Genomic DNA, 55,969 nt, shown 5'->3' with positions numbered 1-55,969 from the left:
AGCACCCCGCACGGAGCCCAGACCAGCTGGGCCCAGTCGGTGGTGTCGGTGGCCTGCCAGTCGTCGTTGTAGGGGCCGCTGAAGGGGTGGGTCTTGGACGCGGTGTTCGAGGAGCCCTGGAAGTAGTACGAGGCCTTCTGCGTGGCGCTCGCGCCGGACTGGAGCGAGGCGAAGCCGCGGTAGTCGGCGCTGGCGATGGCGTACGTGAACCCTTGCGGGACGTGGACGATCAGGTTGAGCTGGCAGTTCTTGCGGAACGCCGTCGGGTCGGAGTTGCCGCCGGCCTGAGCGAGGTAGTCGCTGTAGGTCACCGTGAAGGCCGTGTTGTCCGGGGAGACGGCGACCGCGGCCGTGCCCTGGGGGCAGCCGGAGCCGTTCACCGTGGCGACATCGATGACGATCTTGTCCGGGGGCGGGTCGGTGACCACGGGGGACGAGGGGTGCGCGGGTAGTGCCGTGGTCACGAGCGCGGCGATCGCGCCGCTCAGGAGCAGGCCACCAGGCATGGTTCTCCCATCCGGTTCAGTGGGGGGTGAGACGCCGAGGCCTTTGAAGGATCTGTGTGAAACCTGTGAAGGCCGGAGGCGTTCGCATCGTAGGAAGCCGCAGGCGAGCCGGTCAGGGCGAACTCAGGCCATTCACAACCGCGGATTTCACAGCCCCCCGGCCGACCCTCAGGGGTTCTCCCACGCCGCCGGCTCGGCCGCCAGCTCCCGCACCGCGTCCGGCAGGGCGCCCGCCGCGAGGTCGGCGACCGTGACGCCCTCCAGGATGCGGCGGACGTTGGCGCGCAGGGCGATCCAGAGGGGCAGGAGGGGCTGCGCGGTGCCCGTGTAGGCCAGTCCGGTGGGCCGCTCGCCCCGGACCGACACGATCGGACCGTCCACCGCCCGGATCACGTCCGCCACGGTGATGTCCGACGCCTCCCGCGCCAGCCGGTAGCCACCGCCTCCGCCACGCCTGCTGTCGACGATCCCGGCGCGCCGCAGATCCCCCAGGATCCCCTCCAGGAACTTGTGCGGAATATCCTGTACGGCGGCGATTTCCTCCGCCTTCACCGGGCCGCCACCCTGCCGTACGGCGAGCTCCAGTGCCGCCCGTACCGCGTAATCCGCCCGTGCCGAGATCCTCATGCGTCCATTGTGGGGCGTGGCTCCATGGAGAATGGCCGGAACCGCGCCCCGTAAGATCGCCCGGGAGGGTCCCTTGGCGCTCAGCAGACGTACCTTCAGTGCCCTCGCCGGCTCCGCCGCGCTCGGGCTCGCCCTGGGCGGCAGCGGCGGCCCCGGGGCGCCCTCGGCGTACGCGGCGCGCAGCGTGCCGACCGGCCCGCCGCCCGCGCCGCCGAGCGCGGACGGGGAGCGTCACACGGTCGGGCACGACCACTACTCGCTCGTCGTCGACGGCCGGCGGCTGGTGCTGTGGTCGGGCGAGATGCACCCCTTCCGGCTGCCCAGCCCGTCGCTGTGGCGGGACGTGCTGCAGAAGATGCGGGCGCACGGCTACAACGCGGTCAGTGTCTATGTGGCGTGGAACTACCATTCGCCTGCTCCGGGGACCTACGACTTCACGGGCGTCCGCGACCTGGACCTGTTCCTGCGCATGGCCACCGAGACCGGGCTGTACGTGATCCTGCGCCCGGGGCCGTACATCAACGCCGAGATCGACGGCGGCGGCTTCCCCGGCTGGCTGACGGCGACGAAGGGCACGGCACGGACCGACGACCCGACCTATCTCGGGCACGTCGACGAGTGGCTGACCGCCGTGAACCGGATCGCCCGCCGGCACCTGTTCACCCGGGGCACCGGCACGGTCCTGCTCTACCAGATCGAGAACGAGTACGACTCCCACGTCGACGAGGCGGCCGGCCGCACCTACATGTCCCACCTGTACCGGAAGGTGCGGGCGGACGGCATCGACGTACCCCTCTTCCACAACGACAAGGGGCGCAACGGGTACTGGATCCCCGGCTCCTTCGACACCGGTGGCGAGAAGGGGGAGTGGCTGTACGGCTTCGACGGGTATCCGTCGCCGTCCCAGGTGCCGCCGGACTGGGGGCACTTCGGAGTCGGTGGGCTCAAGGGCGGGGCCACCGCCAGCCCGCGTACGCCCGGGTTCGTGCCCGAGTTCGGGGGCGGGTGGTTCGATCCGTGGGGCGGGGCCTGGTTCGACGGCAAGGGGTACGCCGAGTCGCGGCGCACCCGGGACGCGGCGTACGAGCGGCGCTTCTACCTCACCAACCTGGCCAACGGCATCACGCTGCACAACGTCTACATGACCTTCGGCGGCACCTCGTGGGGCTGGCTGCCCGCGCCGGTGGTGTACACGTCGTACGACTACGGGGCCGCCCTCGACGAGGGCCGGAACGTCACCGACAAGATCGTGCCGATGCACCAGCTCGGGCATCTGCTGCAGCGCGTACCGGACTTCGCCAAGCTGGACCGGGCGGCGGACGTGAAGGCGGCCGGGCTGAAGGTGTACCACCTCACGAACCCGGACACCGGCGCCCATGTGTACGTGGCCCGCAACGACGGAGCCGAAGAGGTCACCTCCGCCCTGCCGACCGACGCGGGCGAGGTGAAGGTCACCGTGCCCGCCAGGGACGCCCGGCTGCTGACGACGGGGCTCTCCCTCGGGCACCGGACGCTGAAGTACTCCACCGCCCAGCCCATGATGTGCCTGACCGCCGGGCGGCAGGACATCGCCGTCTTCACGGGCCGGCACGGCGAGATGGCCCACCTGGTCCTGGAGTGCCCGAGTGAGCCGTACGTGACCCGGCTGGACGCGGAGGCGGGCTGGTCGTACGACCGGGGCGAACTGCATGTGACGGTGCCCCTCGGCCTCGGCGGGCTGACCCGGGTGCTGGTGGAGCGCGGGGAGAGCGACACGCCGCTGCTGCTGCTCTTCGCCGACGAGGCGACCTCGGTGCGCCTGTTCCCGTACGACACCCCGTCCGGCACCCTGCTGGTCTACGGCCCGGCGCTGCTGCGCCACGCCGAGCTGCGCGGCTCCGAGGTCCGCCTCACCGGCGACACCGTCCAGGAGACCGGCCTGGAGGTGTGGGGCCCGCGCGGGATCGAGAGCGTGGTGTGGAACGGGCGGCCGGTGACCACGCGGCTGGCGCTGTCCGGGAGCCTGGTCGCCCAGGGGCTGCTGCCGGGGGTGCCCGGGGTGCGGCTGCCGGAGCTGGGCGGCTGGCGGACGCGGACGGAGAACCCCGAGGCGGGGCCCATGTTCGACGACTCCCGGTGGAAGGCCGCCGACAGGACCTCGTCGTTCAGCACCACGCCGGTACCGGAGGGGCAGCCGGTCCTCTTCGCCGACGACTACGGCTTCCACTACGGCGACGTCTGGTACCGGGGTACGTTCACGGACTCCACCGGCGTCGAGGAGGTCTCGCTCGCCTACAGCACCGGCACGCAGGGCCTGCTGATGGCGTGGCTGGACGGCGAGCCGCTGGGCACGCACCGCATGCCGGTGCCGGACAAGCAGACCGTCCGGCAGGGCAGTTGGGCGGACACGGCGGTCTTCCCGGTACGGGAGCCGCGGCGCGGGCCGGGCCGGCATGTGCTGTCCGTCCTCGTGCGGCGGATGCAGCACGACCAGGACGGCAAGGCGCTGGACACCCACAAGGTGGCGCGCGGGCTGACGGCGGTCACCTTCAAGGGCGGTTCGCCGAAGGTGAGCTGGCGGTTGCAGGGCGAGGCGGCGCCCGATCCGGTGCGCGGGCCGCAGAACAACGGCGGGCTGTACGGGGAGCGGGAGGGCTGGCACCTGCCCGGCTTCGCCGACCGGGACTGGAAGCCGGTGGACTTCCCGCTGGCCGAGCGGCGGCAGGGCGTGACCTGGTACCGGACCACGTTCAAGCTGGCGGTCCCCGACGGCATCGACGCCTCGGTGGGTCTGACCCTGGAGGACGACCCGTACCGGGCCTACCGGATCCAGCTGTTCCTCAACGGCTGGAACATGGGCCAGTACATCAACAACGTGGGCCCGCAGCACACCTTCGTCCTGCCGAACGGCATCCTGCGCACCCGGGGCACCAACACCCTGGCCCTGGCCGTCCTGTCCGAGTTCACCTCGGAGTCGGGCCCGGGGAAGGTGCGGCTGGCGCTGCTGGGCGGCGCGGCCGGAGGAGTACCGGTGACACCGGTGGCCTCCCCCGGCCGCTGAGGCCCGCGCGGCCTACGCGAGCCGGATCACGTTCCAGGACAGCGGCTCCAGTACGGCGGTGAGCCTGCCGTCCTCCAGGGCGGTGCCCTCGGCCGGGTGCGGGGCGACCCGCTCGGGAGCGTCGAGCGTGTTGCGGGCGTCGGGGTCGGCGTCCGCGAGCACGCTGTGCTCGACGACCGAGGTCAGGTCGAGGCCGTTCAGGGCGACTTCGAGGGGCAGGGCCCGGGTGCGGTCGCGGTTGACGGCGAAGACGGTGACCGTGCCGTCGTCGGCGCGGACGGCGGTGGCGTGCAGCAGGTCGGTCTCGCCGTACTTCTGCGTCGCGTAGGTCGGTGAGTCCACCCGGACGTCCAGGACCCGCCCGCGGCCGTACTTCGAGGCCTGCGCGAACGGGAAGAACGTGGTCTGCCGCCAGGCCGGGCCGCCCGGCTCGGTCATGATCGGGGCGATGACGTTGACCAGCTGGGCGAGGTTGGCGACGGTGACGCGGTCGGCGTGCCGGAGCAGGGCGATGAGGAGCGAGCCGAAGACGACCGCGTCCAGCACGCTGTAGTTGTCCTCCAGCAGGCGGGGAGCCTGAGGCCAGTCCCGCTGGTCGATGGTGCGGGCGTACTCCTCCCAGCGGGAGAGGTACCAGACGTTCCACTCGTCGAAGGAGAGGTTGATCCTCTTCTTGGACTTCAGGCGGGCGCCGACGTGGTCGCAGGTGGCGACCACGTTCTCGATGAAGGACTCCATGTCGACGGCGGAGGCGAGGAAGGAGTCCACGTCGCCGTCGTGCGGCTCGTAGTAGGCGTGCAGGGAGACGTAGTCGACCAGGTCGTACGTCTCCTTCAGGACCGTCGCCTCCCACTCGGCGAAGGTGGGCATGGACTGGCTGGAGGAGCCGCAGGCGACCAGTTCGACGTGCGGGTCGATCTGGCGCATGGCGCGGGCGGTCTCGGCGGCGATGCGGCCGTACTCCTCGGCCGTCTTGTGGCCGGTCTGCCAGGGGCCGTCCATCTCGTTGCCCAGGCACCAGAGCCTGATGCCGAAGGGGTCCTTGTCGCCGTGGGCGATCCGCCGCTCGGAGAGCGCGGTCCCGGCGGGGTGGTTGGCGTACTCCTGCAGTTCGAGGGCTTCGGCCACGCCCCGGGTGCCGAGGTTGACGGCCATCATGGGCTCGGCCTGCGGGCCGATCTTCCTGAGGAACGCGATGTACTCGGAGAGCCCGAAGTGGTTGGTCTCGGTCGAGTGCCAGGCCAGGTCCAGCCGGCGGGGGCGGTCCTCGACCGGGCCCACCGAGTCCTCCCACTTGTAGCCGGAGACGAAGTTGCCCCCCGGGTAGCGGACGGCGGTGACGCCGAGTTCGCGGACCAGGTCGAGGACGTCGGTCCGCAGGCCCGCCTCGTCGGCCGAGGGGTGGTCCGGCTCGAAGACGCCCGTGTAGACGCAGCGGCCGAGGTGTTCGACGAAGGATCCGAAGAGACGGGGGTTGACCTCGCCGACGGTGAAGGCGGGGTCGAGGGTGAAGCGGGCGGTGCGCTTGCTCATGGGGTCCTTTCGGAAAACGGTGCTACTTGAGGGTGGGCCAGCCGGCACGCGTCCAGCTCAGCCTGTTCAGGCCCAGCTTGGGCGTGCCGTCGTCGTCGGCGTCGTAGTAGTGGTACGCCAGCCAGTCCGTGCCGCGGGCGCGGAACACCGACTCGCCGCCGGGGCCGACGTAGCGGCCGTGGGAGGCGAGGAGCAGGTCGCCGCCGCCGTCCAGCAGGGGTGTGCCGGTGCTGTCCACGTAAGGACCCGTGATCGACGTCGAACGGCCCACCCGGATCTTGTACGTGGAGTTCACCCCGGCGCAGCAGGCGTCGTAGGAGGCGAAGAGGTAGTAGTGGCGGCCGTGCTTGAGGACGTACGCGCCCTCGACGGCGTACGGGGCGTCCGGGCGGGTCGCCAGGTGGTGGACCGTGGCTCCCGGGACGGCCTTGCCGGTCCGGCGGTCCAGTTCGACCATGCGGATGCCGGTCCAGTACGAGCCGAACGCCATCCACAGCCTGCCGTCGGCGCGGATCACGGCCGGGTCGATGGCGTTCCAGGCGTCGGTGGTCTCGGAGGTGAGGACCTTGCCCCGGTCGGTCCAGGTGCCGGGCATCCCGGTCCGGGAGGTGGCGACGCCGATCGCGGAGTGGTTGGTGCCCCAGGAGGAGACGGCGTAGTAGAGCCAGTAGCGGCCGTCGCGGTAGGAGAGGTCGGGGGCCCAGGGGTCGCCGGTGGAGTTGTACTCGTACCACCAGCCGGGCGGGGTGGGGAAGGCGTTGCCGGCGTCGTCCCAGTGGACGCGGTCCTTCGAGGTGCGGGCCCCGATGACTCCGCCCGTCGAGTAGGCCACGTAGCTTCCGGACCTGAGCCGGATGACCGTGGGGTCGTGGATGATCTGCAGGCCGGTGATGGGCTGGGGGTCGGGGTAGGTGACGTCGGCCTGGGCCGTGCTCGGAAGGAGGGCCACGACGGCCGCGGTGAGCAGGGTCGCGAGTCTGCGGCGCACGGGGGCTCCTTACTGCCCCGCTAGACCGGTGTGGGCCACACCCCGCACGATCTGGCTCTGGAAGAAGACGAACACGATGATCAGCGGCAGGCCCGCGATCAGGCCGCCGGCCATGAGCTGGGGCCAGACGATGCCGAAGGCGTTCTGCACGGTGGCGATGCCGTTGGGCATGGTCATCAGGTCGGGGTTGTTGGTCACCATGTACGGCCACAGGAAGTTGTTCCAGGACGCGATGAAGGTGAAGATGCCGACCGCCGACAGGGACGGTTTGGACAGGGGCAGGACGATGGTGAAGAAGATCCGCCAGCGGCCCGCGCCGTCGATGAAGGCGGCCTCCTCCAGCTCGCGCGGCAGGGACTGGAAGAACTTGTAGAGGATGTAGACCATTGCGGCGGGGGCGCACTGCGGCAGGATCATGCCCCAGTAGGTGTCGACCATGCCGAGCGACTGCACGGTGGTGAACAGCGGGACGCCGAGGATCGCAGGGGAGAACATCAGGCCCGCCATGGTCAGGGCCATCAGCGCCCGCTTGCCGCGGAACTCGGTGCGTGCGAAGCCGTAGCCGGCGAGGGCGCTGACGAGGAGCACGACGAAGGTCACGCAGACGGAGACGACCACCGAGTTCACGAACCAGTTGGGGATGTTGCCCGCCTGGAAGACCTTCCGCCAGGCGTCGAACGTGATGTGGTCGGGGATCCAGTGGGGCGAGGCGACCGACTCGGTCGGTGACTTCAGGGACGTGGACAGAGCCCAGGCAAGCGGCGCGAGCCAGACGAGCGAGAGGCCCGCCGCCACGGCTGTGAGGGCGATCTGGCCCGGGGTCCATCGTGTGGAGCGCCTGGTCATCGGGCGGCCTCCTCACGGTTGCGCAGCAGCCACATCCGGCCCAGGGCGACCACGGCGATGATCAGGAACAGGACGAAGGAGATCGCGGAGGCGTAGCCCACGCGGTAGCTGGTGAAGCCCTGTTCGAGGGTGTACTGGACGAAGGTGCGGGTTGCTTCCTCCGGTCCCGAGTTGAAGTCGTACATGACCACGACCTGGTCGAAGACCTGGAGGGAGGCAAGGATCTGCAGGGCGAAGACGAGCCCGGTGATGTTGCGCAGGTTGGGCACGGTGATGTGGAGCATGCGCTGCAGGGCGTTCGCACCGTCCAGTTCGGCCGCCTCGTAGAGGTGTTGCGGGATGTTCTGCAGCGCGGCGAGGTAGAGCAGGAAGCTGAAGCCGACCGTCCACCACAGGGTGGCGATGACGACGGCGAGCATGGCCGTGGACTTCTGGGTGAGCCAGGGGGTGTCCAGGCCGAGGACGTGGTTGACCATGCCGTTGGTGGGCTGGAACAGCCACTTCCACAGGTTGGCGACGACGGCCGACGGCAGCAGGAACGGAGCGAAGAAAGTCAGCCGCCACAGCCACTTGAAGTGCACGGTGTGGTGGGCGATCAGCGCCATCAGCAGGGCCACCACGACGATCATCGGGACGACCCACAGGGTGAACTTGACGCTGTGCCAGAGCGAGGACCAGACGAGGTCGTCCCCCAGTGCCTCGCGGTAGTTGGCGAGGCCGACGAAGTTGGCGTGGTCGCCGGAGATGTTGGCGTCGGTGAAGCTGAGGTAGAGGCCGCGGACGACAGGCAGGATCACGAACAGCCCGTAGAGCAGGAAGAACGGGGCGACGAACCAGCCGCCGTGCTGGAAGCGGCGGCTCCAGCGGGCCCGGGCCGTGTCGGCGGCGGTGGCAGCGCGGGGTCGTGGCAGGGCGGGGGCGACCGTGGTGGTCGTACTGCTCATGCGCCGGTTCCCTTCAGCTCCTGGGCGGCGGTGCGGCCGTCCATCGGGTTCTTCATGGCGAGCAGTTGCTCCAGCGCGGACCTCATACGGCGGGCGGCGGCGTCCGGCCTCGTGGAGCCGAGGTTGGAGGAGGCGACGATGGGGCCGACGCGCTGGGCGAGGATGCCGGTGGAGCCCGCGAACCAGATGTGGGGTTCGGTGGCCGGGTGCTCCATGGCGGGCTGGGAGTACTCGTTCTGCGGGCTGAGTTCGAGGTAGGCGGGGTCCTTGAAGGTGGGCAGGTAGGCGGGGACGTGGCCGCCGGCCGCCCAGGTGGTGGCGTGGGTGACCATGTAGGCGGCGAGCTGGTAGGCGCCTTCGTCGGCGGCGCCGCGGCGACCCGCCTGATGGGGCAGGATGAAGGAGTGGGACTCGGCGTGGGTGGCCGGCCTGCCGAACACCGGGGGCAGCGGCTGGGCGCCGAAGTCGACCTTCTCACCGTTGAAGTACGGCACCGACCAGTTGCCCTCCCAGGTGAAGGGCGATCCGGCGAGGAAGGCCTCGCCGTCGGTCGCGCCGACGGTGACGTAGCCGTCGGTGACGTGCTTGCGGAAGAACTCCAGGACCTCGGTGGCCTTGCCGGTGTCGAAGGTGACCTCGGTCTGGGCGTCGTTGAAATAGGTGCCGCCGAGCTGCTGGTAGAAGGCGACGAAGAACCACCAGCAGAAGTTCTGGTCGTTGGCGTGCAGGCCGAGGGTCTGCTGCCCGTTCTTCAGCTGCCTCTTCGCCGACTTGAGGATGTCGAACCACTCGTCGGTGGAGGTGGCGGCGGGGAGCCTGCCGTCGGCGTCGAGCAGACCCGCCTTCTCGCACACGTCCTTGCGGTAGAAGCAGAGCTGGACGTGGATGTCGAGGGGCAGCGCGTAGAGCTCGCCGTCGACGATGCCGCGCTGCCACAGCACCGGGTTGAAGTCGGACTCCCGGACCCCGTACCTGGCGAGGAGGTCGACGTCCCAGGGGTCGAGGAGGCGGCCGGGTGCGAAGCCCGGGACGCGGCCCTGGTGCATGACGGCGAGGTCGGGGGCGCGGTTGCCGGCCGCGGCCATGGCGAGCTTGGTGTAGTAGGGGCCGCCCCAGGTCAGGGTGGAGTCCTTGACGGCGATGTCCGGGTGCGACGCGCGGAAGGCGTCCACCATCGCGACCTGGTTGGAGCCGTCGCCGCCCTGGAAGAGGTTCCAGTACCGCACCCGGGTGCGGGCGCCGGAGGCGAGGGCGTCGGCGCCCGTGCCGAGGGCCGCGAAGCCGAAGCTGCCCGCGACCGCCAGTCCGCCCGCGGCGGCGAGAAGTTGCCTGCGGTTCAGGCCAGGTTGTCCCATACCCCGCCCTAACTGTTCGATATACCGAATGATGCACGTAACTTCGAACGGGACCGTAAAATCGAAGCGCTTCCGCGTCAATGGGTAGGACAGGACTTCACAGGGGACTTTCGATCGTTCACGGCTGAACCACGGTCGCCCGAGCGCATGACGCGGACACATCCCGACGCGTAATCTCGGACAAGCCGTCGTCCGGCGGTGAGAAGGGGGAGCGATGGACATCGCGGGCGCGCTCCGGCGCATTCGGCCCGGTTCGGCGATGCGCGGCCTCGCCGCCGACCTCGCCCGCGCGGTCCGCGCGAGACCCCAGGCCCCCTCCGGCGTACGGGAGTTGTGCCGGGCCCTGTGCGAGGAGATGAGCGCCCGGCGCGACGGGCGGCCCGTCGAGCTGCGCTTCGAACGCTTCCCCGACGAGATCGAGGTCACCGGCCTGTGGGTGGAGTTCCAGGACTTCGACCTGGTCATCGTGGAGGAGCGGGCCGAGGCGGTACAGCAACTGGTCATCCTCGGCCACGAGTTGTGGCACCTGCACGCCGGTCACCGCCACCACCACCAGGTGGGCGCCGCGGCGGCCCGCGCCCTGGCCGACGCACCCGGCTGGCGTGACCTCGCCCTGACGGTCGCCGCGCGCAACGGCTCCCGGGAGGCCGACGAGGCCGAGGCCGACGACTTCGGGCACCGGCTGGCCACCGTCTTCCGGCCCTACGTCTCCGGTGACGGCCCCGACGCCCCGCTCGACCCGGTCCAGCGGACCCTGGGCTACCGAGGCCGCGGAGGAACGGCCCGGTGACCTTACTGGCGCTCGACCCCTCCGCACTCCTCGGCGAGTTCTACATCTCCTTCTGGATCCCCACCGCGGTGCTCACCGCCGCCCTGGTGATCAAGCTGCCCACCATCATCCGGCTGTGGCGGGACCCCCTGCTGCGCGCGGTCGGCGGACTGCTGCTGCTCGCCTGCGCGGTGTTCGTGTTCTGCACACCGTCGACGATCGCCCGGGTCAACCGGCTGACCGGCGTACCGAACGTCTCGGCGCCCTGGTGCTACTCGCTGATCACCGCGTTCTGCGGCTCCTGCCTGCTGCTGATCATCGCCTGGCGCAACGGGCTGTCCGACCGCTCGGCGACGACGCGCCGCGCGATGGGCTGGGTCGTCGCCGCCTACTCGGGGGTGATCGTCGCGCTGTGGGTGCTCTTCGCGCTCGCCGACGCGCCCGTGGAGCGGCTGCGGGACCTCGACACGTACTACGCCAACACCCCGTTCATGCGCGAGGAGATCCTGCTCTACCTCGTCGCGCACGCCGTGGCCTGCGTGATCACGTCCAGGCTGATCTGGAACTGGGCGCGCAGCGACGGCCTCGACGCCTGGCTGCGCTGGGGACTGAAGTCGCTCGGCGCCGGCTATGTGCTGAACCTGGTCTTCGACAGCTCCAAGCTCGTCGCCGTCGCCACCCGCTGGACCGGGCGGGACCTGGACTGGCTGAGCACCGACCTGGCACCGCCCGTGGCCGCCCTGTCCGCCATCCTGATCGCGATCGGCTTCATCCTGCCGCACGCCGGCCAGTACCTGCACGACCGCTGGCGGGTCCGGCTCGCCCACCGCGAACTGCGCCCGCTGTACCAGCTGATGCGGAGCGTCAGCGGCGAGAGCGTGCCGTTCGTGCTGCGCGCCACGCCCGAGCTGCGGCTGACCCGGCGCGAGACGTTCATCCGGGACGTGCTGCTGCCGCTGGCCCGGCGCACCGACCAGGAACTGAGCAGGCGGTCGTACGAGGCCGCGCTCGCCCTCGGCCACCCGCCGGAGCGGGCCGGGGCGCTGGCCGCCGCGGTGGTCGTGCTGGACGCCGTCGAGGCCCGCGGCCGTACGCCCGAGCCGCCGGAGACGGCCGACTCCCCCGACACGACGAACCTGCTCCAGGAGATCGGGGCCGTCTCCCGAGCCCTCCGCCACCCCGACGACATCGAGGCGGTGCGCGCGCGTGCGACCGCCCCAGCAGAGAGCGTGCCCGTACATGAGTGACCGCGAGTCCACCGCCGTCGTCCTCGGCGGCTCCCTGGCCGGCCTGCTCGCCGCCCGCGCGCTGGCCGGCTTCGCCGACCGGGTGGTCGTCGTGGAGCGGGACGCGCTGCCGGACGGGCCCGCTCCGCGCAAGGGGCTGCCGCAGGCCCGGCACGTGCACCAGTTGTGGTCGGGCGGGGCGCGGGCGCTGGAGCGGCTGGTGCCCGGCCTGATCGGCCGGATGCGGGCGACCGGGGCGGGGCGGCTCGCTGTGACCACGGACATGGTGGCGCTGTCGCCGTACGGCTGGTACCGGCGCTGGGCCGAGTCCACGTTCATGCTGCCGTCCAGCCGGGACCTGCTGGACGCCGTGGTCCGGGCCGAGGTGCTCGCCGACGAGCGGATCGAGCTGATGGAGCGGACCGAGGCGCTCGGGCTCGCCGGGACGGCCGCGGCGGTGAGCGGGGTGCGGATCCGGGCGCACGACGAACCCGACGGGGCCGGGCGGACCCTGGCGGCCGATCTGGTCGTCGACGCCACCGGACGCGGCTCCCGCACCCCTGGATGGCTGACCGGCCTCGGGCTGCCCGCACCCGAGCCGCGCGAGGTCAACTCCGGTATCGCGTACGCCAGTCGGCTCTACCGCGCGCCGGACGCCGCGCGGGACGGCTTCCCGGTGGTCAATGTGCAGGCGGACCCGCGCGGTGGCCGTCCCGGGCGCGGCGGGGTGCTGATGCCCGTCGAGGACGGCAAGTGGATCGTCACCCTGTTCGGCAGCCGGGGCGCGGAACCGTCCGCCGAGGCCGGGGACTTCGTCCGGTACGCCCGCGAGGAGCTGCGGCATCCGGTGATCGGCGAACTGATCGCGGGCGCGGAGCCGCTGGGCGACGTCGCCTTCACCCGGGCCACGGCGAACCGGCGGTACTTCTACGAGCGGATGCCCGCCTGGCCGGAGAACCTCGTGGTCCTCGGCGACGCGGTGTGCGCGCTGAACCCGGTGTACGGGCACGGGATGTCGGTCGCGGCCCAAGGGGCGCTGGCCATGCGTGAGGTGATCGGCCGTCAGGGCTGGGGTTCCCCGGGGCTGTCCCGGCACGTCCAGAAGGGGGTCGGCCGGCCCGTCCGCGCCGCCTGGGACCTCGCCATCGGCGCGGACGTCTTCTACCCCGGCGCCACGGAGACCGGGCCCACCCTGCGGGAACGCCTGACGGCGGCGTACGTGGGGCGCCTGCTGCACACCGCGACCGGCAACGGCCGCATCGCCCGCCGGGTGACGGACGTGACGGCGCTGGAACGGGGAGCGGAGGCGTTGATGGCGCCGAGCGTTCTCCTGGCAGCGGCGGTGGGCCCGCTGAAGCCGTCACTGGCGGGACCACCGCTGACCGCGGAGGAGCGGAAGGCGGCGGGCCTGGAACCCGCCTGAGCAACCCCGTTCAGCCCGCGAACGCCGGTTGCGGCAGCCCCTTCCCCACCCCGGGCACCACCAGCACCGACCCGGACACCGGATGCGGCGCCCCCAGCCCCGTACGGGCCGTCGTGATGTACAGGTCGGTCAGGTCGGCACCCCCGAAGGCACAGGCGGTCGTACGCGGCGCCGGCACCGCGATCACGCGGTCCAGTTCACCGCCGGGGGTGTACCTCCGTACCGCCCCGCCGTCCCACAGCGCCACCCACACACACCCGTCGGCATCCACCGTCAACCCGTCGGGGAAACCCGCGCCCTCCTCGACCTGCGCCAACGGCCGCCGATTCAACACCCGTTCCCCGTCGAAGTCGAAGACGTCCACCCGCCGCGTGGGCGAGTCGATGTAGTACATCAGGCGGCCGTCCGGACTCCACCCCGTACCGTTGCTCACCGCCACGTCCGGCAGCACGGTGGTCACCGCGCCGTCCCCGGTCACCCGGGCGAGCGTGCCGCCCCCGGCCGCCTCGTCGTAGCGCATGGTCCCGGCCCAGAGGGAGCCGTCGGGCGCGATCGCCGCGTCGTTGGCGCGGCGGCCGGGCACCGGCTCGTGGTGGAGCCAGCGGAAGGCTCCGTCGGGGTCCAGCAGGCCGACGCCGTCGCGGAGGTTGAGGACCAGACCGCCGTCCGCTCGGGGCTTGGCGGCGCCGACGTGCTGCGGTGCCGTACGGACCGTGCGCACACCCGACGACGGGTCGTAGGTGTGCACCCGGGACTGGAGGATGTCTATCCAGACCAGGCGGCCGGTGGCCGCGTCCCAGGTCGGCCCCTCGCCGAGCTCGGCCTCGGCCCGTACCGCGACCTCGTACGCCGTCATGCCACGCCCCGGTGACCGAGCCGCTCCGACAGCTCCGCCGCGCCCTTGGCCGCGAGCTGCTCCAGCTCCTCCCGGCGCTCCTCGCTCCAGCGGATCATGGGCACGGAGATGGACAGGGCGGCGACCACCTGCCCGGTGCGGTCGCGCACCGGCGCGGCCACGCAGGACACGTCCGGGTTGGACTCGCGGTTCTCCACCGCGATCCCCCGCTGCCTGATCCCGGCGAGGACCTCGCGCAGGGCGACCGGATCGGTGATGCTGTTGGGGGTCATCCCGGCCAGCTCGGTGCCGTCCGGGATCCGCGCGGTCAGCTCCGGCTCGGGCAGCGAGGCCAGCAGCATCTTGCCGACCGAGGTGCAGTGGGCGGGCAGGCGGCGGCCGGCCGCCGACACCATGCGCACCGCGTGCGTGGAGTCGACCTTGGCGATGTAGATGACGTCCGTGTCCTCGAGAATCGCCACGTGGACGGTCTCGTCGCAGGTCTCGGCGACCGACCGGGCGACCTGCTGGCCCTCGGCCGCGAGGTCGAGCTGCTCGGCGTAGCGGCTGCCGAGCTGGTACGGGCGCACGCCGAGCCGGTAGCGTCCGGGCTGGCCGGTCACGGGGACGATGTACTGCCGGGCGGCGAGGGTGGTGACCAGTTCGTGCACGGTGGTGCGCGGCAGCTGCAGTTTGCGCACTATGTCGGGGGCGGAGAGCGTCCCGTCCCCGTCGAGGAAGAGCTCCAGAATGTCGAGAGCCCGGGTCACGGCAGGTACGAGGCGTCCCATGTCCGGCCCCCTCCCTTGGGTCTAAGCGCCTGCGTTCGAGATTTCAACAGACGATCGGCATGACGAACACAGGCTAGTCATGGAGAGTTGCCTGGGCAATGGGCCTGACCGGTACGCGGCACCATGGGTCCCATGCATCTCGACTTCCAGCTGGTGCTGCTGCGCCGCATGGCCGACCACAATCCGGACCTGGTGGAGGACGCCCGCCGGGAGCTGGGCGTGTCGGTCGCGGAGATGCGGGAGGCCAACAAGCGGTGGCAGGCGATGGCCCGCTCGCCGCGGTCCCGCCCGGCGGCCTCGCGTTATCGCTCGGTCCTCGGCCCCCCGCAGTACGAGGGCAGGCGAACCATCGGCGACCTGGAGTGCCGGGTCTGGCAGTGGCCGCTCCCCCTCTGGCCGGACCTCCGCTTCGAGGTGCTGGTCTCGCCCGAGGGCACCGCCTGGAACGAGTGGCTGGTCCGCGCCCCCGGAGCCGAGGCCCCCGCCCTGCGGACCGTCGAGGACCTCGCCCCCTGGTCCTGCACGGTCGACGAGGCGGCCCGCGCCTTCGCCCCCGCCCGCCCCCTGGAGGGGACCGCCCCCACCCGGTGGGGCCTGGCCTTCACGGCGCCCGACGCGCGGGGCGTGCCACGGAAGGTGGTCGCCGAGTTCACCTGGGGGCTGCTGCAGCGGACGGCGGTCAGCGAGTAGCGGCCCGCCGGATCGCCGCCACCACCGCGTCCACCGACCCCGGGTGCAGAAAGAGGAACAGGTTCGGCTCGACCAGTTCCAGCTCCATCACACAGGGCTCCCCGTCCTGCCCGTCGACCAGGTCGACGCGCGCGTACAGCAGCTCCGCCGCCTCCGGTACGGCGGCCAACGCGCGCTCGGCGACGGAGAGTTCGGCCGGGGTCGGCGTCCACTGCTCCAGGTCGGGGTGGGCCACCTTGTCCGCGTCGTACGCCGTGCCCGGCGCCAGCACCGCCCGCTTGCGGCTGGCGTGCAGCAGCCGGCCGCCGAAGAACTGCAGCGCCCGCTCACCGCTGACGTCGATGTTCGTCAGATACGGCTGCACCATCGCGGTCAGCCCCTCCGCGTGCATCCGCGCGAGCTGCCGTACGGCCGTCTCCCGCTCGGCGGGCGTGTACCGGGCGGCGAACCGGGCGCCCGCGCCGAAGGTGGGCTTGACGACGAAGTCGTGGCCGGCCGGGAGGCCGGCCACGGTCACGGCGTCGCCGGGCGCGAGGTACCGGGTCGGGACCACGGGCACGTCCGCCGCCGCGAGGTCGCCCAGGTAGCGCTTGTCGGTGTTCCAGCGCACGACGCCGACCGGGTTGGCCAGCCGCGTCACCTTCGCGCACCGCTCGGCCCAGGCCACGAACTCCGCCGGGCGCCAGCTGTAGTCCCAGGTCGAACGGATGACGACCAGGTCGAAGCCCGCCCAGTCGGTGGCCGGGTCGTCCCAGGGCACGGCGACGGCGTCCGACCCGGCCGCGCGCAGCGCCCGTACCAGCACCGGGAGGTCGCTGTCCTTGCTCGGCTCCGCTCCGGGGTCGTAGGTGGCGAGGGCGATGCGGGGCACGGTGGGCTCCTCCGGGACGTCGGGCGGTCGGCTCGCAGGCTAACAACCGCCCCGCAACCGCAGACAGGGCGTTGACCTTCCCCTTCGGTGAGGCCCCAGCATCGGTGGCGGGAACCGGAGGACTTCGAGGTGCACATGGAGATGCTGACGATCGGCGCCTTCGCCAGGGCGTCCCGGCTGTCGCCCAAGGCGCTGCGGCTGTACGACGAGCTCGACCTGCTGCGGCCCGCACGGGTCGACCCCGGCAGCGGCTACCGCTACTACGCGGTCGCGCAGCTGGAGCGGGCCCGGCTCGTCGCCTGGCTGCGGCGGCTGGGGATGCCGCTGGCCGGGATCCGCACGGTGTGCGCCCTGCCGCCGGGCGAGGCCGCGCGCGAGATCCGGGCCTACTGGGCGCGGGTCGAGACGGAGACGGCCGTACGGCGGGACCTCGCCGCGTTCCTGGTCGACCACCTGTCAACGGAGTCGAGGAAGGACACCACGATGCTCGAACTGCGCTACTGGGCCCACACGGACACCGGTCACGTCCGCCCCGCCAACCAGGACACCGTCTACGCGGGCCGCCGGCTGCTGGCCGTGGCCGACGGCTTCGGCCCGGCGGGCGGGCCCGCGAGCGGCGCCGCCGTGGAGGCGCTGAAGTTCCTGGAGGGCGAGGACCTGGCGGCGGGCCGGGTGCTGAACCTGCTGGAGGACGCCGTGCAGGGCGCGCACCAGGCGATCCATGATCTCGCGGCGGGCGGTGACGAGGTCGGCACCACCCTCACCGCCATGCTGTGGACGGGCTCCCGGCTGGCCCTGGTGCACATCGGCGACTCCCGCGCCTATCTGCTGCGGAACGGGGACCTCTTCCGCATCACCCACGACCACAGCGTGGTCCAGTCGCTGATCGACGAGGGCCGGCTGACCCCGGAGGAGGCCGCCAGCCACCCGCAGCGCGCCCTCCTCGCCAAGGCCCTCACCGGCGCCACGCTGCCGGCGCCCGACCTGCGGCTGCACGACGCCCTGCCCGGGGACCGGTACCTGCTGTGCTCCGACGGACTGTCCGGTGTCGTACCGGACGACGAGATCCGCCGGCTGCTGACCGCCGGCCCGGCCCCGGACCGCGCCGTGCACGCGCTGATCGACGCGGCGAACGCCGCCGGGGGCCCGGACAACGTGAGCTGTGTGGTCGCCGACGTGGTGGAGGCGGCGGCCTGACCCACGGCGGGCACGGGCCCGGACCGCGGCTCGGGTCCGGGCTGAGCGCGGTCGTGTCGGGGCGACGCCTGGGGTAGGAAGGGTCTTGTTCGTACCGACAGTCCCTGCCGGTCCCCGAGACAACCAAGGAGTGCGCCGCGTGTCCTCCCTCTTTCCGGCCCTGACGGGCGGCCCGGGCGAGCGAGTCGCCCTGCGGTTCGGCGACCGGTCGTTGACGTACGGGCAACTGGGCGCCGCCGCGGGCGCCGTGGCCGAGCGGATCCGGGACGCGGGCCGGGTCGCGGTGTGGGCGACGCCGGAACTGGAGACGGCGGTCGGGGTGGTGGGCGCGCTGCTCGCCGGGGTGGCCGCGGTGCCGCTGAACCCGAAGTCGGGCGGGAAGGAACTCGCGCACATCCTCTCGGACAGCGCGCCCGCCCTCGTGCTGGCCGCGCCCGGCGCCGAACTCCCCTCCCCCGTCGCGGAATCGACCCGGGTCGACATCGACGCGCACGGCACCGGGGCCGTCCCTGAGGACCGTACCTCCGAGGGCGACCCGGCGCTGATCGTCTACACCTCCGGCACCACCGGCCCGCCCAAGGGCGCGGTCATCCCCCGCCGGGCCCTCGCCACGACCCTGGACGCGCTGGCCGACGCCTGGCAGTGGACCGCGGACGACGTGCTGGTGCACGGGCTGCCGCTGTTCCATGTGCACGGACTGGTGCTGGGCGTCCTGGGCCCGCTCCGGCGCGGCGGCTCGGTACGGCACCTGGGGCGCTTCGGCACCGAGGGCGTGACCCGGGAGCTCAACGAGGGCGCGACCATGCTGTTCGGGGTGCCCACGATGTACCACCGCGTCGCCGAGGCCCTGCCGGGCGACCCGGAGCTCGCCAAGGCGCTCGGCCGGGCCCGGCTGCTGGTCTCCGGTTCGGCCGCGCTGCCCGTGCACGACCACGAGCGGATCCTGGCCGCGACCGGGCGGCGGGTGATCGAGCGGTACGGCATGACCGAGACGCTGATGAACACCAGCGTCCGCGCCGACGGAGAGGCGCGCGCGGGGACGGTCGGCGTGCCGCTGCCGGGCGTGGAGCTGCGGCTGGTGGAGGAGGACGGGACGGAGGTGAGCGGGTTCGACGGGGAGACCGTCGGCGAGATCCAGGTGCGCGGCCCGAACCTGTTCACCGAGTACCTCAACCGGCCCGACGCCACCGCCGCCGCCTTCACCGCCGACGGCTGGTTCCGCACCGGTGACATGGCGGTGCGCGAGAGCGACGGCTACGTGCGCATCGTCGGCCGCAAGGCCACCGACCTGATCAAGAGCGGCGGTTACAAGATCGGGGCGGGGGAGATCGAGAACGCCCTCCTCGAACACCCGGCGGTACGCGAGGCGGCCGTCACCGGGGAACCGGACGCGGACCTCGGCGAGCGGATCGTGGCGTGGATCGTCCCGACGGACCCCCGGCAGCCGCCGTCCCTCGAGGAGTTGTCCGACCACGTGGCCCGCCGCCTGGCCCCGCACAAGCGCCCCCGCGTCGTCCGCCACCTGGACGCCCTCCCCCGCAACGACATGGGGAAGATCATGAAGCGGGCGCTGGGCGATGTCTGAGCGCCTCTCGGCCCGCGAGATCCTCGCCCTGCTCGCGGACGACTCCACCTTCACCGAACTCCCTTACCCGGCGCGGCAGTCCAAGCCGGACGGCCCCCTCTCCTGGCAGGGGTACGACGCCTCGCGCGCCCGCGCCGCCGCCCGCACCGGCGAGCGGGAGTCCGTGGTGTGCGGCACCGCGAGCGTCGAGGGCACCCGGGCCGTACTGATCGCGTTCGAGTTCGGCTTCCTCGGCGGCTCGCTGGGCGAGCGCACCGGCGACCGGCTGGAGGCGGCCTACGTACACGCCCGCGAGCACCGGCTCCCGGTGGTCCCGCTGGTCGCCACGGGCGGCAGCCGGATGCAGGAGGGCATGCTCGCCCTCACCCAACTCCAGCGCGTGGCCCGCCAGTCCGCGCTCACCCGTGAGGCGGGCCTGCCGCAGATCGCCGTACTGCGGGACCCGACCACGGGCGGCGGCTGGGCCACCCTCGGCGCCGGCGCCGACGTGATCCTCGCCCTCCCCGACGCCCAGGTCGGCTTCGCCGGCTCCCGAGTCCGCCCACCCGACACCGACCCCACCGCATACACGGCCCAGGCCCAGGTGACAGCGGGCGCGGCCGACGCGGTGGTGCCTCCGGCGGAGCTGCGGGGGGTACTGGGTCTGTGGCTGCGGCTGCTGACGGACGGGACGGGGACGACGGGGCGGCCGACCGGGGCGACCGGGCGTCTCCCCGAGCCCGCCCCCGTGCCGGCCGCTCTCGGGGCCGTGGAGCTGCCCCGGACCGGCTGGGGCGCTGTTCAGCGGGCCCGGGACGGTGGGCGGCCCCGGGCGCGGGCCTATTTGGACGCCTACTTCAGCCGTCGGGTCGGCCTTTCCGGCGACCGTTGCGGTGGGACCGACGCCGAGGGCATGCGGTGCGGCTTCGGTGAGCGGGACGGTCGTACCGTCGCGTATGCCGCTCAGACGGGAACCGCCACCCGGCCCGCCGGGTACCGGACCGCCGCCCGGCTGGTCCGGCTGGCGGACCGGCTGGGCATACCGGTGCTGACGCTGGTGGACACGCCGGGCGCTGCCAACGACGCCGAGGCCGAGCGGCAGGGCGCGGGCGCGGCGATCGCGGACCTGTTCGGCGCGGTGGCCGCCGCCCGCACCCCGGTCACCACCCTGGTCATCGGCGAGGGCGGTTCGGGCGGCGCGCTCGCGCTGGCCGCGCCCGGCAACACCTGGGCCACCCCGGACAGTTACTTCTCGGTCATCGCCCCGGAACTGGCGGCCGCGATCCTCAAACGCCCCCCGGAGGAGATCGAGGCGACGGCCGAGCAACTGCGCATCCGCCCGCAGGACCTGCTGGAGCTGGGCGTGATCCGGGGCATCGCGCGTCACCTCTGAGTCGCCCGTGCCGCAAGGGCGTTGGGCGGGAGCGGCGGGTTGGCGCCCCGGCTCGTTTCCGCCGACAATGGGGCGTCGAGGAACGAGAGTCACGGGGGGCGGGCACGCCATGGGCAGGTTGGTGGAGTTCACGACGCAGGACGGCGCGGTCGTCGTCGTGGAGACGGCGGACGGCGTGGGCGGGTCCCGTCTGGTCTCCCGCGGCGAGGACCCGGCGGAGCGGATCACCGGCACCTTCGAGTCCGCCCTGGACGGTGTGCGTTCGGCGGCCCAGTCCGCGCTGCGGGTCTTCCGCGACGGCGCGCTGCGGCCGGACTCGGTGGAGCTGGAGTTCGGTGTGAAGCTGGGCGCGGAGGCCGGCGCCGTCATCGCCAAGGGGACGGCGGAGGGGCAGCTGGTGGTCCGGCTCAGCTGGTCGTCGGAGCAGCAGGCACCGGATCCGGCTCCGGCCGGCGCGGAGATTACCGCGCGATCCTGACTTCGCCGGGGAGGCGGCGGACGAATACCCCCGTTCGGCCGCACCCCGCCCGGCCCCCTCCAGAAGGCGCCCGCCCCCGTGTCCCCCGCAGGATGCACAGGAGGGAAGCCCAGCGCACTCGGGAGGATCTGCCGTGACCGTCGATCTGGAGCAGTTGCGCCGCTGCCACTTCGCCGTCGACCTGGGGGCGGCCCGCACCCGGGTCTACGTCAAGGGCGTGGGACTGGCCGTCGACGAGCCGTCGGTCGCCGCGGTGAACACCCGTACCGGCGCCCTGATCGCGGTGGGCGAGTTCGCGGAGAAGATGACGGGACGCACGCCGCACTACATCCGGGTCGTACGGCCCGTCTCCGGAGGCACGGTCGTCGACATCGAGATGGCCCAGCGCATGCTGCGCCACCTGCTCGGCGACAAGACGCGCCGCTCCCTGCGCCGGAAGCCCCGGCTGCGGGCGGCGGCCTGCACGCCGCACGACGCCGACCCGCTGGCCCAGCGCGCGACCATCGAGACCCTGGTCGGGCTCGGTGCGCGGCGCGTGGAGCTCGTCGACACCCTCATCGCCGCCGCCGTGGGGTGCGGGCTGCCCGTGGACCAGCCCGAGGCCACCATGATCATGATGTGCGGGGCCGCCGCCACCCAGGTCGCCGTCCTCTCCCTCGGGTCGATCGTCACCGCCGCCCGGATCCCCGTGGGCGGTGAGGCCGTCGACCACGCGATCGTGCAGCACCTGCGCCACCGGCACGCGCTGATGCTGCCCAGCCAGTCCGTCCGGCCGCTCCAGCTCGCCCTGTCCGGCAACGGCCTGAGCGCGCACGGCCCGTCGTCCACCGAGATCCACGGGCTGGACGTGGTCACGGGCCTGGCCCGGAGCGTGCTGGTGGACACCGCCGCCGTACGCGATGTCATCCAGACCCCGCTGACCGCCGTCCTGGACGGCATCGGCAGGGTGCTGCGGGACTGCCCGCCCGACCTGGTGGCCGACCTCGCCGACCGCGGGATCATGATGGTGGGCGGCTCCGCGCTGCTCCCCGGCCTGGACCAGATGCTGATCCGGGCGACGGGCATGCCGGTGCGCATCGCCGAACGCCCCGACGTGTGCGCCGTCCAGGGCATCGGCGCCATGCTGGAGGGCCGGATCGAGCCGCTGGCCCTGGGTCCGCTGGCCGCCTGAGAGCCTCAGCCGGAGGACGTCACCGGGCCAGGTAGCAGCGGACCGTGGTCCCGTCCTCCCCCGTGTGCAGCCGCACCAGGTCGGAGACCAGGTTGACCAGCAGCAGGCCACGGCCGCCGCGCTGGTCCCGGCTCGCGGGCCGGCGGCCGGCCAGCGGGTCGGTCAGCCGCCCCTTGTCGCGCACCTCGCAGACCACGTACCCGTCCTCGGCCCACACCCGCAGCCGGCCCGAACCGCCGCCGTGCACCACGCTGTTGGTGGTGAGCTCGGCCGTGATCAGTGCCAGGTCCTCCAGGCGGATGCCGGTGAGGCCGAGCCGGGCGCCCTCGGCGGTGGCGGTGTGCCGGGCCTGGGAGAGGGTCTCGGCGTGGAAGTCCAGGGCCAGCCCGTCGGGGACGGCGGCCAGCGGCTCGTTGTAGCGGGCGACGACGGCGAAGGGGGCGTACGCGTCGCTGGCCCGCTGCTCGGCGGCGCCGGCCGGGATGACGGTCGGGTGGGTGGCGTACGCGTCGGCGAGGACCTGCTCGTCCAGGCGCACGGTGTCGTACGGACACAGGATGGTGACCTCGCGGCCCTGGAACGCCGCGTTGATCAGCGCCTCGTGCTGGACGCAGGCCGGGTACTCGGTCGCGCTGCGGCCCGCCCAGATCGGCTCGCCGATGATCTGCACCCGTCGGCCGGGCGGCTGGGCGTCGGCGAAGGCCCGCAGCACCCCGGGGATGATCCTGCCGGGGTTGCGCCCGGCCTCCCGCATGTCCAGCCACCGCACGGACTCGCCGTCGGTGCCCAACTCGCCCTGGATCAGCCGCAGGTTCTCGCCCGGCACCGCCACCGCGACCGGATCGCCGGCGGCGAGCGCGTCCCGGATGAAGGACACGGTGCCCGCGACGTATTCGGGCTCGTCCGCGTAGAACAGCGCGGGGTGCACGAAGGGTTCGGCCACGGCGCTCATGACTTCGCCACCTCGATCGTCCGGAGGCCGGGCCAGAAGAGTTCCAGGATGCGGGGCAGCGCGGGTGGCGGCCGGTCGACGACGATCCGGTGGCCGTCCCGGAGCCGCTGGGCGGCGCCCGCGAGCGCGTCGACGCCCGCGACGTCCATGAACGTCACCGCGGAGAGCTCCAAGTAATACACATCCTCGTCCTCGCGAACAGCCTGCTCCAGCGCGCGTTCCCAGATCCCGCGCGTGGCCAGACTGACCTCGCCCACCGCCTGTACGCCGGCCCGCCCGGGCAACGGACGGACTTTCAGCTGCGGCGCCTGTGCCGCCGGCGCGGCGGCTCCCGGCGGGGCGTACCGCGCGGGCTCGGGGATGCTCACGCCGTCTCCTCGGTGTTCAGGGCCACGGGTGCCCAGTATGCGTCGTCGCCACCCCTCCAGTCCCGCGGGCCTCCGGGATTTACCGTTTCCATCCCTTTCTTCCGCTCTCGCCGGGGTGTAGCCCGCCGGGCAAGGGGCAGGCGAACGGCGAGCCGCGCCGGGCCCCCGCGGAGTCTCGTCCGCGGTCTTCGGGCCCGGAGCCCGGTGACGTGGTGCGGCACACGCGCCACGCGCCGCAACGAAGACTGTCGGGGACCAACAAGGCGGACACATGACCTCAGTGGCACACGCACCTCTTTCCGGGCGGCTGAACACCCTGGTCATCGATTGCCGCGTGGCGGGGGGCCGGGCGCTGCTCACCCCGCGCGGCGAGCTCGTCCACGGCTGCGCGGACACCCTCGCCAGAACACTGGCGGCCCTGCCGGCGGGCGTACGCCGGGTGGAGCTGGACATGGCGGGGGTGGACTTCATGGACACGGCCGGGCTGGAGTTCCTGGACCTGCTGAACGCGTACGGCCGCCACCACGGCATCCCGGCCTCGGCGACCGCCTGGAACGGCCAGCCGCGCCGGATCCTGGAACTCGCCGCCCTGGACACCGCGGACCCGCTGCGCACCACGCTCCAGCCATCGGAACCGAAGCCACCCGCCTCCGCTCCCGGTCCGTCCGCGGTGGCGCTGGAACGCGCGGAGCGGCTGCGTCTCCTACAGGAGGAGATAGGCCAGCTGCGCCGGGCGATCGTCTCCCGTCCGGTGATCGACCAGGCCCGGGGCATCCTCATGGCCACCCACGCCTGCACCTCCGACCAGGCGTGGGACATCCTGCGGGAGGCCTCCCAGCGGTCCAACACCAAGCTGCACGCCGTCGCGGCGGCGGTCACCGCCAGCGCCGCGGCCGGCGGTCCGCCCCTCCCGGCGGAGCTGCGCGGCGCCCTGCGCACGGCGGTCCTCCACCATGCCCCCGCGACCGCCGAGACCGCCGACGAGTGATCGATGCTCAGTACGGCAGGATCCGCCCCGATGGCGTCCTGCGGTCGATCTCCTGGCCCCGGGGCGCCGCGGGCCGACGGCTGACACGAACACGGATCCGGCGGTCCATGACGCCCTCCTCATGTCTCGTACTGTCTCTGAGTGCTGTCTCGAAGTACTGCCCCGAACCACTGCGTCGAACCTGCCCCTTCAGCGTCGCCCTAGCGCCCGCCGGGCACATCGCCCGTACGGGGGCACCTGTTCTGGCTCCCGGGAGTGAGCCGAGCGGGTCCGGCTACTCCCCTGGGAGGATGCGGCCGCCGGTGAGCAGCTGCGGGGAGAGGTTCTTGAGCGTGGTGTCGGCCCAGCGGATCTGCCGGAGGGTTTGGGGGTGGCAGGAGGAGACCAGTTCGAGGAGCCGGGTGTCCCTGGTGGCCTGTGCCACCTGGGCGAGCATCTCCCAGTAGAGGGAGTTGCCGGAGGCGGCGAGGTAGAGGTCGCGCAGGTCGTGCAGGAGCAGCAGTCCGGTCTCGGGGCGGCGCGCGAGGGTGCCGGCGGCCGCTTCGCGCAGGGCGGCCATGACGCCGTACGGCAGCTGGTCGGGCGGTCTCGACAGGTCCAGGCCGTAGTGGTGGCCGGTCTCGGCGAGCCGGCCGGCGTGCTCGTGGGACCAGCGGGCGAGGTCGATCGCGACGTGGTGGACCTCGTGCTCGGTGCGATGCCGTTCGGCCGTGGCCAGCAGCTCCTTCTCCAGTCTGCGCTCGCCGTGGTGCAGCGCCCGCAGGGTGAGGGTGAGGCCGTTCACGGGCCGCTCCCTTCGCGGTCGGCGACGACGTGGGTGGCGTGCGCCTGCGGTCCGCCGGCCGTCGGCGGGACGCCGTCCGCGCGGGCCGGGGCGGAGGCCGTGGTGGTGGGGGCGGGTGCGGGCGTGCCGTCACCGCGCGCGAACAGGCGGACGGAGGCGGCGGCCGTCTTGAACAGCGGCTGCTTGGAGACCGGGTCCCAGTCGGTGATCGTGGTCTCGTTGGCGGCCCGGCCGGTGACGGGGTCCGGCGGCCGGTGGCCCTTGGGGGTGTCCCAGTAGCCGTAGTGGAAGGGCAGGAACACCATGCCGTCCCGCATGGCGGTGACGCGCAGCCGGGCGCGGACCGCGCCGCGGGGCGTGGCCACCTCCACCAGGTCGCCCTCCGCCAGCCCCCGGGCAGCGGCTTCCCCGGCGGACAGTTCGGCCCACATCTGCGGGGCGGCCCCGTTGAGTTGGGGGACGCGGCCGGTCTTGGTGCGGGTGTGGAAGTGGTAGAGCGTACGTCCGGTGGTGAGCTGCAGCGGGTACTCGGGCGTGGTGTCCTCGTGCGGGAGCAGGTACTCGGCGGCCTTGACGACCGCCTTGCCGTCGGGGTTGAGGGACCGGTACTCCACCGGTTCGACGGTGGCCCCGGTGACCAGGTCCTTGCCGTAGCTCTCGCACCTGTCCGGGTGGGCCCAGGTGACGCCGTCGGTGTAGAGGCGCTCGGTGCCGTCGGGGGCCCGCTCGGTGCAGGGCCACTGGATGCCGGAACCTCCCCGCAACCGGTCGTAGCTCAGACCGGTGTAGTCGCAGGGCCGTCCGGCGCTGCACCGCTGCCACGCCGCGAACGCCGACTCCGGGTCCCTCCAGGTGACCAGCGGCCCGCCGTCCTGGTCGCGGAAGTCCATCCTGGCGGCGTAGTCGAGCAGGATGTCCAGGTCGGGCCGGGCCTCGCCGGGTGGCTCGACCGCCTTCTCGGACAGGTGCACGGTGCGGTCGGCGTTGGTGAAGGTGCCGGTCTTCTCGCCCCAGGTGGCCGCGGGCAGCACCACGTCGGCGAGCTGCGCCGTCTCCGTGAGGAACAGGTCCTGTACGACGGTGAACAGCCGCTCCTGGGAGAGGACGGACCGGATGCGGGCCAGCTCGGGCAGGGAGACGGCCGGGTTGGTGCCGGTGATCCACAGCATGCGCAGGGAGCCCTGCTCGGCGTAGCGGAACATCTGCAGGGCGTGGGTAGGCGGCGCGTAGTGCGGGATGGTCTCGGGGGTGACGTTCCACAGCCGGGCGAGCTCGGCGACGTGCTCGTCGTTCTGCCAGTTCCTGAAGCCCGGCAGGTCTCCGTCGGCGCCGCACTCGCGGGTGTTCTGCGCGGTGGGCTGGCCGTTCATCTGGAGCAGCCCGGCGCCCGGCCGGCCCAGCATGCCGCGGATCAGGTGCAGGTTGTTGACCTGGACGGCCGCGGCGGTGGCCTGGTGCGACTGGTAGACGCCCTGCAGCACGGTCGACAGCAGCCGCTCGGCGCCGCCGAGGATCTCGGCGGCCTCCTCGATGGCGGCGGCCGGTACGTCGCAGACGCGCGCGGCCCAGGCCGGGGTGCAGTCGCCGACCCGGGCGGCGAGTTCCTCGTACCCGACGGTGTGCGCCCGGACGTACTCGTGATCGACCCGGTCGGTGCGGATGATCTCGTGGAGCAGGGCGTTGAGCAGCGCGACATTGGTGCCGGCGCGGGGTGCTAGATGCACGGCGGCCCGGCGGGCCACGGGGGTGGGCCGCGGGTCGACGCAGATCAGCCGCGGCGGCCGTGCCCCCTCCAGACGGTCCAGGACGCGCATCCACAGCACGGGCTGCGTCTCGGCCATGTTGTGCCCGAACAGGGCGATGACGTCGGCGTGGTCCACGTCCGTGTAGGAACCGGGCTGTCCGTCGCTCCCGAACGTCTCCTTCAGCGCCTCCGCGGCGGTCGCGGTGCACAGCCGGGTGTTGCCGTCGAGGTGAGGGGTGCCGATGCCCGCGCGGGCGATGACGGCGAGGGTGTAGTACTCCTCCAGGAACAGCTGCCCGGTGGTGTAGAAGCCGATCGCGCCGGGCCCGTGCCGCTCCAGCAGGTCTTCGGTACGGCTCACGACCCGCCCCATGGCGTGTCCCCAGTCGCACTCCACCAGCCGGCCGCGCTCCCGCACCAGCGGCCGGGTCAGCCGGTCCGGCGAACCGCCCGCCTGCCACCCGAACAGGTCCTTGGGCCCGAGCCGCCCCCGGTTCACCCGGTCCGCCGCCCGCCCCCGTACCCCGACGATCCGCCCGCCTCGCACCGCGATGTCCATGGCGTCCCCGTTGGAGTGCAACAGCGACGCGGCCCGCACCCACCGTTCCACGTCGTCCTCGCCGACCCCGGCCGCCAGATGCGTGTCGATCCGCACGGGCCACTCCCCGCCCGCCCGATAGGGCGTACGCACCCCCCAGGGCTCCGCGATCCGGTCCACCGAGCCTTTCATGGCGCACCTCCCAGCCGGCTCTTCGACGCACCGGGTACCCGATGTCCGAACGGCCGACGCGTGCACCCCCAGCCGATGCATAATCGATCAGGTATATTGATATACGCTCCTGTATACATGAAGGAGGGGCATGAGCCGGACCGTGATCGATCTCGACGACGACGCCCTCGAAGCGGCCGCCCAGGAACTCGGCACCACCACCAAGCGGGACACCATCAACACCGCCCTGCGGGAGGTGACCGCCCGCTACCGACGGCTGCGCGCTCTGGAGGAAGCGCGGCAACTGGTCGCCGACGGCGCGTTGGACATGGAGATCCTCCTGAACAAGAGCAAGTACCGGGGTTGACCAGTGCCCGTCGCCGACTACCTCATCGACACCTCGGCGCTCGCGCGCGTACTGCTCGGCCGGACAACGGCCGACTGGGACGACAGGATCACCGCGGGGCTCGTCGCAATCTGTGACGTCACGGAGTTGGAAGTCCTCTACTCCGCACGCTCCATCGCGGACCGAGAGCGCATTCGGGAAGCTCTCGACCGCCACTACGCGTGGTGCCCCATGCCCGACGGCGTCTACCGGCGCGCCCGCGTCGTGCAGGAGCAACTCACCGCCAAGGGCGAACACCGCAGCGCGGGAACCGTCGACCTCCTTGTGGCAGCGGCGGCCGAAGAGGCGGGGCTCGTCCTACTCCATCACGACCGTGACTTTGAAACCATCGCCCGCACAACCGGGCAACCGGTCCACATGATTAACCTCAAGGCTTGAGGGACACCACCTCAGCCGAAACCGGCGAATTCCTCACGCAGTCGCGGCAATACGCTTCACCTTTTCGGGAGCCGAGCGACCTTTTCGCAGGTCAGCCACCTGATCACAGCGTAGCCCGCAGATGCTCCGAACGGGGCGTGCTAGTACTCCACCGGGATTCCACCATTGCCGCTCGGCCTTGCACGCCTACTCACAGCGGACCAACCCACAAGCGGACAGCAGGGGTTCCCCGGTTCCTGCCGCGGTTGCCGTCAGCTCACGAGTGCTGCCCCCTTGGTTCGTTCGATCAGTACGCGGCTGCTCAGTGCGGTTTGTAGCTGTTCGTCAAGGAGTGTGACGGCCGGGTCGACCGGCCGTCAGTCGTCACAAGTCACGCTGGCCGCCACGCCGCTCATCCGGTGATCCCCTCGGTCCTCACCAATTCCGCGGTGGCCTGCCGGGTGGCGCACGCGAACGGGGCGCCGCCCAGGCTGACGTCGCACGGTATCCGCAACCTTTGGGCAGGACTACGCTGTGGGGTGAGGCCCCAGTCCCCGGCATCGAAGCTGTGTCCCGCTCCCGGGGAGGCCCGCCGTGTTCGTCCTGCTCCTCATCCTCATCGTGGTCCTGTTCGGCTTCGGCTTCCTCGATCCCCTCTGGTGGGTGGCCGCGGCGGTGCTGGTCTACGGCGTCACCCGCCACGGCCGCGGTCGCGGCAGAGGCCGCAGCCGTAGCGGCGGTTCCGACCTCGGGGATTACCGGGACTACCGGGAGCGCCGGGACCGTCGCGAACGCTGGGACCGTCGCTACAGCCGCCAGAACCGGGCGCGCTGGCGGCGCGAGGACCGTCGAGACCACGAACACCACAGGTGACCGTGAAGTGGACCGGCAGCCACGGCTTCCGGGACGGCTCACGCCAGGCCGGACACGTCGCGATCGCCAAGGAGTCCATGCCTGCGGCGGGCGCTGGGCGGGCGCGCGGTCATCGACCAGGCCCGCGGCATGCTGATGGTCCTGACCCTCTGCCGCCGCGGGGCGGCCAGGATGCTTCTGGTGGATGTCTCACGGCAGTGCGACGCCGGACTTCCGGAGGTGGCCGCGGCCCTGGTCGCCGCCTGGGAAGGCAAGCCGCTCCCGGAGCACACGCAGCGGGCAATGTGACGTACGCTGCGGCGATTTCACGCAGAAAACCAGGGGTGCGACTCGCGACCCTCGGGCCAGTCGCCCGGGTAGGGAGAGGCCATGATTCACGCAGCCGACGTCCGAGAATGGCGCAACCGCGATGTCCTCGACACCGAGTCGCACAAGATCGGCGTCCTGGAGGCCTCTATGTGGACACCATCACCGACGAGCCGGCCATGGCCACGGTACGGACCGGCCTGCCCACCCGGCACCGCCTGGTCTTCGTCCCCCTCGAGGACGCGATCGCCGGACCCGACTATCTCAAGGTCGGCTGTGTCAGAACGCTGGTGAAGCAGGCCCCTTCGATCGGCACCGACGACGTCCTGCCCGCCGAACAGGCGGAAGCGATCTTCAAACACTACGGACTGCCCTACCAGCCCGGTGCGGCCGACGAACGGCAACTGACGCGCCGCTGACCACCTACGGACAGGATGACTGCCCTGTGAGGTACGCACCATGCACCAGGTGACCACGCCCCGTGAAGAACAGCGACCGTTGAGAACTGTGCCTCCAGCGGGGGACGCGGCTTTGCTGGCCGAGGTCCTCGAACTACGCGCCAGAAACGAGCAGTTGGGGCGGGCACTGGCCAGCCGTGCGGTGATCGACCAGGCGCGCGGCATGGTGATGGCCCTGGCACGGCGAACCTGTCCCTCCTGAGCGGGACACCAGTCGATGCGGGCCGCGTCCCTTGGAAGGTCGTGGAACCGGCAGTGCGGCTGTGACAACGACTCCGGCGCAAACACGCCGGAGTCGCCCTTCCGGGCGGCTGCACGTGAGAGTGAGCCAACCCACTGTCCATGGTACTGCGGCTGGTGCGGCTTGCACTTCTCCGCCTCTGTGCCCGCGCCCGTCAGCCGATCCAAGCCCCACGACGCCGGGACCCGTCCGGCACCGAGTGACGCAGGACGCGGCTCCACATGGACGCGTACTGGCGCCACAGCGGCCCGCTCACGTACGTGATCCCGTGCCGGGCGCAGATCTCACGCACCCTTGGCGCGAGTTCGGCGTAGCGGTTGCTGGGCAGGTCGGGGAAGAGGTGGTGCTCGATCTGGTGGCTCAGGTTGCCGGTGAGGACGTGGAGGAGGGAACCGCCCTCGATGTTCGCCGAGCCCTGGATCTGGCGCAGGTACCACTGGCCGCGGGTCTCGCCGTCCAGCTGTTCCTCCTCGTACGAGAAGGTCAGGACGTCGCCCGGGAAGTGACCGCAGAAGATCACGGTGTGCGCCCAGATGTTGCGAAGCCCGTTCGCGGTGACGTTGCCGGCCAGGCAGGGCAGCGCGGACGGGCCCGCGAGCAAGGGAAAGAGGACGTAGTCCTTGGCCGCCTGGCGCACGGCCTTGCTGGCCAGGCCGGCCAGGTCGCCCAGGAGGGCCCGCACGCTCTTGCGGCCGGACGGGACGGCCTCCGCCTCCAGGTCGTAGAGGGCGATTCCCCACTCGAAGACGGGGGCGAGCAGCGCGGTGTACAGCGGCTGGAGGAGGTGGACCGGATGCCAGGGCTGGTCCGGGCTCATGCGCAGGATCGTGTAGCCGAGGTCCCGGTCGCGGCCGACGACGTTGGTGTAGGTGTGGTGCAGGTGGTTGTGGGTGTGTTTCCAGGCGTCGGCGGGGGTGAGGAAGTCCCACTCCCAGGTGGTGGAGTGGATCGCCGGGTCGCCCATCCAGTCCCACTGGCCGTGCAGGATGTTGTGGCCCAGCTCCATGTTCTCCAGGATCTTGGCGGTGGTCAGCATCGCGGTGCCCGCGAGCCAGGCGGGCGGAAAGAGGGATACGGCGAGGGCGGCGCGACCGCCGGTCTCCAGGCCGCGCTGGGCGGCGATCACCGTACGGATGTAGCGGGCGTCCTCCGCGCCGCGCGCCGCGATGATCTCGGCGCGAATCCGGTCGAGCTCCTCGCCGAGCAGCTCCGTGTGGTCTTCGAGCGGCTCAAAGGGTATGACGAGTACGGCAGTTGTGGACATCACAGGCCTCCTTGAGGGGCCTAGAGGGCGAGGGTGAGCGGACCTGCTGCTCCGTTGACGCAGGTCTGGATCAACGCACCCGGTTCACCGTGCAGTTCACCGGTCCGCAGATCGCGGACGCGGCCGTGGACCAGCGGGACGAGGCAGCCGAAGCAGATCCCCCGGCGGCAGCCGTACGGCATCGCCACACCCGCCGCCTCCCCGGTCTCCAGCAGGGGCATGGACGCGGACGCGTCGGCCTCGATGCCGCTGCGCTCGAACCGGACCCGGCCGCCGGAGGCAGCTGAGTCCTGCGGCCGCACGGGCGTCAGCCGGAATCGCTCCACGCGCAGCCGCTCACCGGCGCCGGCCGCCGCGTAATGCCTCTCCAGTGCGTCGAGCAGTCCGTCCGGACCGCAGGCCCAGGTCTCCCGGTCGTGCCAGTCCGGGCAGAGCACGCCCATGTGCTCGGGGACCAGCCGGCCCGCGGTACGGGTGTACCGCGCGTGGACGCTCAGCCAGGGCAACCGGGCCGCCAGCCCGGCCAGTTCGGCCCGGAAGAGGAACTCGTCCGGGCCGGGTGCGCTGTGCAGGACTACGACGTCGGGGGCGGGCCCGGAGAAGCGGCGGCCCGCAAGGGCGCGCAGTATCCCCGCCACCGGGGTGATGCCGCTGCCCGCCGTCACCATCAGCATCCGCGGCGGCAGCGGATCCTCTGGCAGCGTGAACTCGCCCCGCGCCGGGCCGAGTCGGAGCACGGTGCCGGGACCGGTCCGGTGCACGAGGTGCGGGGAGACCCGGCCGCCGGGTTGCTCCTGGACCGTGATGGTCAGTGTCCGGCCCGGCGCTTCGGGGGGTGAGGTGATCGAGTACGTACGCCAGTGCCGTACGCCGTCGATCTCCACCCCCACCGGCAGGTACTGTCCGGGCCTGTGTGCCGCCCAGCCGCGCCCTGGACGGATCTCCAGCGTGGCCGCCCCGGCGCACTCCGGCCGCACGGCGATCACCCGGCCCGAGGGATGGCGGGCGGACAGCAGCGGGTCGACCAGGCCCAGGTAGTCGTCCGGAGCGAGGGGACTCGCAAGAGGGCTCACGAGAGCACCGGTGATCCGGCCCGCCGCCGTCGGCACACGGCCGCCGCTCCACTCGGCGAGCCTGTCGGCGAGACCCACGAGAGCGGCGAAGAAGACGGCCGTCGTACCGGAAGCGGCCGACGGCATCGCCGGGATCGACGCGCGCGGAACCGGCATGGGGGAACCCTTCTCTCGCACAGGGCACGCAGGGGCAGGGCGCGTCGGACACGTCGGGCGCATCCCCGCATCATGTACTCGGGATCGCCTCGGTCACGTACATCGGCCCCCGGGTGGCGGGCCTCAGCCGGCGTCCCGCCAGAGAACCACAACGACACGGCCCGTGGCGGACGCGGAACCAGATTCCGCCACCTCACCCGCCCCTCCTTCCACTCGCGCCGGGCGACAGGGGCGATCCCGCCCGGCGCACGCGGAAGGACCTCGGAAGCAAGGCGTACACATTCCGCACCCGTCCACGGCACCATGGCCGAATCCCGTTTGAGCGCACGCCGGGTCAGTGCCCGTGCGGCCCGACACACCCCGGGCTCCCCGGCGCTGGGCGCAACCTGTGCCTCGGTCTGCGCTGCGGTGTCCGGGGCGGGGAGCGGAAAAGACAGGCTGGTGTGCGCGGTGCCCGAGGCTCCGGAGGGTGCCGTGGCGGGTGTTGCCGAGGTCGCGCTGAGGGCGAGGAGCGCGACGTCGTCGGCGGGTCCCGCGGGGAAGGTGTCCAGCAGCAAGGTGAGGTCGCTGATGATCGCGGCGGCGCCGAGGGCCCGGTGGCGGCATGGTGGGTGAGGGGGCGGTCAAGCCACGCTCGCCGAACCGGGCACCTTGGGAGGTACGGGCCTCGGTGAGTCCGTTGCTGTAGAGGAAGAGCATCTCGCCGGGCAGGAGTTGAACGGCCCGGGAGACGAAGTCCGCGTGGTGCAGGGCGCCGACGAGCATCCCTCCGGCCAGGCTCACCGGCTCGGTTCGGGCGACCGCCCGGTCGGGCCCGTCGCGGCGGGCGGGCCGCAGATGGTGGGCGGGGAGATGCCCGCCGCCGGCCAGGGTGAGGGCGAAACCGCCCGCGGGCTCGGGGCGAGGGTGCCGAAGACCAAGGTGCAGAGGCCACTGCCGTCGGACGATGCCGACAGCAGGGCGGAGTTCAGCGCCCGCAGTACGGCACACGGGTCGCGCTCCAGCAGGGCGGTGGAGCGCAGGGTATAGCGGATCAGCGAGGTGAGCGCGGCTGCCGGTGCGCCCCGGCCACTGACGTCACCGAGGAAGAACGCCCACCGCCCGGCGCCGAGCGGAAAGACGTCGTAGAAGTCGCCGCGGATGTCGTGGACCGAGGCGGTGGTGTAGTGGCAGACGGCCTCCAGGCCCGGCACCTCCGGCAGTGCCGGGGGCAGCAGGGTGCGCTGCAGGGTGGAGGTGTACGCGGCGATCTCCGACCGGTCCCGCTCGGCGCGCTCCCGTGCCGCGTGCTCGACCTCCACCAGTTCCCGTTCGACACGGAGCATGCGCAGCGCGGACAACCGCAGCTCCAGTTCGTCCATCACGAGCGCGGCCAGGTCGGTCAGGGCGGTGGCCTGGTCCGGTGTGATGCGGCGCGGCCTGGTGTCCAGGACGTCCACGGTGCCCAGGCGGTGACCGTCGCTGGTGGTGATCGGGGCGGCGGCGTAGAAGCGCACCCGGGCCGGACCGGTCACCAGGGAGTGGGCGCGGGCGACCGGGTCGTCGAGTGTGTCGGGGACGACCAGAGGGCCGCCGGTGAGGATCGTCGAGGTGCACAGACCCGGGTCCCGGCCGATCTGCGTGACCCCCGCCAGACCGTACGCGGCCTTGAACCAGACCCGGTCGGTGTCCACGATCGTCACCGTGGCGGCCGGAGCGTCGAACAGGCGGGCGGCCAGCGCGGCGATCCGGTCGAAGGCACCGTCGGGCGGAGTGTCCAGGATGTCGTAACGACGCACCGCGGCGATCCGCCGCGCCTCCTGCTCCGGAGACAGATCCACCCGCTCCTCCACGCCTCGGTACGCGCCGTGTCCGGCCGCTGCGGGCGGCTATTCGGGCCGTTGGGTCCGGTCGTTGTGGGCGAGGCCGTCCGGATGGTCCTCCGTGCGCTCGCCAAGAGGAAGAACCAGTACGCTCAAAGCCGTTGGGCCAGGTAGGCGGTGGATCTGCCCCGCCTCCTGCCAGCCCCAGTCCCTGAAGGCGGCACAGGCCGAGCGGGCGGACCGATCCACCAAGGTGACACCGAGCGAGGACTGGTGGTCGGCGAGCAGCCGCTCCTGGAGCCGGCGGGCGAGCCCGTGGGCGTGCCGGTGCGGATGGACGACGGTTTCGAGAATCGCGAAGACATGCCCGGATGCGGTCAGTTGCTCCAGGTTCTGCGGCATCAGCCCGTCGACCCCCTCCCACCAGGAGCCGTCGCGCGGCACGGGGATCCCTGAGACACAGCCGGTCAAGCCCACTGCCTCGGCGACCAGCATGTCGAATCCCGGCAGTTGTACATCGTGCTCCAGCCGGCGCAGGAACTCCTGCCGACCGCGGAACTCCTCGCCGGGCGGGGTGACGGACGACTCCACGTACAGATCCGCCAGGTCCTCCCGGAGGCCCTCGGCCTGCCAGCGGTTCAGCCGGCGCAGCCGCACCGTGTCCAGGAAGGGACGCTCTGAACCTTCGGGTTCGTGCGGGTACCGCGGGCTGCTCATGGGGCGCCTCGGTTCAGAAGACCAGGAGATGTACGGGAGTGCCATCGTGGCCGATGGGCGGTGCGGCGCCTGGGTCCGGGACGTCTGTACGCCAGCATAGCCCCGGATCGGCGCCGCGCCGGGGCCCGTTGGGGGCACGGGGCCACTGTGGCCCAGGCAGCTGGACGGTGAGTGTGCCGACCGGGTGTCGTCGCTCGCGTCGCCTTCCCCGTACGACCGCACGACCAGATGATGGCCGACCCCCGTGTTCCGAGGAGGACCGCCTGACGACGTCCCGGGTGCACGGGCGGCCCCTGCGAACGGCCCTGTTCCGCTTCGCCTGTATCTGCTCTAGGCTCCACGCAGGGAAGACGGGGCTGCGACCGTTTCAGTTACCAGCAGGTCTCCCCGTCCAGGCTCCCAGCCCCCGAGTCGGACCAGGCCCGGCCGGAGCCGCATCGCCGCAGTGCGCGGCTCCAGCCTCCGTCCTCCAGGCATTTCCAGACGGGGTGTTCCCACCATGTCCCGCCGCCACGGAGGACAGCGCGCGAGGACACGGTGGAGGGGGGCCTCCCATCCTCGCGCCACGTACGGCCGCCGCCGCAGTGCGGCGGCGGCCGTACGGACCGCGAACCCGGGTGCAGGGGCCGCGTGCGGCGCGGAGTGGGTCAGGATCCCAGACCGGGGAAGGGTTCGGAGTCGTCGATGAAGGCGCGGGCCAGGTCGGACAGGCGCCGGTTGTGCGCGCGGGCGTAACCACGCAGCGCGGTGAACGCCCGCTCCATGTCGATGCCCTGGCGTTCGGCAAGTTTGCCCTTGGCCTGTTCGATCAGTACGCGGCTGTTCAGCGCGGTCTGCAACTGCTCGTTCAGGACGCTGCTGCGCTGAGCGGTGCGTTGTTGCAGGAGGCTGATGGTGGCGACGTCGGCCAGGGCCTGGGCGATGTGCGTGGCGAGCGGGTCGAAGGGGCCGGGGGCCGCGCGGAAGAGGTTCAGAGCGCCCACGGTCTCCTCCCGCAGGCGCATGGGCAGCGCCTGGACCGCCCCGAAGCCGCTGCGGTGGGCCGCCGTGACGAAGCGCGGCCAGCGGTCGATCTCCCGGGTCAGGTCGGGGACGACCACGGGGGTGTCGGTGCGGAAGCACTCCAGGCAGGGGCCCTGGTCGTTCTGGAGCTGGAAGAGTTCCAGCAGCCGTACCTGTTCGTCGGAGGCGGCCATCACGCGGAGTTCGCCGTCGCGGTCCGCGAGCAGCACCCCGGCGGCACTCGCGCCGAGCAGCCCTACGCAGCGGTCGGTGAGCAGGCGCAGGAAATCGATGAGGTCGAAGTCGGCGACCAGGTTGTCCGCCAGCTCGACGAAGGTCTTGGCCAGGAGCTGCTGATTCATCGTGTCACCCTCGATGGAGACTATTCCCGCCGGGAAGGGGCGGGAAGTGCGGCACGTTTGTCGGAAGGCACCCGTACATCAGGGCTCCTCGTCGGTCCGTCTGGGTTCCGTGTCCGGGGAGAAGCGGAGCCGGCGGGCCACCACGTCGGCGGCCACGTCGGCGAGCCGGCGTCCCTGTAGGAAGGCGTAGGCGCGCAGCCGGACGAAGGCCTCGTCGATGCCGACGCCGAGCTGGACGGTGAGCATGCCGGTTGCCTGGTCGATCTCCGCCCGGTATTCACCCAGGTCCTCGAAGCCGCGGTCCGGCGACGGTCCGCCGGCCGGCGCGCCCGTCTCCTCGATCCGCGCATCGAGCAGGAGCAGCGTCGCGAGATCGGCGAAGGCCAGCGCGTCGGCCAGTTCCTCGGCGTCCAGCACGGTCGGCACGTCGGCGTACAGGTCCAGGACTCCCGGGCTGATCGCCCCCATCTGCAGAGGGAGCGCGAACACCGCGCGTGCCCCGGCCTCCAGGGCCGCATCCGCGAACACCATCCAACGGTCCTGCAGGTCACGGATGAGCAGATCGGGTGTCAGGACAGCCGAGCCGTGCAGGAAGGCGTCCACACAGGGCCCCTCACCCAGCGTGAGCTGGAGCTCTTCCAGTTGCTCGCTGATGTCGTCGGTGCTGCACAACGGATGGCTCGGCGCGGCCTTGGACATCGCCGACAGCCCGGCCCCGCCGACCGGCAGCGCGGCCACGGCCGCGGTGCACACGTCCGCCACACCGACCCGAACACCGCGCCGGGCCGCCTGCTCGGCCACCAGCACCTGAATGCGGGCCGAGCGGCTGTCGGACCTCATCCGGGCCACCGTGTCCAGGCACCGTGCGCAAGTCCCTCCAGCCGCGCCGCGGTTCGCTCCCGGACCGGAAGGACCAGCACCCGGAGCAGCGTGGCGCTGATCGGCCCCCAGATCTCTCCCACGTCCAGCCATCCCCAGGAACGGAGCGCAGTGATGACGAGGTGATCGGCCCGGTGCACCAAGGTGGCGCCGAGTGATGCCTGGTGGTCGGTCAGCAGCCGATCCTGCAACCGGCGGGCCACGTCATGCTCCTGGTTTCGCGGGTGCGGGCGGACCAGGATGTCGGTGATCGCGAAGAGTCCGCCCGACTCGGTGAGTTGCTCGATGCCGCGCGGCAGTGCTCCTTCGAAGTCGAGCCACCAGAAGCCGTCGCCGCGGACCGGAAATCCGAAAGCGCATCCCACCAGGCCGTCCGTCTCCGCGATCACCATGGCGAACCTCGGCCGACGGATCTCGGTGGTGAGACGGTTCAGAAAGTCCTGGCGGCCGGGAGGGCGGTACGGCTCACGGGGAGACGTCTCGCGGGAGTCCACGTACAGATCCGCGAGCTCCCCGCTCACGGCCTGCGCCTGCCAGCGGTTCACCCGACGCAACAGGACCGCGTCCATGGTGGCCGACTCACTGCCACGGGGCTCTCGTTGCTGCCCCCGCTCCGACGGGGCCGTCACCGCGCATCACCCGAGAGGACGGAGTCCAGCGGAACGGGCCGGTGTGGCGGGGCTTGGGTGGTCGGGGCTGGGACATCCCCGAGAGGAGGTGCCAGATGCCCGGGCGGAGGGCCGAGGAGCAGGAACCCGGAGCCGGTGAGGTCGAGTATCAGGCCCAGGGTCGGTGGCGGGTGGTGCAGTCGCAGGGTCCCACCGGCCTCGGCGGCCTTCTGCGCGGCGTACAGGAAGGCGTTGAGGCCGCTGCAGTCGCAGAAGGTGACGGGGGTGAGGTCGACATCGACGGTGCGAATGCCGTCGCTCAGGCACCGCGCCAGTGCCGTGCGGACCAGCGGGGCCGATTCCAGGTCGATCTCACCGGCCAGGGTGATCAGCGCCCCGTTCCGTCGATCACGGCGGTAGATGGTGAGCTGTGGGAAGGGCATGACGCCTCGGTTCAGAAGACCATCCGGCAGCGCACGCGGTGACGCCGGCATTCCCGGGCCTCCAGGCGCGCTCCTGACAGGGGCGTACGTTCGACGGAGACGGAGCAACGGCCGGCACGGCAGCCTGTGCGACAGGACAGCGGACCCACCCAGTTCCCTCCAGGGATGCGCCGGGTGACGGACGAAAGCTCCGCTCCCCGCAGCCATCTGTATCGAGCAACGACAAGCCGCCGGGGTCTGGGACGTCCGTACAGCAGCATAGCCCTCAACATGGTCCGGCGGACGGCCGGAAGCCGCCCGTTCCTCGTACCCGAGAGCGACGCCTCGACCCGGACACCGCCGGTGCATGTCGATCACCACATGCTGAAGGAGGAAGGGACGGGCCTGCGGCCTGAGAGCAGAGTGCCGACCGGCACCGGTTACCCGGCGCCGGGATCCTGCGTCGGCGCACCTGCACGGTGCCCTGGCCGGGCAAGGCCCGCCAGGGCACCGGATGCGCAGAGGACGCACCGTCATTCGATGAGGGCCGCCTCGAAGGAACCCCCGAGGTACCGGTCCCGGCTGTCGCGCCGTTGCAGCTTGCCGGTCGTCGTGAGCGGCAGCGTCCCCGGCTTGAGGAGGACGACATCGTGTACCTGGATGCGGTGTCCGGCATGGACCGCGCGCCTGATCTCCTGCTTGATCTCCTGGGCGGTCACTTGCTCACCGGTCTCGCCTCCGGCTGTCGTCTCGGCGAGCACGATGAGCCGTTCGTGTGCGCCGTCGTCGACCGACACCGCGCAGGTGCCGAACTCGCGGACTGCCGGGTGGCTGGCCTCAACGGTGGCCTCGATGTCCTGCGGGTAGTGGTTGGCACCGGCGATGATGATGACGTCCTTTGCCCGGCCGGTGATGAACAGCTCCCCGTTCAGCACGAATCCGAGGTCACCAGTACGGAGAAACCGCTCCCCCGGCTGGTCGGGAATGGACCCCATGAAGGTCTCGGCAGTCTCCTTGGGAGCGTTCAGATACCCCGTTGCGACGCTCGGGCCGGATACGAAGATCTCACCCACCTCGTCCTCCCCGCAGGGCTTGCCTGTCTCCACGTCGACGGCGATAGCCGTGCTCAACGGATGGATCGGGCCGCAGCCGACCAGCTCACGGCTGTCCTGTGCCGACGCGGCTGGGCGCACCTTTCCGGCGGCGAGCGACTCGGGGTCCAGCCGCAGGACTTCCGGGGCCTGGCCGACCGGTACGGCCGTGACCATCACTGTCGCCTCGGCGAGGCCGTACGCGGGGGACAGCGCCTCGCGCCGGAAGCCGGCCTCCGCGAATGCCGCGCTGAAGCGGTCGAGCGTGTCGGAGCGGACGGGCTCGCCTCCGACCAGCGCCATCTCCCAGCGGCTGAGGTCGAGTTCCCGGCGCTGAGCGTCCGTCACCCGGCGGACGCACAGGTCGTAGGCGAAGTTCGGTGCGCAGCTGTCCGCGCGTCCGAGCCGGGAGATGGCCCGCAGCCACGTGAGCGGACGCTGCACGAAGGTCATCGTCGGCAGCAGGGTGACATCCCGGCCGGAGAAGAGGGGGTCGAGGACATTGCAGATGAGGCCCATGTTGTGGTGCGGCGGCAGCCACGACACCGCCGACGGCCGGGGCAGCCCGGCGTCGTCGGCAGACCGGCGCGTATTGTCGTATATCAGCGACAGGTTGTTCAGCACATTGCCGTGACTGATCGCGACGCCTTTCGGCACACCGGTCGAGCCCGAGGAGTACTGCAGATAGGCGACCATCTCAGCGGCGGCCACCGGTGGGGTCCACTCCTGGGCCAGGTCCAGGCGTACCTCGTCGGTCGCCACCCGGTTGAGTTGGGCGAGCCCGTCGGCGTCGCTGAGGACGTGCTCCGCGGCGGCAAGCACGGGGCCGGTCGACAGGAACAGCGAGGGCTCGGAACTCGCGGCAATCGACTCCACCCGAGTCCATTTGGCATTGCTCCGCGTCCCGTCGAGCGGAGCCACCGGCACCGGGATCAGACCGGCATAGAGGCAGCCCAGGAAGGCGACGTGGAAGTCCAGTCCCGGCGGGTAACTCAGCAGCGCGCGGGCGCGCGCGGCAGGAACCTGCTGTCGCAGCGTCACGGCGACCGCCCGCGCCCGGCGGTCGAGTTCGGCCAGGGTCAGTGATTCTGATTCCTCGACACCGTCGCCCAGGAACACAAAGTTCTTCCGGTCGGGCTCGGCTGCCGCACGAGTGCGGCACAGGTCGATCAGCGTGAGCAGTGCGCCGTGCTCGCCGGCCACCGCCTCGGGCAGTCGGACACCGTGCTCGGGATTGGTTCGCATATGACCACTCCAAACGGAGGAAGAGGAAGAAGGCGGCGGACAGTTCGCGCGTCCCCTGCATGGAGCGAGGTTCAGACTGTCGCGAATGCCCGCGCCCGGTACCTGGACCGGCACTGTGCACGCTGCAACTTGCCGCTGGTGGTGAACGGCAGCGCACCGGCCTTGACCAGGAGGACGTCGTCGGCCCGGAGGCCGTGCCCGGCGAAGACGGCCTCCCGGACGGCTTCTTCGACCTCATCCGCCGCGTGGGTCGCGCGGGCACCTGGCGGAGTGTCCGGGACGGGGCCGGTCATGACGCGGTACCGGCTGTTGATCTCAGCCAGGACGACGAGGCGTGTGCGTCCGCCGTCCTCGGCGGTGAAGGCGCAGCAGCAGCCCTCCCGTATGGCGGGATGGCTTGCTGCCGCGGTCGCCTCGATGTCGTACGGGTAGTACTGCATGCCCTCCACGACGATGAGGTCGTCCACACGGCAGGTGACGAAGAGCTGACCGCCGTCCAGGAAGCCCAGGCTGCCGGTGCGCAGGAACCGGCGGCCCTCGTGGCCGCGCACGGTGGCGTTGAACGTACGCGCCGTCTCCTTCGGGGCGTTCCAGTACGCGGCACCGATACTCGGTCCGGACGCCAGGATCTCCCCTGTCTCGTCCGGGGCGCAGGGATCGCCGGTGGCCGGATCCACCACCGCGATGGTCATGGACGGGTGCACCTGGCCCAGGCCGACCAGCCGGCGCACCTCGTCCTCGCGACTGGCTCGCTGCACCTTGCCTTTCGCCAGCGCCACCGCGTCGAACCGGCGGATCACCGGTTCGGGCTCCACCGGCCCGCCGCTGAGCATGACAGTGGACTCGGCGATGCCGTAACTCGGGAAGAACGCCTCGCGGCGGAACCCGAACGGGGCGAGCATGGCACTGAACTGGTCAATCATCTCTGCACGCACCGGCTCGTCGCCGACCACCGCGATCCGCCAGGCGCTGAGATCGAGGGAACGCAACTGCTCCTCGGAGACGCGCCGCAGGCACAACTCGTACCCGAAACCGGGTGCTGAACTGATACCCGCCCCGCGGTCCGACATCGCGCGGAGCCAGTTGACCGGATGCTGGGTGAACGCCGAGGGCGGCATCAGTACGGCGTCGTACCCGACGTAGATCGGCTGCAGGACCCCGGTGATCAGTCCCATGTCGTGGAACACGGGCAGCCAGGACACAACAGGCGGCAGCCGGTCGAAGTCGTCCGTGGCGCGGGTACCGTTGGCCAAGATCAACGAGAGGTTGTGCAGAACGTTGCCATGGGTGAGCTCCACACCCCGGGGCGGACCGGTCGTGCCCGAGGTGTACTGCAGGTACGCGATCGTGTCCTCGCCGATGTCGGGGGCATTCCAGCCGTACGCGTCCGTCTCACTGATCTCGTCGGTCGCCACAGAGGTCGGCCGGCGTGGTGTGGAGATGTTCTTCAGCAACGCGTCGACACGGTTCAGCCTCGACCCGTTCGACAGCAGCACATCCGGTTGGCAGCTGTCGACGATTGACCGGAAGCGCGTATACCGGTCGTCGACACCGACGCGCAGCACCGGAGGAGCCGGCACCGCGATCAGGCCGGCGTACAGGCAGCCGAAGAAGGCGGACACGAAGTCCAGGCCGGGCGGGTAACTCAGCACGGCGCGGGCGCCCTGCGGGGCTTGCCTGCTCAGATGCGCCGCGATTGCCCTTGCCCGGGTGTCCAGTTGGGCGAGGGTGAGCGAGTCGGACTCTTCGAGGCCGTTCTCCAGGAAGGCGAACATCCGTCGATCCGGCTCCCTGGACGCGCGATACCTGCAGAGCTCGACCAAGGTCGTCGGCTCCGGTCGGGATTCTGTGACGGCATCCTCTGACATCGTGGTCCTCCTGTTCGACTCGGCCATTGGCATTGCCCCTGCCATTTCCCCGCTGGCCCGTCGGGACTTGATCACGTATCCAGCCATTGCTGTACGTGTGCGTCTTGGTGGTTCCACTCGAGGAGATGCTAGGTCGGCAGAGAAATATCGGGTATCCGCCGCGGGATGGGTCCATCCCCCTACCGGAGGCGAGCTTCGAGTAGGCCGGAAGACGGATGAAAGCCATCCTCCGGTCGCCGTCACGGTTCGGTCCGTCGGCCGTTACGGAAAGTGCCTCGTACTGGATACCGTCGTGACGACGGCCAGTGGACGACGAATGGCCCGTATCCAAGGGAGAACATTCCCCAGAAGGCTTCAGAAAGGGAACCTCGATGTCCTACGACGCATCTGACGACTACTTCTTGGGTTATCCGAAGCTCCCCGAACTCCCCGGTCTCCCCGGTCGCCCGGACGGGGAGGTCCTGGGTACGACCGGCGTGGTGGTCACCGGTTTGGGAATGACCACGCCGCTGGGCGGCAACGTCCACTCCACCTGGAAGGCGCTGCTCGCCGGCGAATCCCCGATCACCGTGCTCGACGAACCGTGGTCTCGCGATCTGCCCGTACGACTGGCAGGCCGGCTGAGTCAGGAACCGACCGAGGTACTGGACCGGGTCGAGGCCCGACGGATGGACCGCTGCCAGCAGATCGCGATGGTGGCCGCCCGGCAGGCATGGACCGACGCCGGCGCGCCCGAGGTGGCGCCGGAGCGGCTGGCCGTGGTGATCGGCACCGGTCTCGGCGGCGGAGGGACACTGGTCGACCAGCACGACCTGTCGTTGGCCAAGGGGCCGGGCCGCGTGTCGCCGTTCGCGGTGACGATGCTGATGCCCAACGGTTCGGCCGCCGCAGTCAGTCTGGCTCTCGGCGCGCGGGCCGGCGCCCACGCGCCGACCAGCGCCTGCGCCTCCGGAGCGGAGGCAATAGCCATGGGGCTCGCCTTACTGCGTGACGGGCGGGCCGATGTCGTTGTCGCCGGCGGCACCGAGGCATGCATCGGCCGGCTGTCCATGGCGGCTTTCGCCCGCATGGGAGCCCTGTCCGGCCGTCATGAGGACCCTCAGAACGCATCGCGGCCGTTCGACAGTGCCCGTGACGGCTTCGTCATGTCCGAGGGCGGCGGCGCCGTCGTGCTGGAGCGGACCCAGTTCGCGAAAGCTCGTGGCGCGCGGATGTATGCCACGCTCGCCGGTACAGGGATGAGCTCCGACGCGCACACCATGACATCTCCGTCAGCGGACGGTCAGATCAGTGCGATCCGCGAGGCCTTGCGCTCCGGCGGTCTCGGCCCGCAGGACATCGTTCACGTCAACGCCCACGCTCCCGGTACGCCCGTCGGTGACCGTATCGAGGCGGCGGCACTGCTGGAATCGCTCGGTCCGCATGCTCTTGTGACGGCGACCAAGTCGATCACCGGCCATCTCATAGGCGGGGCCGGCGCGATCGAGGCCATCTTCACGGTCCTGAGCGTCTTCACCGACGTGATTCCCGCGACCAGGAACCTCGACGACAAGGATCCCGAGGTGAAGGTGGAAATCGTCACGGGAACCCAGCAGCGCATCAGGGTCACCGCGGCCATCTCGAACTCCTTCGGTTTCGGCGGTCACAACGTGGTCCTCGCGTTCACCAAGCCCGCCTGACCACGGGCTTGGGACGGGCGGCAGGAGGACAGGGGGCGTACCGCGGCCTGTTTGGCCCGCGGTGGCGGGGGCGGGTGCACGAGACCGCTCCGCTGGGCCATCAGCGCCGCGTGCATCCGGTTCGGCAACTCGAGCTTGGCGAGGATGCGCGAGACGTGGGACTTCACGGTGGCGAGCGTGACATGCAGCTCGTGGGCGATCTCCTGGTTCGACCTGCCCATGGCTATACCGCAGAGAACTTGGGTCTCGCGGCCGCTCAGGCTCGCCAGGGCGACCGCGTGAGACCGCTCATGTGGCGGCGGCAGAATCTCGAACCGATCGATCAGCCGTCGGGTCATCGTGGGGCACAAGAAGGCCGCGCCGTCAGCAACCGCACGGACAGCTGAGATCAGCTCGTCCTGGCTGGCACTTTTGAGCAGAAAACCACGTGCGCCCGCCTTCAGCGACCCGAGCAGATGGCTGTCAAGGGCGTTGCTGGTCAGGACAATTATCCCCGGCGCGACTCCGGGTACTGCCGTCCCCAAGGGCCGGGCGAGTTTCCGGACAAATTCGCATTCGGCATCCACGAGGACGACCTGCGGTCGCCGCAGCTCGGCCATGCGTAATGCTTCCTCACCGACCCTCGTATCGGCGACCACCGTGATGTCCGGCTCCTCCCCGAGGGCCTGCCGGAATCCGCGGCGCACAAGATCCTCATTGTCGACCAGCATTACTTCCAACGTGCTGAAGTCGTCCATCATTCGCTCCTCCCGTGCAATTCGGAAGCCCCCGTTGCCTTCGGTAACCAGCAACCGGAACTGTGCGTTTCACTGGCTGTGCTCGAGAATGTTTTCCGGTGCAGCAGTCGCGCACGTGAGGACCGCGGGCCGCGCTGAGCGCTACAGACCGCGGTGGCTGATAACGCGTGCGCCCCCTGGCCCGCACGCACATCCCGACTAGGCTGAATGGGAGCCTACGGCGGGATCCGCCGCATCGATCCCTTCCGATGCTAGGGGGATTGGCAGTGCTGGTTCCAGGCAATGGCGGCCATGCTGTTGGCCGCTCCGGCCACAGGGCGGCGGCCGAGGAAGTCTCCACAGCTCCACGGCTGTTCAACCGAGGCATCGCAGGTGTGCGCGCGATGGTGGACGTGGGCGTCGAGCGTGGAGTGCCCGTACCGGTATGCCTCGACGGCAGTGGTGTGGACGAGAACGCTCTTGCCGACGATGCCGCACATGTCCGGGCCTGGCAGGAGCTCACTGTGGCGCAGAACCTGGTCCGCGCCACGGGCGACGCTCCCGGCCTGGGACTCGAGGTCGGCAGCCGGATTCCGCTGCGTACGTACAGCGTGTTGGGCTTCGCACTACTCGCCAGCCCGACGCTGCGCGAGGCCGCGGCTGTGGGACTGCGCTACCTGGAACTCACCTTCGCCATGGTCGGGATCCACCTTCAGGAGGACGGAAACGAGGTCCGTCTCGTCCTTGACGACGGGCTGGTGCCCCCGCCCGTCCGGCACTTCTTCATCGAGCGGGAAATAGCCAATATCCGGGCCATCCTCGACACCATTGTGGGCCGGCCCTTCACCCCCCTCCGACTGGATCTGCGCTTTCCACGGCCTGAAACGTCCGCGCCGTATGAGACGTTTGACGACGTGCCCATCGCCTTCGGGGCGCCGCGCAACGCGATCGTCACCCTCGCGGCGGTACTGGAGCAGTCGCTGCCGCAGGCGGACCAGCACACCATGCAGGTGTGCGAACGCGAGTGCAGGCTCCTGCTGGCCCGGCGCACCGACACCGGATTCGCAGCGCGGGTACGGGAACTGCTCATGCAGTGGCCGGACGGCATCCCCGACATGGGCGTTGCCGCAGCCGCGCTGCACGTCTCCACCCGCACTCTGCGCCGGCGTCTGGCAGTGGAGGGCACGTCCTACCGGCGTCTGGTCGACGCAGCGCGGCACACTCGTGCTGTCGAGATGCTGTCCACCCTCGGACTCGGGGTCGACCAGATCGCCGTACGTCTCGGGTACGCCGACGCAGCGGCATTCATCCGCGCTTTCCGCCGGTGGACCGGTGCGACCCCCGGTGCCTACCGAACGCGATCAGTACGCAACCTGTCGAGGGCCCACGAGTGAAGGACGGCCTGCTGCCTCTGCGGGGTGGCGCGTCATGCCGGCCATGTACGCCGTGGTGATCGCCACCGCTGCGAGCCTCACTGCACTGCGACGTGATGTCACCTAGGAAACCCGCACTATTGCGGGACGGCGGAGGCGATCAGAAGCTCCGCGAGCACCTGATCGCCACTGCTGCACGCCTCATCGCCGAACACGGGAGCGTGGGCCTGACCGTGCGCGGCATCGCCCGCGAGGCCAAGGTCGCCGACGGCGTGTTGTACAACCACTTCGCGGCCAAGGAAGAACTCCTCGCCGAAGCCCTGCACGCGCACGTCACGACCGTCATGACTGGCGCCGGTGAACCGCCGGTGGCCGGTCGGAGCACCGTCGAGGACAACCTCCGTGACGGTTCAGTCGACGGCGTCGCGCAGCAGATCCCGCAGTTTCAGTGCCGCCGGTAGCGGGGCGACAGGCAGCGCCACATGGACGGTACGGCGCAGGGCCGAGTCGGTGAGGCGGCGCAGGACGAGTTCGTCGGGGACCGCCCGTGCGGCCAGCGAGGGCACCAGCGCCACTCCCAACCCGGCAGCCGCGTAACCGAACTTCGCCGTCCACTCCGCGATCCGGATGATCTTCCTGGGCGTGAAGCCCGCCCGTGCGCAGGCGTCGGCGAGCATCGTGGGACGGTCGCCGTACGCACTGTGAAGCCATGCCTCGTCGTGCAGTTCACGCAGGTCGACCGCCCCTGCTCCGGCCAGGCGGTGCCCGCGTGGGAGAGCCACGAACAGTTCGTCCTCGCACAGCACGGTCGTCGTGACACCGTCGGCCGACGGCAGACCGGACGGGTAGTCGCTGACGACGGCCAGGTCCAGCGCCCCGTCCGCAAGACGCTGCATCAGCGTGTCGGTCCAGCCCTCCACCGCGACGACCTCGACATCCGGCCTGGTGTCCCGGAGCGCCCGGAGGGCGGTGGGCACCAGCGAGATGTTGGCGGTGGCGAACGCGCCTGCGTGCAGCGGTCCGCCGAGCCCCGCGTGCAGCACGGCCAGCTCCCGCTCCGCCCGCGACAACCGGTCGAGCACCTCCATGGCGTGCCGGTGCAGCGTGCGGCCGGCGGGATTGAGCCGTACGCCCCGAGGGAGGCGCTGGAACAGCGGCCCGCCGGCCTGCTGTTCCAGCGCGGCGATCCGCCGGGACACCGCGGACTGTGTGTAGTTGAGTTGGACCGCCGCTTTCGTGAACGACCCGGTATCGGCCACGGCCACCAGCAGCCGCAGCGCGTCGATCTCGAACACGTTCCTCCCTCCGAGATCCGCCTCCCCGTATCACCATCCTCTCATGACACATTCCTTCATCGCATAGATCCCATGCAATCCAGTCGCTGGTGGAATGCCATGTCCGGCCATAACGTCGTTCACGCGGCGGGGCTCTGCAGGGGGATGCGCCCCGCCGCACCCTGGCCCACGAGATCCGAGGGGGAAATGTGTCGCTGCGACAGGAAGTCCAGACGGGGTGGGACCGGTGACCCGGGGGGCCGCGCTCTCCTTGCCGACGATGCTGGCCGATCTGGAGACACTCGTGCTCTGCGAGTCCTTCTCAGCCGACCACGCGGCGGTGGCGCGCAGCGCCGAGGTGGTCGGCGCCCTCGGGACGACGCTTCTGGGAACCGGGCCGGAGACCATCGCGATCGACGGAGTGACCCATCTGCGGTGGACCTTCGGCACCCCGCGGGTCCTCCTGGTGGGACACCACGACACGGTGTGGCCCATGGGTTCGCTCCAGAACCACCCCTGGTCGGTGACCGACGGAATCGCCCGCGGCCCCGGGGTCCTGGACATGAAGGCGGGCCTGGTGCAGATGCTCCACGCGCTGGCCTCCCTGCCCTCCTCGGACGGGGTGTGCGTACTGGTCAGCGGGGACGAGGAGGTCGGCTCCGCGACATCCCGAGAGCTGATCGAGGAAGCCGCGCGGGGGTGCAGGGCCGCTTTCGTACTGGAGGCGGCCGCAGACGAGCGGGGTGCGCTCAAGACCGCCCGCAAGGGCACCTCGCGGTACGAGGTCGTGGTGCGCGGCCGGGCCGCGCACGCGGGTCTGGAACCGCAGAAAGGAGTCAACGCGGCGGTCGAGGCCGCTCATCAGGTGCTGTCCATCGCCGACCTCGGAGCCTCGTTACTCGGAGCCTCGTCGGGTGCCGACGGCGGCGCCCACCCCGTTCTGGGACTCGCGACCGTCACGCCCACCCTGCTGTCCGCCGGCACTGCCCGCAACACGGTGCCCGCGCTGGCCCGGGTGTCGGTGGACGTGCGCGTGCCGACGCCTGCGGCGCAGGACCGGGTCGACGAGCTCATGCGGGGGCTCACCGCCCGGACTCCCGGAGCCCGGCTCGAGGTGCTGGGCGGCAGGCAACGGCCGCCCATGACACCGGAATCGTCCGCCGAACTGTTCGCCCTCGCCTCCCGGCTCGCCACGGAGTCGGGCCAGGAACCGCTGCGGGGGATCGCCGTCGGCGGCGCCTCGGACGGCAACTACACCGCGGCGGTGGGCTGTCCGACGCTGGACGGCCTGGGTGCCGTGGGCGCAGGCGCCCACGCGGACAGCGAGTACGTCGAGGTTGCGCGGATGGTCCCCCGCGCCCGTCTGCTCGCTCGACTCATCGAGCACACGGCCAATTGAACACGCGACCGGCTGAAGCAGCCTTGACGAGGCCGCTCCGATACGAAACCGAGGCCCCTGCATGAGCGTGCCGGGTTCCCCGCCCCCTGAAGTCGCCGGACTGGCTTCCCGTGAAAACTTCGGCCTACTCGAACACACCTTCCTGCCGAGGAAGGAGGCCGACGTGCAGGAGAAGCGCAGCGGACTGTTCATCGCCGCTTTCCTGACCGCCATCGCTTGCCTGGCGACCGGGGGCATCCTGTTGTGGCTCTTCGTGGACCGGGTGCTCACGTCGTACCCCTGCTCATCGCCGTAGTCAGCGGTACCTTGCGTCGGGAGCTTGCCCATGAGCTTTCTGACGGAGCCGTGGTGTCACCCCGGGGACCTTGCTGCCTCCCTACTGGGCAACCGTCGCCGGCGGTCCAACGGGGAGCGAACGCTGTCTAGTCAATAGAGCCCAGCTGAACATTGGAGAGTCCTCCGTTGGTTTCCAAGATTCGTGTCCTTCTGGGCATGCTCGTGCTCCTGGCGCTGGCCATCGGCGCCATCGCCCTGCTCGCGGCCATGAAAGCCGATGCCGTCTGGTTCAGGATCGTTCCTCCCGGCATCCTCTTGTTCGGCGCGTCCGTCGCCCAGTCGCTCGGATGGTTCGACAAGAAGGCCGGTAACTGACCTGGCGGCTCGCAGGTCGGGGTGGATGGTCTCCGAGTGGATGAAGCACGCGGGTGAGGCCGGCGGCTCGCAGGGCACACGGTTCTACTGCAGCGCCCTGCTCTGAGGTTCCCCCGAGATGCGGGGAAGAAGGCCCGCCGCAAGGTGTCGCGGGCGCCGGCCACGTAGCGGGCCGCCGCGCTGGCACTGGAGCAGAAGGCGGTTTTGACCTCCGGCTCGTTCGACACGAAGTTCGCCGACATCGAGGCGGTGGCCGCCCACCACGGCAACAGCCACGAGGTGCTGGTCGCCCGCTTCCACAAGCCGGACCGGGCGCCGATGTTCGACCTGGTGGGCACGCTGGAGTTCGAGGCGGTCAGCGAGGACCGGCGGGTGCCGGACGCGCCGGCGCCCGCGCGGGCCCGCCAGAGCGCGACCCGGAGTACATCTCGGAGCTGTACGAGGGGCAGCCGGGAGCGACTGCCCCTGCGTATCCGCGTGCATCGTGTCCGGCTTCATCTCGGAGGCGTTCTTCAGCAGCTCGTCGATGATGTACACGGCCTCCCACACGCCACAGTCCGCAGGTGCTCAGCCAGGTAGGTGAACACCAACGTCTCGAAGCGCCGCCGGTCCAGCATGCCAGGCCTCTTGCGGTCCCGTACGGCCCGCTGCCAGCTGATTTTCTCGAATTCCACAGGGGTTCAGGCACCATCGGGCGTTCCCGCCCTCGGCGCCCTCTCTCCTGCGCTCTCTTCGTTCAGGCGGCCGACCGCCCACGGCAAGAGTTCCTTCGCCAGAGCAAGGCTGAACGGCCTGGCCAATGAGCGGAGTTCGGCGCAGGCCGTGGGACCGAGCGTGAGGTACGGGAGGGCGGCCAGCCTGTCGGTGGTGTGCTCGATCTCCGCCCTGCGCCGCACCCCTTCCTCGGTCAGCGCCAGGTCCGGTCCGTCGTCGAGCCATCCACGCTCACGCAGGCTCTGCACGGCCTCACCCCACTGCTGCGGCGTCCATGCCCTCGAGTCGCGCAGGACCCCTGCATCGACGTCGCCTGCGGCGGCATGCGTGACGAGAGCTTCGATCCCGCTCAGTCCGGCGGTCAGCAGTGCCCCCACATGGCCGTCGCCACGGAACTCCCTCAGCAGAGTCTGCGCGTGCCAGAGCACGAGGTGGGGCTCGCTCGGCCACGACAGTGCGGCGTGCGCGGCGAAAAGTGGGCGGCCTTGCGGGTGGTGCACAGTCACTTCCGCTGCAGTACGGGCCAGTTCGGCCGCGCGGGCCATCGCCGGTGAGAAGACCTCCGCGCCGAGGATGCGGCGGAGCGTGGCACCGATCCCCGCGAGCCGGGCAGCGGTGAACTGCTGCGGCGTAGCGGCCTCCCATGCCGCGGGTATGGCCCGGCGCACCAGTTGTGGACTGAAGTTGTAGAACGTGGCGATGACCACCTCCGCCGAAGCCGCGCCGAGCGCGGCCGAACGGGACGCGAAGTACCCCGTCCTGGCGTCCACGCCCAACTCGCCGTACCGGCCTGCCGCTTCGGGCGAGAAGTAGACGGCCCCGTGGTAGGGCTCGAGGGTTCTCCAGGTCTCGCGCGCGTAGGCGAGGCTGTCGCGGGTCAGGTTCTGTGCCTGCGCCTGCGCCATGAGCGGCTCTCCGTCCTGTTGCGGATGAAACGTTGGTGTTCATCGAGCACATGAAGGCGGCGGGACACCCCGCGAAACGTACCGCCTGGTCGGTAACCTATCGGAGTGCGGCTCCGGCGACTACTGCCCTGCTGCCAGTTCTCCGCCGCCGGTCCACGAAGACCAGGACGACGTAAATCCGTCCTAGAAAGCGGAGTTGGCGAACCAGTGACTCAGCAGGTCGTCGTCTCCGTCACGTGCGAAGCTCGCCGCGTCGTGGTGCAGTCGGCCGTAGACGAGCAGCAACAGATCGGCGGCGGTTCCATGAACGGTCGAGTCGGCGGTTTCGGCAGCACCCGGGTTCGTGTCGAGCCCGAAGCCGTCGGGCCGCAGGCGGACAAGCCAGTTTTCCTCACCGTCGGTCGCGCGGAAGCGGATGGCCTTGTCGGGACCGCGCAGGTTCGCGACGTGGGGCGCGAAGGAGGTGGCGAAGGGCAGATTGACGAGGAACTCGTCGACCCCGTCCACGGCCGACGGGCGGTCGATCGTGGGCCGGCGGCCCAGGGCCAGTTCGGCGTCGACCCGGTGCAACAGGGTCTCGAAGAGCATCCGGCGTGCCCAGAAGCGGGCGTGCTGATCGACGCCCCATGCCCACATGGGCAGGTCCGGGTCGGTGGCCGCGAAGGCTTGCGCTGCCACGGTCGCACTGTCGGTCAGCCAGTGCGGGTACTCTTCCCGCCGCTCCGGGAGCCGCAGCTCCACCTCGCGCGTGCGCGGGGGCTCCTGGATGCGCGCGTGCAGAAGACTCGAGAACCAACGCTGGACGCCACCGGTGTGCTTGACCAGGTCTGCCAGGCTCCAACCGGGACAGCTCGGCACGGCGGTCGTCAGGTCGGCATCCTGGAGGGCTGCGACGAGTCGGGCGGTCTCCACCGCGATCGCGGCGCGGTGGTCGACCGGCGCGGGTCCGTGTGCGAGGCGGTCCAACGAGTTCATCGTGGGAGTCTCTCTCTGGGTGACGGCTTGGGGTGACCCCGGGTCGGCCGCCGGCAGGCGGCAGAACCTGTCGCGCTGCAGGCGCTCAGCGGCGGGTGCCGGCACCTGTGGCTTCACGACCCCCTCGATGGTCGCACCCGCATGCGCGCCCCACCCACACGGGGATCCCTCGCCGTCCGTCTGGCGCACTTCGCTCGCGCCGCGTACTTCACGGGCACGAGCGGCATCGCGGTGCAGGGGCCGGCCGGCATGACGGGCGGGAGGCTGAACGTCGGAACGGTCAGGGGCGACGGCGACGCCTCCGGCCAGACGCTTGACCCACCGGGCGACGCAGCTGGACGGACGGGGCCGGCACGTCGCCGACGGCCAGCAGGGCGCGGGCGGTGTCGGTCGCCGCGCGGGTCCGGCGCTCTGGTGCGGGCAGCACGGCCCACCAGGCCGGCGGCGTACGCCAGGACGCGGTCGACGTCGCCGAGCTCTCGGTGGATCCCGACCCTCGACGCCCGGAGTACGTCTCTTTTCAGCCACGCCTCTCTAACGTCCCTGCACGGAAAGGCACTTCCATACAGGAGCATGCACCTGACATGTTGCATCCACCACTCGTTTCGTACGGCCCGGCCGGTGCCCTCAGCACGGCCGGGCCGTCTCCGGAGGACGCATTGATACCCCACATATCGAGCCGACCCAGACGCACGCTGGTGCTGGCGGCCACGCTCGGCGCCACCCTCGCGTTCGGCGCCCCGGGAGCCCTCGCGGGCACGCTCCCCGTCGCCCCCTCCACCGCGCCGGCCGCCAAGGCCCACGCTCCTGCCGCCGTGCCGGCATCCCGGAGTGCGGCCTGGGTGGCCGGGACGCGTGCCTACCTCGTGATCACCGCCCCCGGTGACAGTTCGGCGGTCCGCTCGGCGATCACGGCCAACGGCGGCACCGTCTTCTCGAACTTCGACGCCATCGGCGTGATCGTCGCCCACTCGGCGTCCAGCGGATTCGCCGCCACCATGCGCGGTGTCGCCGGCGTGCAGCAGGTCGGCGCCACGCGTACCTCGGACGTCCCGGCCGACGCCTACAACCCGGCACTCCCGGCCAATCCGGCCCAGGCCTCGACCCCGGCCGGAGAACCGGTCCGGGCCGACATGAGCCAGATCAAGGCCGACCAGGCATGGGCCGTGAACCCGGGCTCCGCCTCCGTCACGGTCGGCATCCTGGACACCGGTGTGGACGACCAGCACCAGGACCTGGCGCCCAACTTCGACGCGGCCGACTCGGTCTCCTGCGCCTACGGCAAGCCCGACACCCGTGCCGGAGCCTGGCGGGACGTCGACACGCACGGCACCCACGTAGCGGGCACCATCGCCGCGGCCAAGAACGGCAAGGGCGTCGTCGGCGTGGCACCCGGGGTGAAGATCGCCGCGGTCCGGGTCGCCGAGCCGGGCAACTCCTTCTTCTTCGCCGAGAACACCATCTGCGGCTTCGTCTGGGCCGGTGACCACGGCTTCAAGGTCACCAATAACAGCTATTACACGGACCCGTGGCAGTTCAACTGCCCGGACAACATCGACCAGTCCGCCATCATCGAGGGCGTCAAGCGCGCCCAGGAGTACGCCGAGGGCAAGGGCTCCCTCCAGATCGCCGCCGCGGGCAACGAGAACTACGACCTCGCCCACAAGACCACCGACTCCGCGAGCCCGAACGACTCGACGCCGGTCACCCGCACCATCACCAACGCCTGCCTCGACATCCCGACCGAGCTGCCGGGCGTGGTCACGGTCGCGGCCAACGGCACTGGCGTCACGAAGGCCTCGTTCTCGAACTACGGTCAGGGCGTCATCGACGTCGCGGCGCCGGGCAGCAACGTGTACTCCACCGTCCCCGGCGGCGGCTACGGCAGCAAGAGCGGTACCTCGATGGCCACCCCGCACGTGGTCGGCGTGGCGGCGCTCATCGCCAGCGCCAACCCGGGCATCACCCCGGCGCAGCTCCGCGCCAAGCTGGCCGAGCAGGCCAACGACATCGCCTGCCCCTCGGACAGCCGCTGCACGGGCACGACGGCCAACAACTCGTTCTTCGGCGAGGGACAGGTCGACGCTCTCAAGGCCGTCGGGACCACCCCGCCGCCCGGCAAGTACTTCGAGAACCTGTCGGACTTCGCCATCAACGACAACGCGACCGTGGAGAGCCCGATCGCCGTCACCGGCGTGACCGGCAACGCCCCGGCCACCCTCAAGGTGGGTGTGGACATCAAGCACACCTACATCGGTGACCTGAAGGTCGACCTGGTGGCGCCGGACGGCACCGTCTACACGCTGCACAACCACGCCGGCGGCAGCGCCGACAACATCGCCCAGACCTACACCGTGAACGCCTCCTCGGAGGTCGCGAACGGCACCTGGAAGCTGCGCGTCAACGACAACGCCGCCTCCGACACAGGCAAGATCGACGCCTGGAACCTGACCTTCTAGCGCAGGGCCCGGCAACGCCCACGTACAGCCCGCACTGCGCCGGCGACAGCTCCCCCGGCCCACGGCCGCGGACCAGGCGGGCTGCGGTCTGTCGGCCAGTGCTGCGAAGTGCTGTGGCGTTCAGTAAAGCCTCGGACGGCCTGGGCAGGTGTGCCGCTCACCGTGCGCCTCCCTGAGGAGCTGCAGGACCGTGTCCGCGCTGCCCGTACGGGCAGGGGGCTGCGGCTACGCGCGCCGCGGCCCCGGGGAGCCTTGCGCACCGACTCTGCACAGCGGCCATCAGTCCAGGCCCTGACCCTGCTCCATCGCCTCCGACAACGGCTTGTCCTCCCTCCTGGACTCGATGATCTCCGTTCAGCGAGGTGGACCTTTGTGGTCAGTGCGCCGCGGGATGGCCGATGGCGTGGTCGGCCGGTTCGCCGGCCGGAGCCCCTTTTTGCGGGCCCCGGCCGCGTGCTGGTGAGCCCGCACGATCGTGGAGTCCACCGACACGGCCCAGGCCAGGCATCATCAGCGTCGGCCTGGGCCATCAGCGCGGTGAACACCCGCTCCCAGGTGCCGTCGACTGCCCACATGCGCAGCCGGTTGTAGACGCCCCTCCAGTTGCCGTACTTCTCCGGCAGGTGGACCCACTGGGTTCCGGTCTGGAACTTGAAGGCGATCGCGTCGATCACCTCGCGGTGGTCACGCCAGCGGCCACCCCGTCTCGGTGTTCGGTCCGGGAGTAACGGCTCGATCCGCGCCCACTGCGCGTCGGTCAACGCACAACCAGACCAATGACCGACTGATCCAAACGAAACTGCCTAGTAGTGCTTCGTTAGGTTGTGGGCTGTCTGCGGCTGCTCCGAGGGCGGGGCAGGGGGCGTCCGCAGGTGGTGCAGGTACCGGTCCAGCACCTCAGC

The 55,969-nt window shown here is 71.1% G+C and carries 52 protein-coding genes and 3 pseudogenes (1 of these 55 cut by a window edge); 24 read left to right on the top strand and 31 right to left on the bottom strand.

What is annotated here, in order from left to right:
• Both ACZ7L0_RS30805 and ACZ7L0_RS30800 read right to left on the bottom strand, forming a co-directional pair.
• Positions 1-506, bottom strand: partial view of a DUF4360 domain-containing protein gene (locus tag ACZ7L0_RS30805; RefSeq protein WP_471245792.1) — the 5' portion only. The gene continues 145 nt to the left of window position 1, outside the view; only the first 506 of its 651 coding nucleotides appear in the window; its start codon is at positions 504-506; its stop codon lies beyond the left edge, outside the window.
• Between the two features lie 168 nt (positions 507-674).
• On the bottom strand, positions 675-1,133 hold the full coding sequence (locus ACZ7L0_RS30800; RefSeq protein ID WP_471245791.1) for an RrF2 family transcriptional regulator: 459 nt from the start codon (positions 1,131-1,133) through the stop codon (positions 675-677).
• Between the two features lie 73 nt (positions 1,134-1,206).
• On the opposite strand from ACZ7L0_RS30800, the gene ACZ7L0_RS30795 reads away from it, so the two are divergent.
• Complete coding sequence (locus tag ACZ7L0_RS30795; RefSeq protein ID WP_471245790.1) at positions 1,207-4,173, top strand: beta-galactosidase; 2,967 nt, start codon at positions 1,207-1,209, stop codon at positions 4,171-4,173.
• A gap of 12 nt (positions 4,174-4,185) precedes the next feature.
• On the opposite strand, the gene arfA is transcribed toward ACZ7L0_RS30795, so the two are convergent.
• Genes arfA through ACZ7L0_RS30770 form a run of 5 tightly spaced genes read right to left on the bottom strand, consistent with a single transcriptional unit; the run spans position 4,186 to position 9,839 of the window.
• Positions 4,186-5,706 carry an arabinosylfuranosidase ArfA gene (arfA, locus tag ACZ7L0_RS30790; protein ID WP_471245789.1) on the bottom strand — a complete coding sequence of 507 codons (1,521 nt, stop codon included), beginning with the start codon at positions 5,704-5,706 and terminating at the stop codon, positions 4,186-4,188.
• A gap of 22 nt (positions 5,707-5,728) precedes the next feature.
• Positions 5,729-6,694, bottom strand: coding sequence for an arabinan endo-1,5-alpha-L-arabinosidase (locus ACZ7L0_RS30785; protein ID WP_471245788.1), 966 nt, complete (start codon positions 6,692-6,694; stop codon positions 5,729-5,731).
• Positions 6,695-6,703: 9 nt separating this feature from the next.
• Positions 6,704-7,540 carry a carbohydrate ABC transporter permease gene (locus ACZ7L0_RS30780; protein ID WP_471245787.1) on the bottom strand — a complete coding sequence of 279 codons (837 nt, stop codon included), beginning with the start codon at positions 7,538-7,540 and terminating at the stop codon, positions 6,704-6,706.
• Positions 7,537-8,484: a carbohydrate ABC transporter permease gene (locus ACZ7L0_RS30775; protein WP_471245786.1), complete on the bottom strand. Its 948-nt coding sequence runs from the start codon at positions 8,482-8,484 to the stop codon at positions 7,537-7,539. The genes ACZ7L0_RS30780 and ACZ7L0_RS30775 overlap by 4 nt, the downstream gene beginning before the upstream one ends.
• The gene (locus ACZ7L0_RS30770; RefSeq protein ID WP_471245785.1) at positions 8,481-9,839 is read right to left on the bottom strand and encodes an extracellular solute-binding protein; all 1,359 of its coding nucleotides are present in this window, start codon (positions 9,837-9,839) and stop codon (positions 8,481-8,483) included. Before ACZ7L0_RS30770 ends, ACZ7L0_RS30775 begins: the two co-directional genes overlap by 4 nt.
• Before the next feature lie 214 nt (positions 9,840-10,053).
• Between ACZ7L0_RS30770 and ACZ7L0_RS30765 the strand changes: the two genes are divergently transcribed.
• From ACZ7L0_RS30765 to ACZ7L0_RS30755, 3 genes are read left to right on the top strand one after another with little or no spacing between them, the layout of a single operon-like run.
• Positions 10,054-10,629, top strand: coding sequence for a toxin-antitoxin system, toxin component family protein (locus ACZ7L0_RS30765; protein ID WP_471245784.1), 576 nt, complete (start codon positions 10,054-10,056; stop codon positions 10,627-10,629).
• On the top strand, positions 10,626-11,855 hold the full coding sequence (locus tag ACZ7L0_RS30760; RefSeq protein ID WP_471245783.1) for an MAB_1171c family putative transporter: 1,230 nt from the start codon (positions 10,626-10,628) through the stop codon (positions 11,853-11,855). Before ACZ7L0_RS30765 ends, ACZ7L0_RS30760 begins: the two co-directional genes overlap by 4 nt.
• The gene (locus ACZ7L0_RS30755) at positions 11,848-13,257 is read left to right on the top strand and encodes a pyridine nucleotide-disulfide oxidoreductase (protein WP_471245782.1); all 1,410 of its coding nucleotides are present in this window, start codon (positions 11,848-11,850) and stop codon (positions 13,255-13,257) included. The genes ACZ7L0_RS30760 and ACZ7L0_RS30755 overlap by 8 nt, the downstream gene beginning before the upstream one ends.
• Before the next feature lie 10 nt (positions 13,258-13,267).
• Here ACZ7L0_RS30755 and ACZ7L0_RS30750 read toward each other — a convergent pair whose 3' ends face one another.
• Together ACZ7L0_RS30750 and ACZ7L0_RS30745 are read right to left on the bottom strand one after the other, a co-directional pair.
• Entirely contained in the window at positions 13,268-14,113 is an 846-nt protein-coding gene (locus ACZ7L0_RS30750) for an SMP-30/gluconolactonase/LRE family protein (protein WP_471245781.1), read from the bottom strand.
• Complete coding sequence (locus ACZ7L0_RS30745) at positions 14,110-14,883, bottom strand: IclR family transcriptional regulator (protein ID WP_471245780.1); 774 nt, start codon at positions 14,881-14,883, stop codon at positions 14,110-14,112. Before ACZ7L0_RS30745 ends, ACZ7L0_RS30750 begins: the two co-directional genes overlap by 4 nt.
• 132 nt (positions 14,884-15,015) lie before the next feature.
• Here ACZ7L0_RS30745 and ACZ7L0_RS30740 point away from each other — a divergent pair, with 132 nt between their 5' ends.
• A complete protein-coding gene (locus ACZ7L0_RS30740) occupies positions 15,016-15,573 on the top strand; it encodes a hypothetical protein (RefSeq protein WP_471245779.1) in 558 nt (185 codons plus the stop codon).
• Here ACZ7L0_RS30740 and ACZ7L0_RS30735 read toward each other — a convergent pair.
• On the bottom strand, positions 15,563-16,444 hold the full coding sequence (locus tag ACZ7L0_RS30735; RefSeq protein ID WP_471245778.1) for an ATP-grasp domain-containing protein: 882 nt from the start codon (positions 16,442-16,444) through the stop codon (positions 15,563-15,565). The genes ACZ7L0_RS30740 and ACZ7L0_RS30735 overlap by 11 nt on opposite strands.
• 135 nt (positions 16,445-16,579) lie before the next feature.
• On the opposite strand from ACZ7L0_RS30735, the gene ACZ7L0_RS30730 reads away from it, so the two are divergent.
• The 5 genes from ACZ7L0_RS30730 to ACZ7L0_RS30710 all read left to right on the top strand — a co-directional run bounded on the left by ACZ7L0_RS30730 (position 16,580) and on the right by ACZ7L0_RS30710 (position 22,247).
• Positions 16,580-17,641 (top strand): MerR family transcriptional regulator, encoded by a 1,062-nt coding sequence (locus ACZ7L0_RS30730; protein ID WP_471245923.1) that lies wholly within the window; start codon positions 16,580-16,582, stop codon positions 17,639-17,641.
• Positions 17,642-17,780: 139 nt separating this feature from the next.
• Entirely contained in the window at positions 17,781-19,226 is a 1,446-nt protein-coding gene (locus ACZ7L0_RS30725; RefSeq protein WP_471245777.1) for an acyl-CoA synthetase, read from the top strand.
• Positions 19,219-20,598, top strand: a complete 1,380-nt coding sequence (locus ACZ7L0_RS30720) for a carboxyl transferase domain-containing protein (RefSeq protein ID WP_471245776.1) — start codon at positions 19,219-19,221, stop codon at positions 20,596-20,598. The genes ACZ7L0_RS30725 and ACZ7L0_RS30720 overlap by 8 nt, the downstream gene beginning before the upstream one ends.
• A gap of 109 nt (positions 20,599-20,707) precedes the next feature.
• A complete protein-coding gene (locus tag ACZ7L0_RS30715; RefSeq protein ID WP_471245775.1) occupies positions 20,708-21,076 on the top strand; it encodes a CU044_2847 family protein in 369 nt (122 codons plus the stop codon).
• A 133-nt stretch (positions 21,077-21,209) separates the two neighbouring features.
• A complete protein-coding gene (locus tag ACZ7L0_RS30710; protein ID WP_471245774.1) occupies positions 21,210-22,247 on the top strand; it encodes a rod shape-determining protein in 1,038 nt (345 codons plus the stop codon).
• A gap of 19 nt (positions 22,248-22,266) precedes the next feature.
• Here ACZ7L0_RS30710 and ACZ7L0_RS30705 read toward each other — a convergent pair whose 3' ends face one another.
• Together ACZ7L0_RS30705 and ACZ7L0_RS30700 are read right to left on the bottom strand one after the other, a co-directional pair.
• Positions 22,267-23,199: an anti-sigma factor RsbA family regulatory protein gene (locus tag ACZ7L0_RS30705; RefSeq protein ID WP_471245773.1), complete on the bottom strand. Its 933-nt coding sequence runs from the start codon at positions 23,197-23,199 to the stop codon at positions 22,267-22,269.
• A complete protein-coding gene (locus tag ACZ7L0_RS30700) occupies positions 23,196-23,561 on the bottom strand; it encodes an STAS domain-containing protein (protein ID WP_471245922.1) in 366 nt (121 codons plus the stop codon). Before ACZ7L0_RS30700 ends, ACZ7L0_RS30705 begins: the two co-directional genes overlap by 4 nt.
• A 277-nt stretch (positions 23,562-23,838) precedes the next feature.
• Between ACZ7L0_RS30700 and ACZ7L0_RS30695 the strand changes: the two genes are divergently transcribed.
• A complete protein-coding gene (locus ACZ7L0_RS30695; RefSeq protein ID WP_471245772.1) occupies positions 23,839-24,555 on the top strand; it encodes an ANTAR domain-containing protein in 717 nt (238 codons plus the stop codon).
• Positions 24,556-24,829: 274 nt separating this feature from the next.
• Here ACZ7L0_RS30695 and ACZ7L0_RS30690 read toward each other — a convergent pair whose 3' ends face one another.
• Together ACZ7L0_RS30690 and ACZ7L0_RS30685 are read right to left on the bottom strand one after the other, a co-directional pair.
• Positions 24,830-25,339 (bottom strand): hypothetical protein, encoded by a 510-nt coding sequence (locus ACZ7L0_RS30690; RefSeq protein WP_471245771.1) that lies wholly within the window; start codon positions 25,337-25,339, stop codon positions 24,830-24,832.
• Positions 25,336-27,813 carry a molybdopterin oxidoreductase family protein gene (locus ACZ7L0_RS30685; protein ID WP_471245770.1) on the bottom strand — a complete coding sequence of 826 codons (2,478 nt, stop codon included), beginning with the start codon at positions 27,811-27,813 and terminating at the stop codon, positions 25,336-25,338. Before ACZ7L0_RS30685 ends, ACZ7L0_RS30690 begins: the two co-directional genes overlap by 4 nt.
• A 130-nt stretch (positions 27,814-27,943) precedes the next feature.
• Between ACZ7L0_RS30685 and ACZ7L0_RS30680 the strand changes: the two genes are divergently transcribed.
• From ACZ7L0_RS30680 to ACZ7L0_RS30655, 6 genes and pseudogenes are all read left to right on the top strand, one after another.
• Positions 27,944-28,159, top strand: a complete 216-nt coding sequence (locus ACZ7L0_RS30680) for a type II toxin-antitoxin system VapB family antitoxin (RefSeq protein ID WP_471245769.1) — start codon at positions 27,944-27,946, stop codon at positions 28,157-28,159.
• A gap of 3 nt (positions 28,160-28,162) precedes the next feature.
• Positions 28,163-28,576, top strand: coding sequence for a PIN domain-containing protein (locus ACZ7L0_RS30675; protein WP_471245768.1), 414 nt, complete (start codon positions 28,163-28,165; stop codon positions 28,574-28,576).
• 573 nt (positions 28,577-29,149) lie between these two features.
• A complete protein-coding gene (locus tag ACZ7L0_RS30670; protein ID WP_471245767.1) occupies positions 29,150-29,428 on the top strand; it encodes a hypothetical protein in 279 nt (92 codons plus the stop codon).
• 129 nt (positions 29,429-29,557) lie between these two features.
• Entirely contained in the window at positions 29,558-29,716 is a 159-nt protein-coding gene (locus ACZ7L0_RS30665; protein WP_471245766.1) for a hypothetical protein, read from the top strand.
• Between the two features lie 81 nt (positions 29,717-29,797).
• Positions 29,798-30,153: pseudogene (locus ACZ7L0_RS30660) on the top strand (PRC-barrel domain-containing protein).
• A gap of 49 nt (positions 30,154-30,202) precedes the next feature.
• A complete protein-coding gene (locus ACZ7L0_RS30655; protein ID WP_471245765.1) occupies positions 30,203-30,394 on the top strand; it encodes a hypothetical protein in 192 nt (63 codons plus the stop codon).
• 193 nt (positions 30,395-30,587) lie between these two features.
• Here the strand turns inward: ACZ7L0_RS30655 and ACZ7L0_RS30650 are convergent, their stop codons facing one another.
• The 11 genes from ACZ7L0_RS30650 to ACZ7L0_RS30600 all read right to left on the bottom strand — a co-directional run bounded on the left by ACZ7L0_RS30650 (position 30,588) and on the right by ACZ7L0_RS30600 (position 42,922).
• Positions 30,588-31,697, bottom strand: a complete 1,110-nt coding sequence (locus ACZ7L0_RS30650) for a fatty acid desaturase family protein (protein WP_471245764.1) — start codon at positions 31,695-31,697, stop codon at positions 30,588-30,590.
• A gap of 20 nt (positions 31,698-31,717) precedes the next feature.
• Entirely contained in the window at positions 31,718-32,926 is a 1,209-nt protein-coding gene (locus ACZ7L0_RS30645) for a ferredoxin reductase (RefSeq protein WP_471245763.1), read from the bottom strand.
• A 123-nt stretch (positions 32,927-33,049) separates the two neighbouring features.
• Complete coding sequence (locus ACZ7L0_RS30640) at positions 33,050-33,763, bottom strand: SpoIIE family protein phosphatase (RefSeq protein ID WP_471245921.1); 714 nt, start codon at positions 33,761-33,763, stop codon at positions 33,050-33,052.
• Positions 33,706-34,746 (bottom strand): PP2C family protein-serine/threonine phosphatase, encoded by a 1,041-nt coding sequence (locus tag ACZ7L0_RS30635; RefSeq protein WP_471245762.1) that lies wholly within the window; start codon positions 34,744-34,746, stop codon positions 33,706-33,708. The genes ACZ7L0_RS30640 and ACZ7L0_RS30635 overlap by 58 nt, the downstream gene beginning before the upstream one ends.
• Before the next feature lie 48 nt (positions 34,747-34,794).
• On the bottom strand, positions 34,795-35,445 hold the full coding sequence (locus ACZ7L0_RS30630) for a hypothetical protein (protein WP_471245761.1): 651 nt from the start codon (positions 35,443-35,445) through the stop codon (positions 34,795-34,797).
• A 647-nt stretch (positions 35,446-36,092) separates the two neighbouring features.
• The gene (locus ACZ7L0_RS30625; RefSeq protein ID WP_471245760.1) at positions 36,093-36,809 is read right to left on the bottom strand and encodes a GAF and ANTAR domain-containing protein; all 717 of its coding nucleotides are present in this window, start codon (positions 36,807-36,809) and stop codon (positions 36,093-36,095) included.
• Positions 36,810-36,887: 78 nt separating this feature from the next.
• On the bottom strand, positions 36,888-37,649 hold the full coding sequence (locus ACZ7L0_RS30620; protein WP_471245759.1) for an ANTAR domain-containing protein: 762 nt from the start codon (positions 37,647-37,649) through the stop codon (positions 36,888-36,890).
• Positions 37,646-38,257, bottom strand: coding sequence for a hypothetical protein (locus ACZ7L0_RS30615; RefSeq protein WP_471245758.1), 612 nt, complete (start codon positions 38,255-38,257; stop codon positions 37,646-37,648). The genes ACZ7L0_RS30620 and ACZ7L0_RS30615 overlap by 4 nt, the downstream gene beginning before the upstream one ends.
• 56 nt (positions 38,258-38,313) lie before the next feature.
• Positions 38,314-38,739: an STAS domain-containing protein gene (locus ACZ7L0_RS30610; protein WP_471245757.1), complete on the bottom strand. Its 426-nt coding sequence runs from the start codon at positions 38,737-38,739 to the stop codon at positions 38,314-38,316.
• Positions 38,740-39,251: 512 nt separating this feature from the next.
• On the bottom strand, positions 39,252-41,054 hold the full coding sequence (locus ACZ7L0_RS30605; RefSeq protein WP_471245756.1) for a fatty acyl-AMP ligase: 1,803 nt from the start codon (positions 41,052-41,054) through the stop codon (positions 39,252-39,254).
• 71 nt (positions 41,055-41,125) lie between these two features.
• Positions 41,126-42,922 (bottom strand): fatty acyl-AMP ligase, encoded by a 1,797-nt coding sequence (locus tag ACZ7L0_RS30600; protein ID WP_471245755.1) that lies wholly within the window; start codon positions 42,920-42,922, stop codon positions 41,126-41,128.
• A gap of 371 nt (positions 42,923-43,293) precedes the next feature.
• On the opposite strand from ACZ7L0_RS30600, the gene ACZ7L0_RS30595 reads away from it, so the two are divergent.
• On the top strand, positions 43,294-44,601 hold the full coding sequence (locus ACZ7L0_RS30595) for a beta-ketoacyl-[acyl-carrier-protein] synthase family protein (protein WP_471245754.1): 1,308 nt from the start codon (positions 43,294-43,296) through the stop codon (positions 44,599-44,601).
• Here ACZ7L0_RS30595 and ACZ7L0_RS30590 read toward each other — a convergent pair.
• The gene (locus tag ACZ7L0_RS30590) at positions 44,565-45,341 is read right to left on the bottom strand and encodes a LuxR C-terminal-related transcriptional regulator (RefSeq protein WP_471245753.1); all 777 of its coding nucleotides are present in this window, start codon (positions 45,339-45,341) and stop codon (positions 44,565-44,567) included. The two genes, ACZ7L0_RS30595 and ACZ7L0_RS30590, sit on opposite strands and share 37 nt — an antisense overlap.
• 263 nt (positions 45,342-45,604) lie before the next feature.
• Between ACZ7L0_RS30590 and ACZ7L0_RS30585 the strand changes: the two genes are divergently transcribed.
• Complete coding sequence (locus ACZ7L0_RS30585) at positions 45,605-46,711, top strand: AraC family transcriptional regulator (RefSeq protein ID WP_471245920.1); 1,107 nt, start codon at positions 45,605-45,607, stop codon at positions 46,709-46,711.
• 95 nt (positions 46,712-46,806) lie between these two features.
• Positions 46,807-47,151: a helix-turn-helix domain-containing protein gene (locus tag ACZ7L0_RS30580; RefSeq protein WP_471245752.1), complete on the top strand. Its 345-nt coding sequence runs from the start codon at positions 46,807-46,809 to the stop codon at positions 47,149-47,151.
• Here the strand turns inward: ACZ7L0_RS30580 and ACZ7L0_RS30575 are convergent.
• Positions 47,101-47,985 (bottom strand): LysR family transcriptional regulator, encoded by an 885-nt coding sequence (locus ACZ7L0_RS30575; RefSeq protein WP_471245751.1) that lies wholly within the window; start codon positions 47,983-47,985, stop codon positions 47,101-47,103. The genes ACZ7L0_RS30580 and ACZ7L0_RS30575 overlap by 51 nt on opposite strands.
• Positions 47,986-48,244: 259 nt before the next feature.
• Here ACZ7L0_RS30575 and ACZ7L0_RS30570 point away from each other — a divergent pair, with 259 nt between their 5' ends.
• The 3 genes from ACZ7L0_RS30570 to ACZ7L0_RS30560 all read left to right on the top strand — a co-directional run bounded on the left by ACZ7L0_RS30570 (position 48,245) and on the right by ACZ7L0_RS30560 (position 50,014).
• The gene (locus ACZ7L0_RS30570; protein WP_471245919.1) at positions 48,245-49,363 is read left to right on the top strand and encodes a M20 family metallopeptidase; all 1,119 of its coding nucleotides are present in this window, start codon (positions 48,245-48,247) and stop codon (positions 49,361-49,363) included.
• Positions 49,364-49,424: 61 nt separating this feature from the next.
• A complete protein-coding gene (locus ACZ7L0_RS30565; protein WP_471245750.1) occupies positions 49,425-49,658 on the top strand; it encodes a hypothetical protein in 234 nt (77 codons plus the stop codon).
• A gap of 197 nt (positions 49,659-49,855) precedes the next feature.
• Positions 49,856-50,014 carry a hypothetical protein gene (locus ACZ7L0_RS30560; RefSeq protein WP_358635467.1) on the top strand — a complete coding sequence of 53 codons (159 nt, stop codon included), beginning with the start codon at positions 49,856-49,858 and terminating at the stop codon, positions 50,012-50,014.
• Between the two features lie 450 nt (positions 50,015-50,464).
• On the opposite strand, the pseudogene ACZ7L0_RS30555 reads toward ACZ7L0_RS30560, so the two are convergent.
• The 3 genes and pseudogenes from ACZ7L0_RS30555 to ACZ7L0_RS30545 all read right to left on the bottom strand — a co-directional run.
• Positions 50,465-50,569, bottom strand: a pseudogene (locus tag ACZ7L0_RS30555) (Tn3 family transposase); the annotation flags it as partial.
• Positions 50,570-50,694: 125 nt separating this feature from the next.
• Positions 50,695-51,633 (bottom strand): SCO6745 family protein, encoded by a 939-nt coding sequence (locus ACZ7L0_RS30550; protein WP_471245749.1) that lies wholly within the window; start codon positions 51,631-51,633, stop codon positions 50,695-50,697.
• Between the two features lie 183 nt (positions 51,634-51,816).
• Positions 51,817-52,608 carry a maleylpyruvate isomerase family mycothiol-dependent enzyme gene (locus ACZ7L0_RS30545; RefSeq protein ID WP_471245748.1) on the bottom strand — a complete coding sequence of 264 codons (792 nt, stop codon included), beginning with the start codon at positions 52,606-52,608 and terminating at the stop codon, positions 51,817-51,819.
• A gap of 698 nt (positions 52,609-53,306) precedes the next feature.
• Here ACZ7L0_RS30545 and ACZ7L0_RS30540 point away from each other — a divergent pair.
• Entirely contained in the window at positions 53,307-55,067 is a 1,761-nt protein-coding gene (locus ACZ7L0_RS30540; RefSeq protein ID WP_471245747.1) for a S8 family peptidase, read from the top strand.
• 356 nt (positions 55,068-55,423) lie between these two features.
• Here the strand turns inward: ACZ7L0_RS30540 and ACZ7L0_RS30535 are convergent.
• Positions 55,424-55,828: pseudogene (locus ACZ7L0_RS30535) on the bottom strand (IS5 family transposase); the annotation flags it as partial.
• Positions 55,829-55,969: the final 141 nt, after the last annotated feature.

The sequence above is a fragment of the Streptomyces sp. NPDC039424 genome (genome assembly GCF_055639495.1).
Note: the sequence above shows the minus strand (reverse complement) of the source record. Positions and strands in the feature narration are given on the sequence as shown.

Bases quoted from the DNA above. Each gene is read 5' to 3' on its own strand.
- ACZ7L0_RS30800 (WP_471245791.1), bottom strand. From the start codon at position 1,133: ATGAGGATCTCGGCACGGGCGGATTACGCGGTACGGGCGGCACTGGAG.
- arfA (WP_471245789.1), bottom strand. From the start codon at position 5,706: ATGAGCAAGCGCACCGCCCGCTTCACCCTCGACCCCGCCTTCACCGTC.
- ACZ7L0_RS30780 (WP_471245787.1), bottom strand. From the start codon at position 7,540: ATGACCAGGCGCTCCACACGATGGACCCCGGGCCAGATCGCCCTCACA.
- ACZ7L0_RS30775 (WP_471245786.1), bottom strand. From the start codon at position 8,484: ATGAGCAGTACGACCACCACGGTCGCCCCCGCCCTGCCACGACCCCGC.
- ACZ7L0_RS30770 (WP_471245785.1), bottom strand. From the start codon at position 9,839: ATGGGACAACCTGGCCTGAACCGCAGGCAACTTCTCGCCGCCGCGGGC.
- ACZ7L0_RS30765 (WP_471245784.1), top strand. From the start codon at position 10,054: ATGGACATCGCGGGCGCGCTCCGGCGCATTCGGCCCGGTTCGGCGATG.
- ACZ7L0_RS30755 (WP_471245782.1), top strand. From the start codon at position 11,848: ATGAGTGACCGCGAGTCCACCGCCGTCGTCCTCGGCGGCTCCCTGGCC.
- ACZ7L0_RS30750 (WP_471245781.1), bottom strand. From the start codon at position 14,113: ATGACGGCGTACGAGGTCGCGGTACGGGCCGAGGCCGAGCTCGGCGAG.
- ACZ7L0_RS30745 (WP_471245780.1), bottom strand. From the start codon at position 14,883: ATGGGACGCCTCGTACCTGCCGTGACCCGGGCTCTCGACATTCTGGAG.
- ACZ7L0_RS30740 (WP_471245779.1), top strand. From the start codon at position 15,016: ATGCATCTCGACTTCCAGCTGGTGCTGCTGCGCCGCATGGCCGACCAC.
- ACZ7L0_RS30730 (WP_471245923.1), top strand. From the start codon at position 16,580: ATGGAGATGCTGACGATCGGCGCCTTCGCCAGGGCGTCCCGGCTGTCG.
- ACZ7L0_RS30720 (WP_471245776.1), top strand. From the start codon at position 19,219: ATGTCTGAGCGCCTCTCGGCCCGCGAGATCCTCGCCCTGCTCGCGGAC.
- ACZ7L0_RS30715 (WP_471245775.1), top strand. From the start codon at position 20,708: ATGGGCAGGTTGGTGGAGTTCACGACGCAGGACGGCGCGGTCGTCGTC.
- ACZ7L0_RS30705 (WP_471245773.1), bottom strand. From the start codon at position 23,199: ATGAGCGCCGTGGCCGAACCCTTCGTGCACCCCGCGCTGTTCTACGCG.
- ACZ7L0_RS30695 (WP_471245772.1), top strand. From the start codon at position 23,839: ATGACCTCAGTGGCACACGCACCTCTTTCCGGGCGGCTGAACACCCTG.
- ACZ7L0_RS30685 (WP_471245770.1), bottom strand. From the start codon at position 27,813: ATGAAAGGCTCGGTGGACCGGATCGCGGAGCCCTGGGGGGTGCGTACG.
- ACZ7L0_RS30680 (WP_471245769.1), top strand. From the start codon at position 27,944: ATGAGCCGGACCGTGATCGATCTCGACGACGACGCCCTCGAAGCGGCC.
- ACZ7L0_RS30665 (WP_471245766.1), top strand. From the start codon at position 29,558: ATGCTGATGGTCCTGACCCTCTGCCGCCGCGGGGCGGCCAGGATGCTT.
- ACZ7L0_RS30650 (WP_471245764.1), bottom strand. From the start codon at position 31,697: ATGTCCACAACTGCCGTACTCGTCATACCCTTTGAGCCGCTCGAAGAC.
- ACZ7L0_RS30645 (WP_471245763.1), bottom strand. From the start codon at position 32,926: ATGCCGGTTCCGCGCGCGTCGATCCCGGCGATGCCGTCGGCCGCTTCC.
- ACZ7L0_RS30630 (WP_471245761.1), bottom strand. From the start codon at position 35,445: ATGAGCAGCCCGCGGTACCCGCACGAACCCGAAGGTTCAGAGCGTCCC.
- ACZ7L0_RS30625 (WP_471245760.1), bottom strand. From the start codon at position 36,809: ATGAATCAGCAGCTCCTGGCCAAGACCTTCGTCGAGCTGGCGGACAAC.
- ACZ7L0_RS30620 (WP_471245759.1), bottom strand. From the start codon at position 37,649: ATGAGGTCCGACAGCCGCTCGGCCCGCATTCAGGTGCTGGTGGCCGAG.
- ACZ7L0_RS30615 (WP_471245758.1), bottom strand. From the start codon at position 38,257: ATGGACGCGGTCCTGTTGCGTCGGGTGAACCGCTGGCAGGCGCAGGCC.
- ACZ7L0_RS30610 (WP_471245757.1), bottom strand. From the start codon at position 38,739: ATGCCCTTCCCACAGCTCACCATCTACCGCCGTGATCGACGGAACGGG.
- ACZ7L0_RS30605 (WP_471245756.1), bottom strand. From the start codon at position 41,054: ATGCGAACCAATCCCGAGCACGGTGTCCGACTGCCCGAGGCGGTGGCC.
- ACZ7L0_RS30600 (WP_471245755.1), bottom strand. From the start codon at position 42,922: ATGTCAGAGGATGCCGTCACAGAATCCCGACCGGAGCCGACGACCTTG.
- ACZ7L0_RS30595 (WP_471245754.1), top strand. From the start codon at position 43,294: ATGTCCTACGACGCATCTGACGACTACTTCTTGGGTTATCCGAAGCTC.
- ACZ7L0_RS30590 (WP_471245753.1), bottom strand. From the start codon at position 45,341: ATGATGGACGACTTCAGCACGTTGGAAGTAATGCTGGTCGACAATGAG.
- ACZ7L0_RS30580 (WP_471245752.1), top strand. From the start codon at position 46,807: ATGTCACCTAGGAAACCCGCACTATTGCGGGACGGCGGAGGCGATCAG.
- ACZ7L0_RS30570 (WP_471245919.1), top strand. From the start codon at position 48,245: ATGCTGGCCGATCTGGAGACACTCGTGCTCTGCGAGTCCTTCTCAGCC.
- ACZ7L0_RS30565 (WP_471245750.1), top strand. From the start codon at position 49,425: ATGAGCGTGCCGGGTTCCCCGCCCCCTGAAGTCGCCGGACTGGCTTCC.
- ACZ7L0_RS30560 (WP_358635467.1), top strand. From the start codon at position 49,856: ATGCTCGTGCTCCTGGCGCTGGCCATCGGCGCCATCGCCCTGCTCGCG.
- ACZ7L0_RS30550 (WP_471245749.1), bottom strand. From the start codon at position 51,633: ATGGCGCAGGCGCAGGCACAGAACCTGACCCGCGACAGCCTCGCCTAC.
- ACZ7L0_RS30545 (WP_471245748.1), bottom strand. From the start codon at position 52,608: ATGAACTCGTTGGACCGCCTCGCACACGGACCCGCGCCGGTCGACCAC.